The 57,671-nt window shown below is 49.0% G+C and carries 56 protein-coding genes, 1 tRNA gene and 1 rRNA gene (1 of these 58 running past the window's edge); 42 read left to right on the top strand and 16 right to left on the bottom strand.

Annotation, left to right across the window (positions count from 1 at the left end; all coding sequences use genetic code 11):
• The 3 genes from K0T92_RS12765 to gyrA all read right to left on the bottom strand — a co-directional run.
• Positions 1-125, bottom strand: a 16S ribosomal RNA gene (locus tag K0T92_RS12765); the annotation flags it as partial.
• Between the two features lie 284 nt (positions 126-409).
• On the bottom strand, positions 410-1,480 hold the full coding sequence (locus K0T92_RS12770; RefSeq protein WP_219872870.1) for an HD-GYP domain-containing protein: 1,071 nt from the start codon (positions 1,478-1,480) through the stop codon (positions 410-412).
• Between the two features lie 42 nt (positions 1,481-1,522).
• Positions 1,523-4,066: a DNA gyrase subunit A gene (gyrA, locus tag K0T92_RS12775; protein ID WP_219872871.1), complete on the bottom strand. Its 2,544-nt coding sequence runs from the start codon at positions 4,064-4,066 to the stop codon at positions 1,523-1,525.
• A gap of 377 nt (positions 4,067-4,443) precedes the next feature.
• On the opposite strand from gyrA, the gene K0T92_RS12780 reads away from it, so the two are divergent.
• Positions 4,444-5,238, top strand: coding sequence for a YheC/YheD family protein (locus K0T92_RS12780; RefSeq protein WP_343223704.1), 795 nt, complete (start codon positions 4,444-4,446; stop codon positions 5,236-5,238).
• Positions 5,239-5,334: 96 nt separating this feature from the next.
• Here the strand turns inward: K0T92_RS12780 and gyrB are convergent, their stop codons facing one another.
• The 6 genes from gyrB to dnaA form a co-directional block, all read right to left on the bottom strand.
• Positions 5,335-7,245, bottom strand: a complete 1,911-nt coding sequence (gyrB, locus tag K0T92_RS12785; protein WP_219872873.1) for a DNA topoisomerase (ATP-hydrolyzing) subunit B — start codon at positions 7,243-7,245, stop codon at positions 5,335-5,337.
• Positions 7,246-7,348: 103 nt separating this feature from the next.
• On the bottom strand, positions 7,349-7,597 hold the full coding sequence (gene remB / locus K0T92_RS12790) for an extracellular matrix regulator RemB (protein WP_219872874.1): 249 nt from the start codon (positions 7,595-7,597) through the stop codon (positions 7,349-7,351).
• Between the two features lie 25 nt (positions 7,598-7,622).
• On the bottom strand, positions 7,623-8,732 hold the full coding sequence (gene recF, locus K0T92_RS12795) for a DNA replication/repair protein RecF (RefSeq protein ID WP_219872875.1): 1,110 nt from the start codon (positions 8,730-8,732) through the stop codon (positions 7,623-7,625).
• A gap of 48 nt (positions 8,733-8,780) precedes the next feature.
• A complete protein-coding gene (gene yaaA / locus K0T92_RS12800; RefSeq protein WP_219872876.1) occupies positions 8,781-8,996 on the bottom strand; it encodes a S4 domain-containing protein YaaA in 216 nt (71 codons plus the stop codon).
• A gap of 14 nt (positions 8,997-9,010) precedes the next feature.
• Complete coding sequence (gene dnaN / locus K0T92_RS12805) at positions 9,011-10,153, bottom strand: DNA polymerase III subunit beta (RefSeq protein WP_219872877.1); 1,143 nt, start codon at positions 10,151-10,153, stop codon at positions 9,011-9,013.
• 210 nt (positions 10,154-10,363) lie between these two features.
• Entirely contained in the window at positions 10,364-11,716 is a 1,353-nt protein-coding gene (gene dnaA / locus K0T92_RS12810) for a chromosomal replication initiator protein DnaA (protein ID WP_343223705.1), read from the bottom strand.
• Between the two features lie 586 nt (positions 11,717-12,302).
• Here dnaA and rpmH point away from each other — a divergent pair.
• From rpmH to K0T92_RS12870, 12 genes are all read left to right on the top strand, one after another.
• Positions 12,303-12,437 (top strand): 50S ribosomal protein L34, encoded by a 135-nt coding sequence (gene rpmH, locus K0T92_RS12815; RefSeq protein WP_116192616.1) that lies wholly within the window; start codon positions 12,303-12,305, stop codon positions 12,435-12,437.
• Positions 12,438-12,582: 145 nt separating this feature from the next.
• A complete protein-coding gene (gene rnpA / locus K0T92_RS12820) occupies positions 12,583-12,930 on the top strand; it encodes a ribonuclease P protein component (protein ID WP_219872878.1) in 348 nt (115 codons plus the stop codon).
• A 137-nt stretch (positions 12,931-13,067) separates the two neighbouring features.
• Entirely contained in the window at positions 13,068-13,862 is a 795-nt protein-coding gene (locus tag K0T92_RS12825) for a YidC/Oxa1 family membrane protein insertase (RefSeq protein WP_219872879.1), read from the top strand.
• A complete protein-coding gene (jag, locus tag K0T92_RS12830; protein ID WP_219872880.1) occupies positions 13,859-14,494 on the top strand; it encodes an RNA-binding cell elongation regulator Jag/EloR in 636 nt (211 codons plus the stop codon). Before K0T92_RS12825 ends, jag begins: the two co-directional genes overlap by 4 nt.
• Before the next feature lie 98 nt (positions 14,495-14,592).
• Positions 14,593-15,975 (top strand): tRNA uridine-5-carboxymethylaminomethyl(34) synthesis GTPase MnmE, encoded by a 1,383-nt coding sequence (gene mnmE, locus K0T92_RS12835; RefSeq protein ID WP_219872881.1) that lies wholly within the window; start codon positions 14,593-14,595, stop codon positions 15,973-15,975.
• A 29-nt stretch (positions 15,976-16,004) separates the two neighbouring features.
• A complete protein-coding gene (mnmG, locus tag K0T92_RS12840) occupies positions 16,005-17,897 on the top strand; it encodes a tRNA uridine-5-carboxymethylaminomethyl(34) synthesis enzyme MnmG (RefSeq protein ID WP_219872882.1) in 1,893 nt (630 codons plus the stop codon).
• Positions 17,898-17,900: 3 nt separating this feature from the next.
• The gene (gene rsmG / locus K0T92_RS12845; protein WP_219872883.1) at positions 17,901-18,623 is read left to right on the top strand and encodes a 16S rRNA (guanine(527)-N(7))-methyltransferase RsmG; all 723 of its coding nucleotides are present in this window, start codon (positions 17,901-17,903) and stop codon (positions 18,621-18,623) included.
• Between the two features lie 154 nt (positions 18,624-18,777).
• Positions 18,778-19,596: a nucleoid occlusion protein gene (gene noc, locus K0T92_RS12850; protein WP_219872884.1), complete on the top strand. Its 819-nt coding sequence runs from the start codon at positions 18,778-18,780 to the stop codon at positions 19,594-19,596.
• A 158-nt stretch (positions 19,597-19,754) separates the two neighbouring features.
• Positions 19,755-20,528, top strand: a complete 774-nt coding sequence (locus tag K0T92_RS12855; RefSeq protein WP_219872885.1) for a ParA family protein — start codon at positions 19,755-19,757, stop codon at positions 20,526-20,528.
• Positions 20,509-21,357, top strand: a complete 849-nt coding sequence (locus tag K0T92_RS12860) for a ParB/RepB/Spo0J family partition protein (RefSeq protein ID WP_219872886.1) — start codon at positions 20,509-20,511, stop codon at positions 21,355-21,357. The genes K0T92_RS12855 and K0T92_RS12860 overlap by 20 nt, the downstream gene beginning before the upstream one ends.
• A 180-nt stretch (positions 21,358-21,537) precedes the next feature.
• Positions 21,538-22,704 (top strand): aminotransferase class V-fold PLP-dependent enzyme, encoded by a 1,167-nt coding sequence (locus tag K0T92_RS12865; protein ID WP_219872887.1) that lies wholly within the window; start codon positions 21,538-21,540, stop codon positions 22,702-22,704.
• Between the two features lie 31 nt (positions 22,705-22,735).
• Positions 22,736-23,251, top strand: coding sequence for a DUF4446 family protein (locus K0T92_RS12870; protein ID WP_219872888.1), 516 nt, complete (start codon positions 22,736-22,738; stop codon positions 23,249-23,251).
• On the opposite strand, the gene yyaC is transcribed toward K0T92_RS12870, so the two are convergent.
• Positions 23,202-23,795 carry a spore protease YyaC gene (yyaC, locus tag K0T92_RS12875; RefSeq protein ID WP_219872889.1) on the bottom strand — a complete coding sequence of 198 codons (594 nt, stop codon included), beginning with the start codon at positions 23,793-23,795 and terminating at the stop codon, positions 23,202-23,204. The two genes, K0T92_RS12870 and yyaC, sit on opposite strands and share 50 nt — an antisense overlap.
• Before the next feature lie 104 nt (positions 23,796-23,899).
• On the opposite strand from yyaC, the gene K0T92_RS12880 reads away from it, so the two are divergent.
• The 3 genes from K0T92_RS12880 to K0T92_RS12890 all read left to right on the top strand — a co-directional run bounded on the left by K0T92_RS12880 (position 23,900) and on the right by K0T92_RS12890 (position 24,566).
• Positions 23,900-24,139 (top strand): putative Se/S carrier protein, encoded by a 240-nt coding sequence (locus K0T92_RS12880; protein WP_219872890.1) that lies wholly within the window; start codon positions 23,900-23,902, stop codon positions 24,137-24,139.
• Positions 24,140-24,186: 47 nt separating this feature from the next.
• A complete protein-coding gene (locus tag K0T92_RS12885; RefSeq protein WP_219872891.1) occupies positions 24,187-24,411 on the top strand; it encodes a DUF951 domain-containing protein in 225 nt (74 codons plus the stop codon).
• Positions 24,412-24,475: 64 nt separating this feature from the next.
• Positions 24,476-24,566, top strand: a tRNA-Ser gene (locus tag K0T92_RS12890).
• A gap of 487 nt (positions 24,567-25,053) precedes the next feature.
• On the opposite strand, the gene K0T92_RS12895 is transcribed toward K0T92_RS12890, so the two are convergent.
• Positions 25,054-25,233, bottom strand: a complete 180-nt coding sequence (locus tag K0T92_RS12895; protein ID WP_219872892.1) for a YjzC family protein — start codon at positions 25,231-25,233, stop codon at positions 25,054-25,056.
• Positions 25,234-25,476: 243 nt separating this feature from the next.
• Here K0T92_RS12895 and rpsF point away from each other — a divergent pair, with 243 nt between their 5' ends.
• Genes rpsF through rpsR form a run of 3 tightly spaced genes read left to right on the top strand, consistent with a single transcriptional unit; the run spans position 25,477 to position 26,614 of the window.
• Complete coding sequence (gene rpsF, locus K0T92_RS12900; RefSeq protein ID WP_219872893.1) at positions 25,477-25,761, top strand: 30S ribosomal protein S6; 285 nt, start codon at positions 25,477-25,479, stop codon at positions 25,759-25,761.
• A 37-nt stretch (positions 25,762-25,798) separates the two neighbouring features.
• The gene (gene ssb / locus K0T92_RS12905; RefSeq protein WP_219872894.1) at positions 25,799-26,317 is read left to right on the top strand and encodes a single-stranded DNA-binding protein; all 519 of its coding nucleotides are present in this window, start codon (positions 25,799-25,801) and stop codon (positions 26,315-26,317) included.
• A gap of 18 nt (positions 26,318-26,335) precedes the next feature.
• Positions 26,336-26,614 carry a 30S ribosomal protein S18 gene (rpsR, locus tag K0T92_RS12910; RefSeq protein WP_219872895.1) on the top strand — a complete coding sequence of 93 codons (279 nt, stop codon included), beginning with the start codon at positions 26,336-26,338 and terminating at the stop codon, positions 26,612-26,614.
• Between the two features lie 172 nt (positions 26,615-26,786).
• On the opposite strand, the gene K0T92_RS12915 is transcribed toward rpsR, so the two are convergent.
• Positions 26,787-27,140, bottom strand: coding sequence for a DUF4870 domain-containing protein (locus K0T92_RS12915; protein WP_219872896.1), 354 nt, complete (start codon positions 27,138-27,140; stop codon positions 26,787-26,789).
• A 212-nt stretch (positions 27,141-27,352) separates the two neighbouring features.
• On the opposite strand from K0T92_RS12915, the gene K0T92_RS12920 reads away from it, so the two are divergent.
• The 15 genes from K0T92_RS12920 (at position 27,353) to K0T92_RS12990 (ending at position 46,207) form a co-directional block, all read left to right on the top strand.
• Positions 27,353-28,462 (top strand): LCP family protein, encoded by a 1,110-nt coding sequence (locus tag K0T92_RS12920; protein ID WP_219872897.1) that lies wholly within the window; start codon positions 27,353-27,355, stop codon positions 28,460-28,462.
• A 77-nt stretch (positions 28,463-28,539) separates the two neighbouring features.
• Positions 28,540-28,980: a CBS domain-containing protein gene (locus K0T92_RS12925; RefSeq protein WP_219872898.1), complete on the top strand. Its 441-nt coding sequence runs from the start codon at positions 28,540-28,542 to the stop codon at positions 28,978-28,980.
• 218 nt (positions 28,981-29,198) lie between these two features.
• Entirely contained in the window at positions 29,199-31,217 is a 2,019-nt protein-coding gene (locus K0T92_RS12930) for an amidohydrolase family protein (RefSeq protein WP_246628132.1), read from the top strand.
• 143 nt (positions 31,218-31,360) lie between these two features.
• A complete protein-coding gene (locus K0T92_RS12935; protein WP_219872899.1) occupies positions 31,361-32,257 on the top strand; it encodes a DUF2232 domain-containing protein in 897 nt (298 codons plus the stop codon).
• Positions 32,258-32,277: 20 nt separating this feature from the next.
• Positions 32,278-34,239, top strand: a complete 1,962-nt coding sequence (locus tag K0T92_RS12940) for a DHH family phosphoesterase (protein WP_219872900.1) — start codon at positions 32,278-32,280, stop codon at positions 34,237-34,239.
• On the top strand, positions 34,236-34,679 hold the full coding sequence (gene rplI, locus K0T92_RS12945) for a 50S ribosomal protein L9 (protein ID WP_219872901.1): 444 nt from the start codon (positions 34,236-34,238) through the stop codon (positions 34,677-34,679). Before K0T92_RS12940 ends, rplI begins: the two co-directional genes overlap by 4 nt.
• Before the next feature lie 27 nt (positions 34,680-34,706).
• Positions 34,707-36,068, top strand: coding sequence for a replicative DNA helicase (dnaB, locus tag K0T92_RS12950; RefSeq protein WP_219872902.1), 1,362 nt, complete (start codon positions 34,707-34,709; stop codon positions 36,066-36,068).
• 168 nt (positions 36,069-36,236) lie between these two features.
• A complete protein-coding gene (locus tag K0T92_RS12955; protein WP_219872903.1) occupies positions 36,237-37,523 on the top strand; it encodes an adenylosuccinate synthase in 1,287 nt (428 codons plus the stop codon).
• A gap of 226 nt (positions 37,524-37,749) precedes the next feature.
• Positions 37,750-38,529 (top strand): hypothetical protein, encoded by a 780-nt coding sequence (locus K0T92_RS12960; RefSeq protein ID WP_219872904.1) that lies wholly within the window; start codon positions 37,750-37,752, stop codon positions 38,527-38,529.
• A gap of 249 nt (positions 38,530-38,778) precedes the next feature.
• On the top strand, positions 38,779-40,203 hold the full coding sequence (locus K0T92_RS12965; protein WP_246628143.1) for a peptidoglycan DD-metalloendopeptidase family protein: 1,425 nt from the start codon (positions 38,779-38,781) through the stop codon (positions 40,201-40,203).
• Between the two features lie 226 nt (positions 40,204-40,429).
• Entirely contained in the window at positions 40,430-41,194 is a 765-nt protein-coding gene (yycF, locus tag K0T92_RS12970; RefSeq protein WP_219872906.1) for a response regulator YycF, read from the top strand.
• Positions 41,191-43,026, top strand: a complete 1,836-nt coding sequence (walK, locus tag K0T92_RS12975) for a cell wall metabolism sensor histidine kinase WalK (RefSeq protein ID WP_219872907.1) — start codon at positions 41,191-41,193, stop codon at positions 43,024-43,026. Before yycF ends, walK begins: the two co-directional genes overlap by 4 nt.
• Positions 43,026-44,516: a YycH family regulatory protein gene (locus K0T92_RS12980; protein WP_219872908.1), complete on the top strand. Its 1,491-nt coding sequence runs from the start codon at positions 43,026-43,028 to the stop codon at positions 44,514-44,516. Before walK ends, K0T92_RS12980 begins: the two co-directional genes overlap by 1 nt.
• 84 nt (positions 44,517-44,600) lie before the next feature.
• The gene (gene yycI, locus K0T92_RS12985) at positions 44,601-45,347 is read left to right on the top strand and encodes a two-component system regulatory protein YycI (protein ID WP_219872909.1); all 747 of its coding nucleotides are present in this window, start codon (positions 44,601-44,603) and stop codon (positions 45,345-45,347) included.
• A gap of 53 nt (positions 45,348-45,400) precedes the next feature.
• Complete coding sequence (locus K0T92_RS12990) at positions 45,401-46,207, top strand: MBL fold metallo-hydrolase (protein WP_219872910.1); 807 nt, start codon at positions 45,401-45,403, stop codon at positions 46,205-46,207.
• On the opposite strand, the gene K0T92_RS12995 is transcribed toward K0T92_RS12990, so the two are convergent.
• Positions 46,176-46,397: a hypothetical protein gene (locus K0T92_RS12995; RefSeq protein ID WP_219872911.1), complete on the bottom strand. Its 222-nt coding sequence runs from the start codon at positions 46,395-46,397 to the stop codon at positions 46,176-46,178. The genes K0T92_RS12990 and K0T92_RS12995 overlap by 32 nt on opposite strands.
• A gap of 126 nt (positions 46,398-46,523) precedes the next feature.
• Between K0T92_RS12995 and K0T92_RS13000 the strand changes: the two genes are divergently transcribed.
• Genes K0T92_RS13000 through K0T92_RS13010 form a run of 3 tightly spaced genes read left to right on the top strand, consistent with a single transcriptional unit; the run spans position 46,524 to position 48,241 of the window.
• On the top strand, positions 46,524-47,885 hold the full coding sequence (locus tag K0T92_RS13000; protein WP_219872912.1) for a S1C family serine protease: 1,362 nt from the start codon (positions 46,524-46,526) through the stop codon (positions 47,883-47,885).
• A gap of 6 nt (positions 47,886-47,891) precedes the next feature.
• Complete coding sequence (locus K0T92_RS13005) at positions 47,892-48,035, top strand: hypothetical protein (protein WP_219872913.1); 144 nt, start codon at positions 47,892-47,894, stop codon at positions 48,033-48,035.
• Positions 48,036-48,073: 38 nt separating this feature from the next.
• Positions 48,074-48,241: a CxxH/CxxC protein gene (locus tag K0T92_RS13010; RefSeq protein ID WP_219872914.1), complete on the top strand. Its 168-nt coding sequence runs from the start codon at positions 48,074-48,076 to the stop codon at positions 48,239-48,241.
• A gap of 435 nt (positions 48,242-48,676) precedes the next feature.
• Here the strand turns inward: K0T92_RS13010 and K0T92_RS13015 are convergent, their stop codons facing one another.
• The 3 genes from K0T92_RS13015 to K0T92_RS13025 form a co-directional block, all read right to left on the bottom strand.
• Positions 48,677-49,684, bottom strand: coding sequence for a FecCD family ABC transporter permease (locus K0T92_RS13015; RefSeq protein WP_219872915.1), 1,008 nt, complete (start codon positions 49,682-49,684; stop codon positions 48,677-48,679).
• On the bottom strand, positions 49,681-50,691 hold the full coding sequence (locus tag K0T92_RS13020) for a FecCD family ABC transporter permease (RefSeq protein WP_219872916.1): 1,011 nt from the start codon (positions 50,689-50,691) through the stop codon (positions 49,681-49,683). Before K0T92_RS13020 ends, K0T92_RS13015 begins: the two co-directional genes overlap by 4 nt.
• A 77-nt stretch (positions 50,692-50,768) precedes the next feature.
• On the bottom strand, positions 50,769-51,746 hold the full coding sequence (locus K0T92_RS13025) for an iron-hydroxamate ABC transporter substrate-binding protein (protein ID WP_219872917.1): 978 nt from the start codon (positions 51,744-51,746) through the stop codon (positions 50,769-50,771).
• A 392-nt stretch (positions 51,747-52,138) separates the two neighbouring features.
• On the opposite strand from K0T92_RS13025, the gene rlmH reads away from it, so the two are divergent.
• The 5 genes from rlmH to K0T92_RS13050 form a co-directional block, all read left to right on the top strand.
• Positions 52,139-52,618 (top strand): 23S rRNA (pseudouridine(1915)-N(3))-methyltransferase RlmH, encoded by a 480-nt coding sequence (rlmH, locus tag K0T92_RS13030; RefSeq protein ID WP_219872918.1) that lies wholly within the window; start codon positions 52,139-52,141, stop codon positions 52,616-52,618.
• Positions 52,619-53,019: 401 nt separating this feature from the next.
• A complete protein-coding gene (locus tag K0T92_RS13035; protein WP_219872919.1) occupies positions 53,020-54,447 on the top strand; it encodes a DNA sulfur modification protein DndB in 1,428 nt (475 codons plus the stop codon).
• Positions 54,448-54,802: 355 nt separating this feature from the next.
• Entirely contained in the window at positions 54,803-56,041 is a 1,239-nt protein-coding gene (locus tag K0T92_RS13040; RefSeq protein WP_219872920.1) for a nucleotidyltransferase domain-containing protein, read from the top strand.
• Positions 56,041-56,694 (top strand): SEC-C domain-containing protein, encoded by a 654-nt coding sequence (locus K0T92_RS13045; protein WP_219872921.1) that lies wholly within the window; start codon positions 56,041-56,043, stop codon positions 56,692-56,694. Before K0T92_RS13040 ends, K0T92_RS13045 begins: the two co-directional genes overlap by 1 nt.
• A gap of 251 nt (positions 56,695-56,945) precedes the next feature.
• On the top strand, positions 56,946-57,671 hold the 5' portion of the coding sequence (locus tag K0T92_RS13050) for a CBASS cGAMP-activated phospholipase (protein WP_219872922.1). It continues 282 nt past the right edge of the window; only the first 726 of its 1,008 coding nucleotides appear in the window; it begins with the start codon at positions 56,946-56,948; its stop codon lies beyond the right edge, outside the window.

The following is a 57,671-nucleotide window of genomic DNA, read 5'->3' on the forward strand; positions in this document are numbered from 1 at the left end:
ACGTGTTACTCACCCGTCCGCCGCTAACTATCAGAGAAGCAAGCTTCTCATCAAGTCCGCTCGACTTGCATGTATTAGGCACGCCGCCAGCGTTCGTCCTGAGCCAGGATCAAACTCTCCATAAAAGTGGCCGAAGCCAGTTTCAGGATGGCTTGTTAGCTCATCGCTGACTTACTTGTTAAAACCTGTTTGACAGGTCGCTCATTGTTCAGTTTTCAAAGAACAAATTCTTGTTTACCTCGTCGCTACCTCTCAGCGGCGACTTGATTAATATACCACATTCGCCTATATGATTGCAAGCTTTTTTTATTTTTCTTTTAAAATAAAAAACTGTGCTATACAATTCCGTCAAAAGCGACAAGAAATAATATAACACAGCCTAATATTAGATGTCAATTATAAATTTCAATTAATCCATTCGTTCCATAATCTCTTCTATATAAAGATTACGCTCGTTGCTGAGATTAATAATTGAGCCGTTCACAGACACCCATGGTCTGGTAGGATCATTGCGGTCAGTAAAGACAATTTCGCCTATTCTATCGTCACTCAGCCTTACCAAGGCACCATTATGAAATCGAGTTACTTTCTCGATAAAGGTCTGCACGTAAGCGGGATCAAGCTTGCCGAAAGAATCTTTATGCAGCTGCTCCAGCACCAGGTACGGTGACAATGCCTTCCTATATGAGCGCTTCATGGTCATCGCATTGAATATATCCGAGATCGCCACAAACTTGGAGTACGGGTGGATCTTATCCGCCATAAGCCCTTGCGGATATCCGCTGCCATCAACCCGTTCATGATGCTGAAGGGCGGACAGCTTAACGCCATCCGTAATACCCGTGACCTTCATAAGCATCTGATAACCATAGTAAGTGTGCTTCTTCATCTCTTGGATTTCTTCAGTTGTAAGTTCGGTCGGCTTGCTCAACACATTCCTGTCGATCTTCACATTGCCGATATCATGAAGAAATCCTGCTAATGCCGCTTGCATCCAGTCTTTCTTAGGAAGCCCGTTCCACTGTGCGAGCATATAGCAGCTCATCGCGGACATCGTGCTTTTATGATACAGATAATCCTCGTTGTTCACGGACGCGGGAGAGAAGGTCAATATATTGTATTCATCGATATGCTCCAGAAGAGCCTCCAACTGTTTGCGAATATCTAGAATGGGAACATTCGTTATGCTGGCCGATTGATAAAATACATTCTTCAGCATTAGAACGGTACGTTCATATTGTTCAAGCAAGGGAGATTTCTCAACCGTTCTTCCCTTGTCTTGAATATCTGCATCCTCTTCGGCACCCTTGTCCGCTACGGAATCAATGACGACGGTGGGAACAAGGAACGCGTGAAGAATATCAAGCTCACGTGGAGTCATGACTTTCCCTTTGTAGAATAATACACTTCCAAGAGGAGTAAGCACATCTTGTACGATTTTGTCCCCGGGCTTTACTTGCGATACCGGCACCGTTGCCATTGTTTGTCCCCCGCTCCATACACTGATTGGACTGTTCTGTTATTATTCTTCAGATGACGGTTCTTCGTTCCCTGTATTGTCTGTGTCTGTGTCTGTGTCTGTGTCTGTGTCTGTCGGTAGCGCAGATCCCTCTTCATCCTGCTCATTGTCCTCCGGCAGTTCTTCACTGCGGGCTACCCGCGTAACCGTTGCAACAGAATCGTCTTCCCGGATATTAATAAGCTTCACACCTTGTGTATTGCGTCCCATGGTGGATATTCCATCCATGCTTGTACGGATCATTGTTCCGGACGAAGTCATAATCATCAGATCTTCATCGCTTTGAACAACCTTCAATGCCACAATCGGACCGTTCTTCTCTGTTACGTTTAGCGTCTTAATGCCTTTACCGCCACGGTTCTGGATTCGGTATTCACTGGCAGGGGTACGCTTGCCATAGCCCTTGGACGTTACGATAAGCACTTCATTCTCCGGCACTACCGTATCCATCGCAATGACATAGTCGCCCTCGTCAGTGTTAATACCTTTGACCCCTGTTGCTGAACGTCCCATTGGCCTGACGTCTTGCTCCGAGAATCTAATGGACATGCCTTGGCTTGTTCCCATAATGATCTCTTGATTGCCATCGGTCAGCTTAACGCCTACCAGATCATCTTCCTCGCGGAGATTGATAGCGATCAGACCGATTTTGCGAATATTCGAATAATCATCAAGCGGCGTTTTCTTTACAACACCCTCACGTGTTGCAAAGAATAAATAACGGTCTGGCTCGAACGATTCAACCGGAATAACCGCATTAACCGTTTCTCCCTGCTCGATTTGAATCAGGTTGATAATTGGCGTTCCACGTGCAGTCCGGCTTAAATCTGGAATCTCGTAGGCCTTCAGACGATACACCTTGCCCTTGTCCGTGAAGAAGAGCAGGTAGTGATGCGTGTTGGATACAAAGAGATGCTCGACAAAATCATTATCCTTGGTATCCATGCCCATTACGCCTCTGCCGCCACGCTTCTGGCTGCGATAAGTCGTTACAGGCAGACGCTTCACATAGCCGGTATGAGTAATGGAGATGATCACATCTTCACGTGGAATCAGATCCTCATCCATAATCTCATCATCACTGGCCATAAGCTCTGTGCGGCGCTCATCACCGAACTTCTCCTTCACTTCATTGAGCTCTTCGCTAATAATTTGAAGTACGAGCTGCTCATCAGCGAGGATAGCTTTATATTCTGCGATTTTCTTCATCAGCTCTGCGTATTCAGCTTCAATCTTGTCACGCTCAAGTCCGGTTAACCGCTGTAGACGCATATCCAGAATCGCCTGTGCTTGTTCATAGCTAAGACTGAAACGATTGATCAATCCCTCACGAGCGAGATCAGCAGTCTGAGAGCCGCGAATTAACGCAATGACTTCGTCGAGGTGATCTAGAGCAATACGTAAGCCTTCCAGTATATGTGCACGAGCTTCTGCTTTCTTGAGGTCAAATTCGGTACGACGACGAATAACTTCGATCTGATGCTGCAAATAGTAATAGAGCACGTCACGCAAATTCAGCACGCGCGGCTCACGATTAACCAGTGCCAGCATGTTAATACCGAAATTCATCTGCATTTGCGTCTGCTTGTACAAGTTATTCAACACGACGCTTGGCGTCACGTCACGGCGCAGCTCAATAACAACGCGCATCCCGTTGCGATCAGACTCATCCCGCAAGTCGGTTATGCCGTCAATCTTCTTCTCGCGGACCAGCTCTGCAATCTTCTCTACAAGCCTTGCTTTAATAACCTGGTACGGAAGCTCATGTACGATAATGCGAGCCTTGCCATTATTCTCTTCAATAGTGGCGCGCGCACGCATTGTAACCGAACCGCGGCCGGTCGTATAGGCTTGGCGAATTCCTTCGCGTCCCATAAGGAAGCCGGCAGTAGGGAAGTCTGGCCCTTTAATATACTCCATCAATTCAATCGGTGTTATATCCGGGTTTCTGATCATAGCTTGAACGCCGTCGATAACCTCGTTTAAATTGTGTGGCGGTATATTCGTAGCCATACCTACAGCGATACCCGTCAATCCATTAACGAGAAGATTAGGGAAACGAGCCGGCAGAACAACCGGTTCTGATTCTTCACCATCATAGTTAGGCGCAAAATCAATCGTTTCTTTATTGATATCACGAAGCATCTCCATAGCGATCTTGGATAGACGAGCTTCGGTATAACGCATGGCTGCCGCCATATCTCCATCAATGGAACCAAAGTTGCCATGACCATCGATCAGCATATATCGGAGTGAGAAATCCTGCGCCATCCGAACCATCGTCTCGTATACTGCTGAATCACCGTGAGGATGGTACTTACCAATTACTTCGCCAACGATTCTGGCAGATTTCTTATATGGTTTATCCGGCGACATGCCCAGTTCCGACATCGCATACAGAATACGACGGTGAACCGGCTTCAACCCGTCTCTTACATCGGGGAGCGCACGGCTTACGATAATACTCATCGCATAATCCATGAACGAATCGCGCATCTCAACGCCTATATCGCGATTTCGTACTTGAGAACTTTGTTCTTCCGCCATTGTTGACCTCCTAAAGTTTCTGCAACAAGCAAAAACGCTTCGTAAGCATATTCTTTGTTCGTAAGATGCTCATCATTTAACTTGCTAAGTTAAGCTGAAACCCGCTCCAGTAATGAGCAATGCCTCTGCTCTAAAATCATTACAGTATAGTCTCAATCCCGCTAACTTAAACATAATCCCCATATTAACCGTCCAATTCTCATTAACTGCGCTGCTGTAGGTATGCGCCCTCTCAACGAAGTCTCCAACGCCATAGACTGGATAGTCGAGTATAAAGGATAATCTCAGCAAATGATGGGGAAGAACTCAAAAATAGACATAATCCCTATTATACCATCGTTTATCACACCTGTCTCCTTTGCATGCGCTTATCCAGGATGAATTTATCGATATCGAAAGGTGGAGCCTCCTTGGCCATCCAACGCGTAAGAAGCAAGTGGTCGAAAACAAATATCCTCCTCAAATCCGCTGATCTGACGGAACATATTCCCGAAACAAAACGATGGAGCAGGAGTACACTTCAGGCCATGCTGGACCAATATAAGATGGTCTATGTCAAACCGGATTCAGGAACTTTCGGAACAGGTGTCATTCGTGTCGAAAAACGGACAGGTGAAGGATACTCATTCCAGATGGGCACTAAAAAAAGAACATTCAGCTCCTTCGAATCGATGGCCGATCGGCTGCAGCGATCGATCAGAACCCGCTCTTATTTGATCCAGCGAGGAATCAATCTGTTGAAGCATGCCAGCCGCCGTTTCGATATCCGGGTTATGGTGCAGAAGAACAGTAGAGATCAGTGGGAATCTACAGGCATCATCGGCCGCCTCGGACATCCCGCCAAGATCGTCACGAACTATCATAGCGGTGCTACTCCGATGTCTATTGAGCGTTTAATGACCGGCAAGCTAACCTCTTCTCAAATGCCCTCCTACAATGCACGTTTGAAAAAGCTGGGTGAATCCATTGCGAAGCAGCTTCAATCCCACTATCCCGGATTAAAAGAACTCGGCATCGATGTTGCGATCGACGGCTCGTTGAAACCATGGATTCTGGAAGTCAACACCCTTCCTGACCCCTTTATATTCCGCAAACTAAAGGACAAATCCGTATTCCGTAAAATTCATCGCTACTGCGTGCAGTATGGCAGGTTCAAGAAGAAACATAGCTGATGCAACGTGCTCTCAGCTGCAAAAGCGCTGCAATGCAACAAGCCGCCCGAGCTTCGGGCGGCTTGTTGGTATGGGACAGGACTAGTTGAATAGTCTCTACACGTCCAGGTTTTTAACAAATTTCGCAAACTTCTGAATGAAATCGCGGCGCGGTTCAACATTCTCACCCATGAGGGTTTCGAAAATATCATCCGCTTCCATAGCATCTTCGATAGATACCTGAAGCATTGTACGGCTCTCAGGATCCATCGTCGTCTCCCACAGCTGCCCTGCATTCATCTCGCCGAGACCTTTGTACCGCTGTACATTCACTTTGACGCCCTCGCCGAATTCGGCAAGAATATCGTCGCGCTCCTTCTCGCTTTGAGCATAACGAATCACCTTGTTGCGCTCAATCTTGAAGAGCGGCGGCTGTGCGATATAAATATAGCCGGCCTCAATGATCTTCCTCATGTAACGGAAGAAGAAGGTGAGCAGAAGGGTACGAATATGCGCACCATCGACGTCGGCATCCGTCATAATAATAACTTTGTGATAACGCGCCTTCTCAACATCGAAGTCATCGCCGATTCCGGTTCCGAGCGCTGTAATGATCGCACGAATCTCGGTATTCGACAGAATTCTGTCGAGACGGGCTCTTTCTACATTGAGAATCTTGCCGCGCAGCGGCAGAATAGCCTGGAAGTGACGGTCACGGCCCTGCTTGGCAGAGCCGCCTGCGGAGTCACCCTCAACGATATAAATCTCAGAGATCGATGCATCCTTGGAGGAGCAATCCGCCAGTTTGCCTGGCAAAGAGCTGACCTCAAGAGCGCTCTTGCGCCTCGTCAGTTCACGCGCCTTACGCGCTGCTTCACGGGCACGCGCTGCCTGCAGACCCTTCTCAACGATTTTCTTGGATACCGACGGATTCTCTTCCATGAACTCCTGGAGTTTCTCAGCGAAGAACGATTCCACGATACCTCTAACTTCACTGTTGCCAAGCTTCGTCTTGGTCTGTCCCTCGAACTGGGGCTCCGGAATCTTAACAGAAATAATCGCTGTCAGCCCTTCACGCACATCGTCTCCGGAGAAGTTCGTATCGCTTTCTTTAAGCGAGTTTGTTTTGCGCGCATAGTCATTGATAATCCGGGTCAATGCACTCTTGAAGCCGGATTCATGCGTTCCGCCCTCATGCGTATTAATATTATTCGCGAAGGAATAGATGTTCTCGCTGTAGCTGTCATTGTACTGAAGCGACACCTCTACCTGAATATTATCTTTGGATCCTTCCACGTAGATCGGCTGCTCGTGCAGCACCTCGCGATTACGGTTCAAATATTGAACGAATTCAATGATACCGCCCTCGTATTTATAGCTGTTCGTCATCTCTGTCCGCTCGTCAAGCAGAACGATCTCGATACCCTTGTTCAGAAATGCCAGCTCGCGGATCCGGGATTGCAGAATCTCATATTCATAAACGGTCGTCTCGGTGAAAATCTCGGCATCCGGCTTGAAACGAGTAGTTGTACCCGTTTCAGTCGTCTCGCCAATGACCTTCAGATCGTATTGCGGCGCGCCCCGGCGGTATTCCTGCTGGTGAATCTTGCCTTCACGCTTAACCGTAACAATAACCTGCTCGGACAACGCATTCACTACCGATACGCCAACACCATGAAGACCGCCTGATACTTTATATCCTTCGCCGCCGAATTTGCCTCCAGCATGAAGAACGGTCATAACGACCTCAAGTGCAGGACGTTGCATCTTCGCATGAATCCCTACAGGGATACCCCGCCCGTTGTCAGTTACTGTAATACTGTTGTCCTCATGAATCGTTACCTCGATCCGGCTGCAGTATCCAGCAAGCGCCTCATCAATACTATTATCAACGACTTCCCATACAAGATGGTGAAGCCCCTTGCCGCTTGTAGAGCCTATATACATCCCGGGGCGTTTGCGTACCGCTTCCAAACCTTCCAGGACCTGTATCTGATTCTCGTCATACGTATGCTGGTTCAAAGACATGCTCGAATTCACTACTCCTCTCGGGTTGCTATTGGCAAGAACGCTCGATTATAAGAAAAGCGCAATGTGCGCAAGCCAGTACCTATCGCCTCAGTTATGACACTCAGGTTGTTGCAAAATGATGCGATCGTTTCTTCAGCGTGGAGGACGAGATTGGAGAATAATAGATTTTGTGCTGTGTCACAACAATCGATTTGGCTTCTTCCTCTCCGATCACTTCTACGTCCTTGCGCTTCTTGGCTTGCATGACGAATTGCTTGGACAGCTTGGAGGACTGCTCAATGGATATATCGAATATCGCTACGAGTTCCGCAGCACGGATAATTTTTTCTCCACCCAAATGAATATACATTGGCTTCACCCTTCGCTATTAAGCCTTATCGCGCTACTTGACCGTCTCGTACATGATAGATGCGTGAATCGTGCAGCTTACTTATATTAACGCTTTCCAGTCCCGTCGTTGTGATAAACGTCTGCACTTTACTTTGAAAGGTTTCGATCAACTGTGTTTGCCTGTTCTGATCCAGTTCTGACAACACATCATCCAGCAGCAGCAGTGGATATTCACCGATTTCTTCATGAATCAGTTCGATCTCAGCCAGCTTGAGCGACAGTGCAGTTGTTCGTTGCTGGCCCTGAGAGCCGTATATGGATGCCTCTTTACCGTTAATATAAAAAGCAATATCATCCCGGTGGGGACCGACAAGCGTCATCCCCCGGCGAAGTTCCTGATCTTTAACCTGTGATAACTTTATCATAAATTGCTCAAATAAAACAGATTCTTCTTCTGCAGCCTCTGTTTCGAAGGAGGGGCGATAAACAATTTTCAGTTCCTCCAAGCCTGCCGTAATGCCGGTATGGATATGATTGGCCCACTTCTGCAGTTTATAAATAAAGTTTTGCCTTTTTTTCACAATTTTAACACCGTACTCTGCAAGTTGCATATTCCAGATATCCATCATCGCCTGCTGGGCATTGCCGGACGTAGCCGATTTCAAATAATTATTGCGCTGCATTAATACTTTGGCATATTGGCCGAGGGAATACAAATAACCGGGCTGCACCTGGCCGATCTCCATATCGAGAAACCGCCTGCGTATACCCGGTGTTCCTTTCACAATTTCCAGATCCTCAGGGGCAAACATCACCACATTAAGCGTGCCTACAAAATCGCTTAGCTTGCGCTGCTCCAGCCCGTTGATCTTCGCTCTCTTTCCTTGAGCGGACAAGGATAGATCGAGGGTGACAGAGCCGTACTTCTTGTCGACTTCTCCCCGTATTCGAGCATCCTGGGATTGCCAGCCAATCAGCTCTTTATCCTTGCTTGTCCGGTGTGATTTGGTCAGCGCCAGCACATAGATCGCTTCCAGCAGATTGGTCTTTCCCTGTGCGTTGGGTCCGACAAACAAATTCACACCGCTGTCTGTTCTCACTTCAAGTCCCTCATAGTTGCGGTAATGCTGCAATTGAATGGAATTTAGATACACACCGCTAGCCTCCCCGGATCTTGCGCGCTCTGTGGGTTAGCTGCCGCGTTACCCCTTTATAACCGTATATTCTCCATGGCCCTGAACAACAATCTTGTCGCCTGAATAAAGCTTGCGGCCGCGTCGGTTATCACTTTCACCGTTAATGGATATGCTGGCTTCCTGCAGAAAAAACTTGGCAGCTCCGCCTGTATCAATAATGCCGGCCAGCTTCAAAAATTGGCCAAGAGCGATATATTCCGTCTTAATGGAAACTTCTGTCATGTCTGATTTCCTCTCTATCCTGTGGTCCGATACGGCAAGATAATGTGCAGGCTATGCGCATGATCGGTCGGCTTAACAATAATCGGACTCATTGCTCCGTTGAAACCGATGTACATATATTCGCTGTCGATAACCTTCAGCGTATCGAGCATGTACTTGGAGTTGAAGGCAATGCGAAGCTGCTCGCCGTTCTGTTCTTTGGACTCCAGCTGCTCTGTTACGCGTCCAAGCTCTGTTGAACTGGAGGAGATTTCGATCGTTCCATCCTCTTGCGTGACGAGTCTTACAACATTCGTCTTTTCTTCTCTTGACATGAGATAAGCTCTGTCGATAGCATCCGTCAAATTTTTTGTATGCACAACCAGTTCTGTTTTGAACTGCTGCGGAATAATCTTGGAAGTGTCAGGGTAAGTTCCATCGAGAATTCGGGAATAGAACAATACATGACCGATTTTGAACAGCACTTGATTGTCAGCAACGATGATATCGATCGGTGTGCTGTCATCAGGTACAAGCTTGGACAGCTCATTCAAAGTCTTGCTTGAAATAACGACATTGGTGAAGCGATAATCCGCCGGAGCTGTAACTGCTGCGGAACGGCTTGCAAGGCGGTGCCGATCCGTAGCTACGAATTTCAATAATCCATCCTCCAGGCTCCATAGCGCACCTGTCAGGATAGGGGTCTGTTCGCTGGTCGAAGCTGCGAATACCGTCTGTCTGATCATGCTGCGCAGAAGATCTCCAGGGACATTGATCGTCTCTGTCTCTTCAACGGTTGGCAGAACGGGGAACTCCTCCGGATCAAGCCCTACCATCTGGATATCAGTTGAGCCTGAACGGATCCAGGTTTGATGATTTTCTTTCACCTCGATTTCGATCTCATCGGAAGGCAGCTTCTTAACAATTTCAACGAAGAATTTGGCTGGAAGAACAACGCTGCCGGGTTTCTCGATTCGAGCTATGACAAACTCGCCATTCTCAACAGGTATAAAGCTTTGAATCGAAATATCGGTATCGCTTGCTGTCAATGTAACGCCTTGATGGGTGACGTCGAATTTGATGCCGCCAAGTATCGGTATTGCCGGTCGGGAAGAAGAGGCTTTCGACACTTGTTGAATCGCTTCGTTCAATTGATCTTTTCTTATTGAAAGTTTCATTTGTTTCACTCCTATAGCGAGATTGCTTATTGCGGCCGTTATTGTGATGGGGCTGCTGATCGTTTATTGATGATGTTCTTTAAATAAAAAAACAGTAGTAGTCGTAGTAGGCACACTGAATATGTGGATAAGTGGATAAACCACCGATAAAGCAAGCCTATCCACATGTGTACAGCGTGTGCATAGGCTTGCTTAGTTGTTCATAGTTATTCAGGTGTGATTTTTGATCTTCTCGGTCAGTGTTTGAATGATCTTATACAGCTCGGTATCAACCTTGATTTGCTGGGTGATTTTCTCATGGGCATGTATAACGGTCGTATGGTCGCGTCCTCCGAATGCTTCTCCGATCTTAGGCAGCGAATGATCTGTCAGCTCGCGTGACAGGTACATTGCGATTTGTCTTGGAAATGCTACGGCCTTCGTCCGCTTGCGCGCTTTGAACTCTTCCATTCTCAAACCGTACAATTCCCCAACCTTCTGCTGAATATCCTGCATGGTGATCATCTTCGGCCTGCTGGAAGGAATGATATCCTTCAGAGCTTCAGCGGCCAGATGGGATGAAATATCCTCATTAATAAGCGAGGAGTAGGCAACTACCCTGATGAGCGCGCCCTCCAGCTCACGAATATTCGTATCGATCTGATTGGCGATGTATACCATGGCTTCATTGGGAATGTCCAGATTCTCTGCCTTGGCCTTCTTGCGCAGAATCGCGATCCGCGTCTCCAGATCAGGCGGTTGAATATCGGTTATCAGGCCCCATTCGAACCGGGAGCGGAGCCGTTCTTCAAGCGTTGGAATTTCCTTTGGCTGACGGTCGCTTGAGATGACAATCTGCTTGCGCTCTTCATGGAGGGCATTGAAGGTATGGAAGAACTCCTCCTGGGTCTGCTCCTTGCCTGCCAGAAATTGAATGTCATCAATTAGCAGCACATCGATATTCCGGTATTTGTTGCGGAAGCTTTCGCCCCGGTTGTCACGAATGGCATTAATGAATTCGTTCGTAAATTTCTCTGATGACAAGTAAAGGACACGAGTGCTTGGATTGTGCTCAAAAATGTAATGTCCGATCGCATGCATCAAATGTGTTTTGCCAAGACCAACGCCGCCATACAGAAACAACGGATTGTAGGCTTTGGCCGGCGCTTCCGCAACTGCCAGCGATGCCGCATGGGCAAAGCGGTTGTTCGCTCCGATAACAAACGTATCAAACGTGTATTTCGGATTGAGCATATGAGAGAACGTTTCCTCGGGTGCTGTCTGAACAGCAGGAATCAGAGGTGGAGGCTGCACAATCGGTTCCGGCGGCTTGTTCTCCTCAATAACGAATTTAATATCGTATTGTTGACCCATGTATTCTTGCAGCGTTGATCGCACAAGCTTTGTATAACGGCTTTCGAGCCATTCGGCTGCAAAAGTAGTTGGCGCTGTTACGATAACCATCGAATCACCACTAAACGAAGCTTTGGTCGCTTTAAACCAAGTATCGAAGCTTGGCTTGCTGAGCTTAGTTTGAATGATTGACAGCACCTGTTGCCACATTTCGTGGGTATGGCTATCCACAGATTGTCACTCCTTATCCAATTCGCCAAAAGGGCGAAACCATGCGTAACGATGTCGAAAATTCGGGGAAAGTGGTTCTTTCATCCACAGTATCAAGGATTGTAACGAAATATTTATTAGAAGGGGATTGATGTTGTTCACATTGTTATCCACAGGTTGTTGATAAATCTGAGGAATTTATGGAGTCATCCACATCAAAAACAAATCTATCATAGCAAAATAACCCCGGAGTTTCAACGATTCCAGCGTTTTTATCCACAAATTCAATAGGTTGTGTATAAAAGTTATCGACAACACAAGATATTGTTTATATCATGTGTCCATTTCGACATAATGCGCGAAAATCATGATTCATTCGTCCACATGTTACTAACTTCTGAAAAAACCGCCGCTGTGAAGATAATTATCCACATCCCTTGCTTTGGTTGACATTTGCTAGTGGTCATGGTTTAATTGAAAAAGGCGTTTTTTCGTATAGGCGTAGGCATGTAACGCTTGAGAACAGAAATCTTACGTCCGTTGCAAACGGCGAGGAATAGGCTTTCGCTGGACGAGATTATATAGAAGGAACAGGAGGTGCAGTGAAGTGAGACCGACATTTAAACCAAATGTGAGCAAACGGAAGAAAGTTCATGGATTCCGCAAGCGCATGGCTTCGAAGAATGGACGTAAAGTGCTGAGCGCACGCCGTCAAAGAGGCAGAAAAGTACTGAGCGCGTAAGTTAAAGACCACATCGTGTGGTCTTTTTTTTCATTTAAGCAGGAGCAGCGGAAGTGGAGCCCAGCAGTCCGTTATTTTGCTGCCGGGCTGTTTCTTCTGATATAGTTGGCAATACTGAGAGGTAAAGGTTCGGTGATCTGTAGACGTGCATAGAAAGTTACGATTAAGAAACCGCAATGATTTCAGCCGCATATATCGCCATGGCAAATCGTTCGCGAACGGTCAATTTGTCGTGTATTGGTCACGTCAAATGAAAGCGGAGCCTTTTCGGCTTGGTGTGTCGGCAAGCAAGAAGATCGGCAATGCTGTCGTTCGCAACCGGATGCGCCGAATGGTGAAGGAGATCGTTCGTGCACACAAGGAACGGATCGTGGAGAAGATCGATCTGATCGTTATTGTGCGCAAGCCGGCGGTCGATATGAAGATGAAGGAATTGGACAAAAGCATGCTTCATGTGTTGAAGCGGGCAGGTCTTTTGAAAGCGCCTAAATGATGATTGCAGCGGCATTTGTCGGGGCAGGGAGGCTTGTTTATTTGTTTCATAAAATGTGGTATAGTCTAGAATGTATGAAAAACTACGATGTATCGGTATAATCGTTACGTTGGATGGTGCCCAGAGAGGAGTTTTAGATGTTGTCGCGGATTTCTAAACGCACTTGGTTAGTAGTGCTCGCGCTAGTTCTTGTTACATTGTTTCTGTCAGGATGCGCGCCTTCAGATCACACTGCTGTAAAGACGGAAGATTTGCTTGAAGGTAACTTCTGGGAGAAGAACGTCGTATACTGGTTCGCCTTGATGCTGGACACGTTCGCTAATTGGTTCGGCGGTGAATACGGCTTTGCGATTATACTGCTGACGGTTATTGTACGGACGATTATTTTGCCGCTTACTTTAAAGCAATATAGGAGCTCCAAAGCGATGCAGGCGCTTCAGCCTGAGCTTGCCAAGATTAAAGAAAAACACAAGGATAACCCGCAGAAGCAGCAGGAAGAGACAATGAAACTGTTCCAGCAGCATCAGGTTAATCCGCTAGCCGGCTGTTTGCCGCTTATCGTACAGATGCCAATCTTCATCGCGCTGTATAATGCGATTTATTGGAATGAGAATATTCGTACGCATGAGTTTATTGGTATCAAGCTCGGTGCGCCGGTTAATGAGCAGGAATGGTATGCTTACTTGCTGCCGGTGTTGGCTGCAATTACAACCTTTGTCCAATCGAAGATGATGTCCAGTCAGCAGAAGATGATGCCGGCGATGCAGGGGATCATGCTTATATTCCCGGTATTGATTTTCGTTATGGCGTTGTCCTTCCCGGCCGCGCTGCCGCTGTACTGGGTTTTCAGTAATATCTATACGATTATTCAAAACTATTTCCTATACGGACGCACCTCATCCAATGATAAGGAGAGTGTTCCTGCGAAATGAAGAAAATCGTAGCATCCGGCAAAACGATCGAAGACGCTGTACGCAGCGGCTTGGCGAAATTGCAAGTGACTGAGGAGCGCGTCCAGGTGACTGTCCTTGATCAGCCCTCGAAGGGGTTGTTCGGACTCATCGGCGTGAAGGAAGCGAAGGTACAGATTGAGCTCCTGCCGGAGCCTGATCCCATCGATGCCATTCAGGAAACCGAAAGGTTTATTACAGAAGTGGCAGCCAAGATGGGGCTTGATATCATCATCACTCGTAAAGAATCAAGAGATGGTTTGACGCTTGCACTTTCTGGAAGCGGCGATCTGGGCATGCTTATCGGACGTCGTGGTCAAACGCTTGATGCCTTGCAGTATTTGGTTAATATTGTAGCCAACCGTTATGCTGACAGTCATATTCGAATCGTACTGGATGCTGAAGATTTTCGCGAGCGTCGTCGCAAGACGCTTGCAGATTTGTCCGATCGGTTAGCGGGCCATGTTATTCGCACAAGAAAAGAAGTTGTTCTTGAGCCAATGTCTCCGCATGAGAGGAAAGTCATTCATTCTCAGCTTCAGGATCACGCGAAAGTTAGAACCTATAGCAAAGGCGACGAGCCCAATCGGCGCGTCGTCATCACACTCCGATAACGTTCGCATATTCGCAACCCAAGCAATGGCTCTTTACTGGTCATTGCTCATTTTTTTACAATAGGAGAAGTTGAAGTGGGTATGGAGGCTTTCATGATATGAGGAATGTAGATACCATTGCCGCCATCTCGACAGCTGTCGGGGAAGGCGGCATTGCCGTTATCCGGGTAAGTGGCCCGGATGCTGTGCGTGAAGCGAAGAAATTTTTTCGCTCAAGAACGGATATTATGGAGGCAGATTCCCATACGGTTCACTATGGACATATTGTTGATCCGGCCGATGGTGAAGTTATAGAAGAAATTCTGCTGACCATTATGCGCGGACCTCGTTCTTTTACAGCTGAAGACGTGGTTGAACTAAGCACGCATGGCGGCGTAGTCGCGGTTAAGCGAGTATTAGAGCTGCTTCTTAGAGAGGGAGCTATCCGGATTGCAGAGCCTGGCGAGTTCACGAAGCGGGCGTTTCTGAACGGAAGAATCGATTTGACGCAGGCTGAAGCGGTTATCGATCTCATTCGCTCCAAGTCAGACAGAGCATTCTCCGTGGCGATGAAGCAGGCTGAAGGTGCGCTGTCCAAGAAGGTCAAAGCGCTTAGGCACCAATTGATCGAGCTGCTCGCCCATATTGAAGTGAATATTGATTACCCTGAGCATGATGTAGCTGAGATGACCAGCAATTACATTCAGACTCGTTGTGAGGAAAGCTGTTCCATTATCGATGGACTGTTAAAAACAGCTGGAGAAGGTAAAATATTAAGAGAAGGCATTGTAACGGCGATTGTGGGTCGTCCCAATGTAGGAAAGTCATCCCTGCTTAATGCGCTTGTGCAGGAGAACAAAGCAATTGTTACGGATATTCCAGGCACAACGCGGGATGTTATAGAAGAATATATATCGCTGGGCGGAATCCCGCTGCGACTGCTTGATACTGCCGGGATACGTGAGACATCGGATGTTGTAGAACAGATTGGAGTGCAGCGGTCTAGAACGGCACTTGAGGAAGCAGATCTTATCTTGCTGGTGCTGAATCTCAATGAGGCGCTTCATGACGATGACCGATTGCTTATGAAGCAGCTGGAGGGGCGTCCTGTCATCGTGCTGCTTAACAAGACGGATCTTCCGCCTGTTCTGAATGAGGATGAGCTGTATGCTATTGTCTCCAAGGAGTCAGTGGTGCGGCTGTCTGTCCTGCAGGAAAGCGGACTTGATCAATTGGAGCATGCTATTAGCAGGATGTTCTTTGGCGGTGAGCTGGAGAGCGGTGATCTGACCTACGTGAGCAATGTCAGACATATTACGCTGCTCGGCCATGCACGTCAAGCATTAGTGGATGCAATTGAGGCGACGGAGGCTGGAATTCCGATTGATATTGTGCAAATTGATGTACGTAATGCGTGGGAGCAATTGGGTGAAATGATAGGAGATTCGGTATCTGAATCGTTGATCGATCAAATTTTCTCTCAGTTCTGTTTAGGCAAATAATTGAGATTTCAAGTAAGGAGGTATAACGGATGAAATATGAGGCAGGGCAATTCGAGGTTATTGTCATTGGTGCGGGCCATGCTGGTGTAGAAGCTGCACTGGCTGCGGCAAGAATGGGATGTGAAACGCTGCTGTTGACGATTAATCTGGATATGGTTGCGTTTATGCCGTGTAATCCTTCGATCGGCGGTCCGGCTAAAGGGCATGTTGTGCGGGAGATTGATGCATTAGGCGGAGAGATGGGGCGGAACATCGACAAAACTTTTATCCAAATGAGGATGCTTAATACGGGTAAAGGTCCTGCGGTTCACGCGCTGCGCGCGCAGGCTGACAAGTTCATGTATCAGCATTTCATGAAGAAGACAATTGAGGAGACAGAGCATCTGACGCTGCGGCAAGGGATGGTAGAGGAGCTTATTGTCGAGGATGGAATTTGTGTAGGGGTAGAGACGAAGACGGGGGCTATTTACCGAGGGAAGACGGTTGTGCTTACGACAGGCACTTATCTTCGCGGTAAAGTGATTATGGGTGAATTGATGTATGAGAGCGGCCCTAATAATCAACAGCCGTCGGTTAAGCTCTCTGCAAGCTTGAAGGAGCAGGGGCTTGAGCTTGTAAGGTTTAAGACTGGCACGCCGCCGCGTGTGCACAAGGATACGATTGACTTCTCCAAAACAGAGATTCAACCAGGTGATGAGAATCCGAAATTTTTCTCCTATGAGACGGAGTACTCCGACAACGAACAGATTCCATGCTGGTTGACGTATACCTCTGAAGAGACACATAAGATCATTAATGATAATCTATATCGCGCTCCAATGTTCTCGGGTGCAATTGAAGGAACCGGTCCGCGTTATTGTCCTTCAATTGAAGATAAAATCGTGCGTTTCGCTGATAAGCCCAAGCATCAGATCTTCCTGGAGCCTGAAGGCAAGCACACTTCGGAGTATTATGTTCAAGGCTTATCCACCAGCATGCCGGAAGATGTTCAGCTTGCCATTCTCCGTTCTATACCAGGTTTGGAAAAAGTTGAAATGATGCGTACCGGCTATGCGATCGAATATGATGCCGTAGTGCCTACCCAGCTGTGGCCTTCTCTCGAAACGAAGGTTATACCTAATCTGTTCACTGCGGGGCAGATTAATGGTACTTCGGGGTACGAGGAAGCGGCGGGACAAGGTGTAATCGCAGGTATCAATGCTGCGCGTAAAGCTCAGGGAAGAGAGGCCGTTATTATTGACCGTTCTCAGGGATACATCGGTGTTATGATCGATGACCTGGTTACGAAGGGGACGAGTGAGCCATACAGACTGTTGACCTCGCGTGCGGAATATCGTCTGCTCTTGCGCCATGACAATGCAGATCTGCGGCTGACTCCGCTCGGTTATGAGATCGGCCTTATTACTGAGGAGCGTTATGCGAAGTTCAATCGGAAGAAAGAGCTTGTCGATGGAGAAATTGAGCGCCTGAAGACGGTGAAAGTAAAGCCAGATCAAGCTGCACAAGATCTGCTTGCAGAGCTTGGTTCAGCGCCTATCCAGAATACGGTAGATGCGTTGTCTCTTCTGCGCCGTCCGGAAATAACCTACACGGATCTCGAACGGATCATTACTGCATCGCCTGATGTTTTATCCGAGGATATGAAAGAACAGGTTGAAATTCAAATTAAATATGCCGGTTATATCGAGAAACAGCTGCTTCAGGTTGAACGTATTGCCAAGATGGAGAAGAAGCGGATGCCGGATGATATTGATTACAGCATCATTCATGGACTTGCAACCGAGGCAAAGCAGAAGCTCGCCAATATCCGACCATTGTCAATTGGGCAGGCATCACGCATATCTGGTGTTACACCTGCGGATATATCGATACTACTTGTATACCTGGAGCATTATAATCGGGTAGTGGCGGCGCGGGGGTAGGTTATGGATCAGCAAGGGATATTGTTGAAAGAGCTATTAGAGGAGAGAGGGGTAAGTGTATCTCCTGAGCAACTGGACCAGCTTGCAATGTATTATGAGTTGTTGGTCGAGTGGAATGAGAAGATGAATCTAACAGGTATCACTGAGAGGGATGCGGTGTACGAGAAACATTTCTATGACTCCGCATCGCTTTCTTTCTTTGTGGATATGACAAAGGCGGAACGGATGGCTGATATTGGGTCAGGAGCAGGGTTCCCTAGTTTGCCGTTAAAAATCATTTTCCCTCATCTTAAATTAACGATTGTGGACTCTCTTAATAAACGAATTCAATTTCTGCAGACGGTTGCCAGCTCGCTTGGTCTGTTAGATGTGGCATGTATACATGGGCGTGCTGAGGATATTGCCAGGCTCCCTGAGCATCGTGACCAATACGATCTTGTCACAGCTCGTGCAGTTGCGCGTTTGAGTGCACTTAATGAGCTCTGTCTTCCTTTTGTGCGCAAGGGTGGTACATTTGCTGCAATGAAGGGGGCAGACCCAAGCGAGGAATTGCTGGAAGCCAAAAAAAGCCTGTCAGAGCTTAAAGGCAAACACTTGTCCTCTCATCATTTGAAGCTGCCATTCGAGCAATCCGACCGTCATATTATTTTGATTGGGAAGAATGATTGTACACCAGCCAAATATCCGCGCAAAGCGGGAATTCCGATGAAACAACCGATTATATAATAAATTTTGATTCGATATTGATTGTTCCACGTGAAACATTATGGGATAATAAATAGGGTTTATTATAGCTGTCAAGCAGGAAATTGGTCTGTTACCGACGAATTGATTAAATGACAATACTCGGCACTTTGAATTCGGGTGGGTAGTTGATACGATGAAGGAACAATTCTCACGATTGTTTGGTTTGACCGAACAGAAGAGTAATCAAGATGAAGTGAAGCAGATTTCGGTTGGTGAAATCGATACAAGTCCCTATCAGCCACGAACTGTATTTGATGATGATCGCATTGAAGAGCTGAGTCAGACGATAAAGACTCATGGCATCATTCAGCCGATCGTTGTGCGGGTTCGGAATAACCGTTACGAGATTATTGCGGGAGAAAGAAGATTTCGAGCTGTAACCAAGCTTGGACTCGACACCATTCCGGCGATTATTCGTGAATTTAATGATTCACAAGCTGCTTCAATTGCACTGATCGAGAATTTGCAGCGTGAAGGTCTAACGGCAATAGAAGAGGCGGTTGCTTACCAGAAGTTGATTGATCTTCATCAATTGACGCAGGAAAGTCTGGCTCAACGACTAGGCAAGAGCCAATCGACAATTGCGAATAAGATTCGCTTGCTTAATTTAAGTGAACCCGTCAAGACATCGTTGATGGCGCGACAAATCACTGAACGACATGCAAGAGCACTGCTGGCATTGGATTCCGATGAGCTTCAATTGAAGGTGCTGGAAGATATCATTGCCAAAGAATTGAACGTAAAGCAAACCGAATCGCGTGTTGCCTTCTATAAGGAAGCGACGCAAACTAAAAAGTCGAAACGGATATCTTTTACGAAGGATGTTCGCTTGGCTCTGAATACGATTCGGCAATCTATTGAGATGGTATCAGGCTCCGGTCTGCAAATTAAGACTAACGAGAAGGATCATGAAGACCATTATGAAATTGTTATTCAAATACCTAAGCGATAAAGACTGGATATACATTCGAATGAAATGATGGTAGTTAATCGGTAGATTCAACTCGAGGCCGTCCCAGTGAGGACGGCATTCGCCATTTTCACGAATAACATTGGTCGTTATTGGAAGATAGACGGAAATAGAAGTAATCAGCATAGAGGTGAACCGGTTTGTCTAAAACCATTGCAATTACGAACCAGAAGGGCGGGGTCGGTAAGACGACAACGTCGGTCAATTTAGGGGCTTGCCTGGCATCACTAGGCAAGAAGGTACTGTTAGTTGATATTGATCCGCAGGGGAATACGACGAGTGGGATTGGTATTAACAAGGCGGATGTTGCACATTGTATATATGATGTGCTTGTTAATGATGTTCATCCTAATGATGCTACTGTACCAACAAATATAGAAGGCTTGAATATCATTCCTGCTACAATTCAACTGGCGGGGGCGGAGATTGAGCTCGTTCCTACGATTTCCCGGGAGCAGCGTTTGAAGAAGTCTCTGCAACTGGTTAAGCACAAGTATGATTATATTCTTATTGATTGCCCGCCTTCTTTGGGCATTCTAACGATCAATTCATTGACCGCATCAGATTCTGTTATTATACCGATCCAGTGCGAGTATTATGCGCTGGAGGGATTAAGCCAACTGCTAAACACAGTGCGGCTGGTTCAGAAGCATCTGAACACGTCTCTTCAAATTGAAGGCGTGCTTCTGACTATGTTTGATGCCAGGACGAATCTGGGCATTCAAGTGATCGAAGAAGTGAAGAAATATTTTCAGCAGAAGGTGTATCAAACTATTATTCCTCGGAATGTAAGATTGAGCGAGGCTCCATCTCATGGCCAATCGATAATTACTTATGATCCTAGATCTAAAGGGGCCGAGGTTTATCTTGAACTCGCGAAGGAAGTGATTATGTATGAGCAAGCGGCTAGGTAGAGGGCTTGATGCGCTTATTCCATCGCTTTCAGTTAATGATGATGATAAAGTGCTCGAAATAACACTTGCTAGCTTGAGGCCGAATCCTTATCAACCAAGGAAAACATTTGATGACGAGGCTATTCAAGAATTGGCTGAATCGATCAAACACCATGGTGTTATTCAACCGATAATAGTCCGCAGTGTGTTGAAGGGTTACGAAATTATTGCTGGTGAACGACGGTTCCGCGCTTCGCAGCTTTGCGGAAATTCAACGATTCCAGCAGTAGTTCGCAATTTCTCGGATCAGCAGGTTATGGAGATCGCACTTATTGAGAATCTTCAGCGTGAGGATCTGAATGCTATTGAGCTGGCACTTGCTTATCAGGCGCTAGTGGACAAGTTTAACTTGACCCAAGAAGAGCTTTCGATGAAGGTGGGCAAATCAAGATCTCACATTGCGAACTTTTTGAGGTTGCTGACTCTGCCGGAAGAAATTAAAGAAAATGTTTCACGTGGAACATTATCGATGGGTCATGCCAGAGCGTTGGTAGGCGTTAAGGATGAAGCCCGGAAGAAAGAACTGGCAGAGCTAACGATCGCGAACGAGTGGAGCGTGCGTGACTTGGAGGAGGCCATTCAGAAGCTTGATCAGAAGGCCCCGACAAAAGTGAAGCCATCCGCTAAAAAGCGGGATCCATATATTGAACAATTAGAAGAGTCATTACGAGAACAGTTCAAAACAACAGTGAAGATTAAGCAGCAGAAGGATAAAGGTAAGATCGAACTCCTGTATTATAATAAGCAGGATTTGGAACGGTTGCTTGAATTGATGCAGCAGCTTTCATAAGGGGTATAATTCATAAGGGGTATAAATATTGAGTTGTTATGAATAGCATACTTGAGCCAGCATCGATTGAAAATGATGCAGCTTGAGTATGCTATTGTTGAATGGATTGTTCTTATGAATATAATGAAGCAGTAAGGGCAGTACAAAGATACGGTGAGTGAGGGAAGGGGGAGGGTGTCTGTGGGGAACGCTGAGAATGTAATTTATTTGGATCATGCAGCGACATCATGGCCCAAGCCTTCAACGGTTATTGAAGCAGTAACAAGTGCGTTGGAGCATGATGCTGCCAACCCTGGCAGGGGTAGTCATGCAATGGCGGTTCGGGCCAGCAGGGTTCTGTTCGATACACGTAAAATGCTGGCGAAGCTGTTCGCAATAAAAAATCCAAACGATATCGCATTTGCCATGAACGCGACGATGGCTTTGAATTTGGCCATAAAAGGTTATGTGCGCGAGGGAGATCATGTTATTGCAACGGCGGTTGAACACAACTCAGTCAGAAGACCGCTTGAATATTTGAGGAAGGCAATTGGAGTCGAGGTCACTTATGTTGAAGCGGATGAGCAGGGGGAGCTTGAGGCTGCACAAGTGGAGAATGCGATTCAGAACAATACAAGACTGGTGATCGTCAATCACAGCTCGAATTTATTTGGTTCGATATTGCCAGTAGCTGAGATTGGGAAGATAACGCGCAGCAGGGGGATTAAGCTGCTAGTTGATGCGGCGCAGACAGCCGGGATGATCGGGATCGATGTTGAGGTGATGGGGATTGATATGCTCGCATTTCCGGGCCATAAAGGGCTGTTGGGGCCGCAAGGGACGGGTGGCCTGTATGTTCATCCCCAAGTCGATCTAACGCCGCTTCTGCATGGCGGTACGGGCAGTCAATCGGAATCCCCCGAGCAGCCGAGTGTTCGACCGGATTGTTATGAGGCAGGGACTCAGAATACACCGGGCCTTGCAGGGCTCAAAGCAGGGGTTCAATATGTGCTGCATGAGACGGTTGAAAAAATCCATACTAGAGAATGGACACTGACTCAGCGAATGATGGAAGGACTGCTTCAAGCAGGAGGAGTAAGGGTGCTTGGTCCCCGATTAGGCGAGCCAAGAACAGGTATTGTTTCTTTTGTTATTGAGGGAGCTGATCCTTCGGAAATTGCGTTCATTCTGGATCAACATTATAATATTGCTGTTCGATCCGGGTTTCACTGTACACCGCTTGCACATGCTGCAGCAGGAACATTGGAGACAGGAGCAGTGCGAGCAAGTGTAGGTGTATTCACGACAGAACAGGAAGTCGATGCGATAGTGAATGCTGTCAAGGAAATCAAACAACATTATAATTGATGCTTTTCATGTGGTGGGGGAGAGAAACGCAATGGAAGAATTCATACAACGCCCGATCGATGGGGTAACAATAGGTCTCGTCATTATCGTCTTGCTGCTAGTTATTCGAACGATGCTGCTGAAAAGCAAGCTGAAGAAGCTAGGACGCAGCTACGCTCAATTTATGAGTGGAACAGGTGTTGATGACCTCGATCGCGTCATTATCGAAATTAAGGATCGTCTCAGCCAGCAGGAGCAGGCGCAGCATAAGCTAAGAGAAACCGTCGAGGCAATGGGATTGCTGCTCAAGCAAAAGAGAGGCAATGTAGGCATACATCGATACAATGCATTTGCAGAACGCGGCAATGATCTCAGCTTCTCCATTGCAGTTGTTAACGATAATGAGGATGGCATGGTGCTTAGCGGGCTGCACAGCCGTGAACAGACCTTCGTATATGCCAAGCCGCTCAAAGCGGGGCAGTCGGAGTATCCGCTTACACCAGAAGAGAAGCAAGCCATCACTCTTGCGTCGCAGCAGGAGTCGACTGGTGGACGTTCTTCGCGATAGCCGTGAACAGGCTTTGTGCGATGATTTCGGACATGCGGATGACTAATTGCAAGCGGGTGTTCTGCAGGACGAAATATTCCATGAAACCGCCGACATTAACGATGCCGGTCATATGGATATCGCCGACAGGAGGAAGATCCTTGTTCACCCCTGCACCTGGACGGACAGGTCCTGAGCCTACTTGAATGCAGCCAACACTGGACACCTGCCCTAGACAAGCATCAATGCCGATAACGAACGGTTTGCGAATTTGCTTATTGATTTCGATCAGCGTATCATCTAAATTCATAGCATGAACAGGCTCATCGAGCGTGCCGAATATTTCAAAATAAGGGCTGCGGTACTTGCTCAGGTAAGTTCCAACTAGTGGGCCTAGAGCGTCACCTGTAGAGCGGTCTGTGCCGATACAGACGACGACGAGCCTTTGCTGTTCATTGGATAAGCTGCTCATGAGGTATGTCAGACGGTTGATGAGAAGGGTGTTCACATTGAGCTCTGTGTAGGGGACTTTCAAGGGCGTATCTTTCATACCTGCTAATCTCATAGAATCTCCTCCCGCAATCATGTGTTACTAGTATATGGATCGGACAACCAATTTATACTTGCACAGGCTGGAAGAGATTAAATCATGCGAAAGGAGGAGGGCATGTGCTCATTGCTTTTGATTCTACCCAGCAAGCACTCCGTGCCGAAATGCTGCTAGAATATGCGGATATCGAAATAGACATATGTCCAACTCCTAAGGAAATAACTGCTGGATGCGCGCTCTCCATTCATTTTCCTGAGGATGATTTGGGCACCGTCAAGCAAGTGATCCTGAATGAGAATGTTGAAGTGAGAGGGATATTCCGGCCATTGAATGGCGGCTACGAATTAATTGAAGAGTAATAGGAAGCTGATGCACAGGTAGTATAGAAAGAGGGGGAGAGAGCGATATGGAGCGTAAGCAATTCGAACTTGGGGATATTGTGCAGATGAAGAAGCCGCATCCGTGCGGGACGAATGAGATGGAGATCATTCGCATGGGCATGGACATTAGAATGAAATGCGTGGGATGCAAGCATAGTGTGCTTGTTCCGCGGGCAAAGTTTGAGAAGAACATGAAGAAGGTGCTTCGCTCAGCTCCTGCATCTGATGAAGGCACCAGCGAGGGCAATTGACCCGGTATTAAAAAAGCTTGCAAAGTAACAATCAGCGTGGTAAGATAATTCTTGCTGACGGAATGGAGAGGTACCCAAGAGGCCCAAGGGGGCTGACTCGAAATCAGCTAGGCGTGTCACAGCGTGCGTGGGTTCGAATCCCACCCTCTCCGCCATACATAACAATCAAGCGACTCTGTGCAGAGTCGCTTTTTTTCATGATGCGGAAGGAACATCGGAGAGATGGTTGTTCCAATTCATCTTACAGGCTTATGAGCCTTGCTCCCGTTGTGAATTGTTATGCCGGCCGGGGCAGGCCTGCTTTGTCTAACCTTGCGCGTTCAGGGGCAAAACGGGGACTGCTCATAATGAACATGAAAAAAGGGCTCTTGCGAGCCCTCTTTCGACGGTGATTGATCGATTTGTAATTAGTCGGCACTACAAGCTTCTAAAGAATCTCGGTTCACCGGTTTTGTATCCGGTGTGCGTGTGTTACAGACACTGGTCTTTGGCACATCTCCTCGCTTCTATTTATGCTGAGTGGACAGAACTACCTTGCGGTTCTTGCTCCAAATGGTTCAATGGAACCACACCTCTCTTTGCACCGTCATCAATTATAATGCTCAAGAAGCGGTTATCGTATACATCCTTCTTTACAAAATTTTAATGCAGCCGCTTCCACTTGCGATCCTTATTGGATGTAGAGGGGAAAGGTTCACCTTTCTCAAGATGAACCTTCTTGGGGTTATTGACGCCCATATGGAACGACGCTTCACCGATCTCGATATACGTTCCTCCATTCGGCGCACGGTCGCCAGGTCTGAACTCCGTCCATTCGCCCATCTTATTGCCGCCTCCTCATGACTGGATTGTTGCACACAGAGCATGCTGTGCACATCATTAGTGTGCGATGATTGCAACCCGTTCATGAACGGAAGAATGCGGAATTGGACAAGTTTATAATCATTACTTGTGGGTGAGCCCTGTTTTTGATATAGTAATATGGTATGCGAGAAATTACACTTAGTAAATGACTCGCTCCTTGCTCCCTATAGGGGGCCGTTAGTCCAAAAGGAGGTGAAACAAATGCGCAAATATGAAGTGATGTATATCATTCGTCCAGATGTGGAACAAGAGGCGCTGCAAGCACTCACTGACAAGTTCCAAGGTATCATCTCCAACGGCGGGGAAATCACAAAGCATGACGTGATCGGTAAGCGCCGCCTTGCGTATGAGATCGAAAAGTTTCGTGACGGTATTTATGTCCTCGTTCATTTCAATGCAACTTCTGAAGTTGTAGCTGAACTTGACCGCGTCATGAAAATTACGGATGAAGTTATCCGTTCTATGATCGTCAGAGACGTAGCTTAGTCTAAAACGCAAGGATGTTGATTGGAGGCGATAAACGATGTTGAACCGTGTTATTCTGATTGGCAGATTAACAAAGGACCCGGAAATGCGCTATACTCCAGCGGGAGTTGCGGTAACGCAATTTACACTGGCTGTGGATCGTCCGTTTAGCAGTGGTCAAGGCGAGAGGGAAGCTGATTTTATCCCGATCGTAACATGGCGCCAGCTTGCTGAGACATGTGCCAACTATTTGCGTAAAGGCCGCTTGACGGCGGTTGAAGGCCGTATTCAGGTGCGGAACTATGAGAACAACGAAGGCAAGCGCGTCTATGTGACGGAGATTATTGCTGACAACGTTCGTTTCTTGGAGTCCAACCGCGAAGGCGGAGCTTCACGTGAAGAGGGAGGCGGCGGCAACTACGGCGGCGGCCAAGGCAATGGAGGCGGCGGTTACAGCGGTGGCGGCTCGCAGGGCGGTGGAAGCCGATCCGGAGGCTCATCCAGGAACGACAATCGTGATCCGTTCTCTGATGACGGACGCCCGATCGACATATCGGAAGATGATTTACCATTCTAATCGAAAGGACGGATGACAATGAGCTTCAAGCAAAGAGAAGGCGGCGATGAGCGTCCAGAACGCAAATTCGGCGGTCGTAAAGGCCGTAACAAGCGCCGTAAAGTATGTTTCTTCACAGCTAACAAAATTAAACACATTGACTATAAAGATACGGACTTGCTCCGTAAATTCATCAGTGAGCGTGGAAAAATTTTGCCTCGCCGTGTAACTGGAACAAGTGCAAAATACCAACGCCTGTTGACAATCTCCATCAAGCGTTCGCGTCAAGTAGCGCTTTTGCCTTACACAACGGAATAGGTTTAAGGAAGTGCAGCCCTTGCGGGCTGCCTTTTTTATTTGCGCACGCAGAGATCTTTCTTCAGGTATGATGTGCGAGCGCTTGGTGAATATTATGCATAGCCATATGATCCATGATATAGTGAAGAAGCCGCCTCATCATGAGACGGCTTCTTCACCTGTAGTATGCATCTTAGAAACGATTCGCCTGTTGTTCGGCAATATCGCCAATGACGGGCAGCTTGAACCAACGACCTTGGTAAGCGAGCAGCATAAGTACAATCCACAGCACGAAGCCAATTGGAGTAATAAGCAGCCCGATCAGTGTCCCGATAATCGGAATAATGTTGATGACGATAGAAAAGACGAAAAGCGCTCCGAATACGATAATGGACTGCATCGCATGGAATTTAACAAAACGGCTGTTCTTCTCAACAACTAAGAATATAATTCCTGTAATAAAAGCACCTAAATAGCAGAGCAATCCGACGATCTTGGGATCCATGCCAGTCGAAGACGGATCTGGCGTCATGGATGGCGATTGCATGCAAAGTCACCCTTCCTGTTGATATTCTAGTTTAACTATATCGTATTATAGCAGAACTATACCGATTAGAGTTAAAAAATGTCATGGTTCAAAAGTCCAGATTTGTAATCATAAAATCGTTAAAGTTTTGTAACATTCCAGATCGCCAAATCGTTTAGAATGGAGAAGATTCGTTTATATAGAAAAGGGAGAATAGGAGAGTTCATTACGAGATGATAAAATCAACAAGTCGCAAGTCACGACGATGGAAATGGATAATGGGCATCATCACATTTGTCATATTGGTCGGCAGTGTCGGCTATTATAATCGGGTTGCATTAGGGATGTGGGGATTTGATATGTTCCTTGCAGGCGATGTAGAGAAGAAGCTGGAGAATTCCTACAAGCCGCTGGAAGGCCGCAATCCTCAGCAGGTTAGTTACAGGAAAGAAGCGCCATTCTCAATGCTGCTGCTCGGAGTCGATCAGCGAGACAAGGAGATCGGGCGTTCCGATACGATGATTTATACAGTAGTTCGTCCTTCGGACGGTGCCATTCTGATGATATCGATACCAAGGGACACGTACACGGAGATCGTGGGCAAGAAATCGAGAGCCGGTAATGAATTTTATGATAAAATCACTCATGCCTATGCATTTGGCGGCGCCAAGATGGCCGTAGAGACCGTGGAGAAGCTGTTCGGCCATTCCATTGACCATTACGCCTCCATTAATTTCAGCGGGTTCCGCGAGGTTATTGATGCGATGGACGGCATAGCGCTGCCGATTACGGAAGATCTGGTTAATGATGATGCTGATCATGAGAAGTTCATCGTTAAGGCAGGCCAAGACGTATACATGGGACAAGACGCGCTTAATTATGTTCGTTTCCGGGAGGATGCCGGCGGTGATACGAGCCGTACGGGCCGTCATCAGGTCTTCCTCAATGCGATCATGAACAAGGCGGCCCAGGTGGAGCAGTGGAGCAACATTCCTGATTTCATCGATATTATGGGCAAAAATTTCAGCACCGATCTGACGCCGGAGCATATGATCGATCTTGCGAAGAGTATGCTGCAAACCGACACGAGAACGATCTACAGCCATACGCTCAAAGGCAGCGGTCACCGGAAGAGCGACCATGGAGCCTGGTATTATTTTGCCGATGAAGATGACTTGACGCATGTGACAGATCTGATTGAAGCTTGGCTTGACCCGACGCTGTCGAAGGCACAGCTGCCGCTTCCAGGCGATTATGAGAAGAAGCCAAACAAGCCGGTGAAGCCGGTACAATCGTTGTCCTCTTCTTCCGCGACGAAGGCTACTTATGGCAGCAGCCGTTAGGCAGCCAAGCATCCTGGCTCACAGCTCTCTATCGCTATTCTGACCCAAGAATGAAGAAAGTGGGCGAAAATGAACGCATGAACATTGCATTTTTCTTACTACCCAAGCAGGAAGTAGTCTGTATGACCCTGGACGCAACGCTGCGTCAGACATTGGAGAGAATGGAGCATCACCGCTATACCGCTGTGCCGATCCTTGATCCGGATGGCGGGTATGCAGGGACAGTGACCGAGGGCGATCTGCTCTGGTTTATGAAGAATAATCCGAATGTAACCTTCGAGCAGACGCATAAGGTAAAGCTGTCAGATGTTCAGATGAGGCTGTCCAATCGTCCTGTACGCATTGATGCGAATATGGAGGATCTCATTCAATTGGCCAAAATGCAGAACTTCGTACCTGTCATCGATGATATGAACCGGTTTATCGGCATCGTCCGCCGGAGCGATATTATGGATTACTGCGAGAAGGTTATTGCTAATGACGCCATATCCGCTAGTAATGAAATGGTGGCGGGTTAAGGAGAAGTTTGCGCTCCAGCCGGAACAGTAGTAGGATAGGAATAACGGCTGGGAATTGTAGGCAGATGAATGCTATCGCTTCACTACTCCGTATGGCAAGCATGTCTGTATGCAATAGGAATGGAAGTGGATGTCCCTGTGAAGGGGATCCGATTCGCAATAAGCGCCGTCCTCTCCGGGGGACGGCGCTATATGTATGAGCGGCAGGAGGAACGTGGATGAACAGCAGGAATGGTGGATCAAGAAGGAAGAGCGGGAGAGGGCCGATGCGTGCTTTTATGGCGCTTGCGGCTGTGCTCGTCGTGTTATTTGCCGGCTACTTGGCTTATACGCTCTTTCAATCCGATGAGGGGGGAGCTGGCAAGGAACCAGGCTCGATTGCTGATAACGGCAAGGGGACGAACTCCAATGGACAAGCCGGCAATAACAAGGGCAATACGAATGACCCAGGTGATAAAGAAAATGGTGATCGCGATCCGGCCGCTGAGCTGGAGGCGAATGTGACGGATGAGGAGCTCGCCAAGGAATATGACATTGTCATTGCAGGCGGCAGGGTTGTCAACCCGGAGACGAAGCTGGACAAGGAAGGCTTGAACGTGGGGATCATCGACGGAACCATCGGAGTCGTGACCTCGAAGCCGCTGAAGGGCAAGCGCACAATCGATGCGACGGGACAAGTTGTATCGCCGGGCTTTATCGATAATTTGTCCTATGACCCTAATCCGCTGGGGGTATGGCAGAAGATCGGCGACGGCGTGACAGCCAATATCGCGATGCATGGAGGAACGTCGACGCCCAAGCAATGGTACAGCTATTATGAACGCAATCAAACGCCTGTTCACTTCGGGGCGTCGTTCTTCTACACGCAGGCGCGCAATCAATTCAAGCTGAGCCGCTATGCCGCAGCATCTCCGGCGCAGAGCGAGAAGCTGGTGAAGGATGCGGAGAAGGCGCTTAATGACGGCGCGCTTGGCATCTCCATCAGTCTGGAGTATGTGCCGGGAATATCAGCAGAAGAGATTATTCCGTTAATGGAGCTGGCGAACAAGTATAATGTGCCGGTCTACTTCCACGGCCGCTATTCCGATATGGAGGAGCCGGGGACGGAGCTTGAAGGCACACAGGAGTTAATTGGCTATGCGGAGAAGACAGGAGCCGCGGTACATATCGATCATATTAACAGCACGGGCGGCACGTTCACGATGACCGAAGCGCTGGCGATGATTGATGAAGCGAGGGCGAAGGGATATGACATCACAGCTTGTACATACCCGTATGATTACTGGGGAACTTATCTGAATTCGGCACGCTTCGATGAGGGCTGGCAGGAAAGATTCCGCATTTCGTATAATGATCTTCAGATCGCCGGCACGACAGAGCGCTTGAACAAGGAGAGCTTCTCCAAGTACCAGAAGCAGGGCAAGCTAGCGGTCGCTTATGCGATACCTCCGCAGGCGATCGTGGACGCATTCAAGGCGCCCTATGTCATGATTGGCAGTGACGCGATTCTGGAGCCGGGCTTTAACAACCATCCGCGCGCATCAGGCACCTTCGCGCGGACAATTGGCCTGTATGTCCGCGAGCAGGGCGTCATGTCGCTTATGGATGGCATTGCGAAGCTGAGCCTTCTTCCTGCCCAGCGGCTGGAGAAGCAGTCGCCGGCGTTGCAGAAGAAGGGCCGGATTGCCAAAGGAATGGATGCAGACATCGTCGTGTTCAATTATGAGAAGATCCGTGACCGCTCCACTGTTGAACAGCCTGACTTGATGTCTGCCGGAATCAATTATGTGCTGGTTGCGGGACAGGTTGCGCTGGACAACGGCGAGATGAACAAGAAGATTCGCCTTGGCGAGCCGCTTCGCAGCCATTTCCAGCGTGTAAGCGAGACGGCGGGAGCGCTGCAATGGGATGGCAAGAGCTATCCATTGGTGGGCTACAACAAGGAACCGTATGTCGATCTATCGGCTCTGAACGAGCATGGCTATAGTGTGTCATGGAACGATGTAACCCATACCTTCGAGGTAGCCGAGGGAACGCAATCAGCTTCGGAAGGCGATCCATCCGCAGCTCCTGCTAAAGGGGAGCTGATGCTCGAGCGTGGCTATGCAGTGAAATCTGGTGATGCGACGGTGAAGCTGCTGTCTATCGGCAAGCGTGCTTTCGTTCCGGTTGCGTTCCTAGAAACGTTAGGCTTGAAGGCGGTCAATGACGGAGATACGTGGACGATTGAAGAATAAAGCGATAGTCTCGCATGATTTTCCGGTAAGTTACAACGCATCCCCGGGACAACGATATCTATGTTGTCCGGGGTTTTGTGTTATAATGGGGAGTAAAGCTTTTCGTATATGGGATACAGCAAGCTTGGTTAGAGGTGAATGGGTTGAAAACCGACTTAAAGTCTGTTCTATGGAGCGGGGCAGCGCTGCTCTTGCTACTATCTATTGCAGTCCCGCTGCTTAATGTGCTCTCACTCGTCGTCATGATGGTCCCGGCGGTCGTTCTGTACGTACAATTGCCCCGGCGGGAATTCGCCATCCATATGGTTGCTGTCTATGGGATCGCGACACTGATACTTGGTCCCTCCGCAATTATAGTCGGTCTGTTCTTCCTGGTTCCATCTATCGTAATGGGCCACCTGTACAAGAAGACGGCTGCGGCCCGCAAAGTACTAACGGTAACGATTCTCGTTCTGTTAGGCCAGCTGCTGCTGGAGCTCATGCTGTTCGATCTGCTGCTGAATTTCAAGCTGATATCGGAAGTAAGAGTGTTCATCCAACAAGCGTTCGATTATATGAACCAAATAATGCTTAACCCTTGGAGTGCAGAGATGGTTGCTGCCAACGTGCAGTGGATTATCCAGTCGATTCCAAGGACACTGATTACGGTTGCGTTCCTGCTCGCGGTAATTACACACGCCATTGCAAGACCTCTGCTTAGGCGGTCAGGAATTTCGGTGCCGGGATTGCAGCCGGCCAGAGAATGGATGCTGCCGCGCATCGTGGTGTTCTACTATCTGATTGTGCTTGTAGCCAACCTGATGACCCCGAGCGAGGGCGATTCTTTCATGACGGTAGCGCTGCTGAACCTGGTTCCGCTTATGCAGCTCGCGTTCTCGATTCAGGCGATGGGCTTCTTCTTTTTTATTGCCCACGAGAGAGACTGGCATCATGTCGTGCCGATTATGCTGTCCGTGCTTGTGTTTATGTTCCCGCCGCTAAGCTTGATCGGCGTGTTGGATGCCGGGTTTCATATCAGAAGAGCGTTTAAGAAACCTTGACAACAGGGGCGAATGAGTAGATGCCGAAGTTTTTGATTAAACGTTGGCACGGTATGCACCATTTGTGGAGCTTCGTGCTTATGATTGTGTTCACGGTAACGCTAGCTTCATACGAATGGCTGCTCGGCCTGCTCGGTCTTGTTTTGACCGGGGCGGTCGGGGTCTATTCGGTTCTGGCTGAACGTGCATTTCGCCGTGATTTGAAGATGTATCTCGGGACATTGTCCTATCGGGTCAAGAAAGCCGGAAGAGAAGTTATAAGCGATCTTCCGTTCGGAATTATTCTTTATAACGAAGATAAGATGGTAGAGTGGCATAATGCTTTCGTGACGAACATGCTGGAGCGGGATTCCGTTGTCGGCGAGTCATTGATGGAGCTGTTCCCGACGCTCTCGCAGGCGAAGGATCGTGAAGGAACGGTTGAAGCTACGATAGGCAGTCTTGTCTATGAGCTCAGCTTCCGCTTCGATGAGCGGCTTGTGTATGTGCGGGATATTACCCAGCGCTGGCAGCTGGCCAAGCGTTATGAGGAAGAGAAGCTTGCTCTTGGCATTGTCATGATGGACAATCTGGAGGAAGTAACGCAGGGGATGGACGATCAGCAGCGCAGCACGCTGCTGTCGAAAGCAACCGCCGAAATTACGGAATGGGCCAATAAGTTCCATGTCTACTTGAAGCGGCTGAATTCGGATCGTTACCTGGTTATTACCGATCAGAAGACGCTCAAGCAGCTTGAGGTGTCACGCTTCGTTATTCTGGATGAAGTGCGCGAGATGACCACGGAGAACAAGATTCCAATGACACTCAGCATCGGCTTCGCAGCTGGCGCGGAGAGCATTGTGGAGCTTGGACAATGGGCGCAGATGAGTCTGGACATTGCTCTTGGGCGCGGCGGCGACCAAGCCGCGGTCAAGTGCGGACAGCGGCAATCGTTCTACGGCGGCAAGTCCAATGCGGTGGAGAAGCGCACCCGGGTGCGGGCGCGTGTTGTCGCGCATGCGCTGCGTGATCTCATACGCGAGAGTGACAATGTTGTTATTATGGGGCACAAGATGCCGGATATGGATGCCATCGGCGCTGCAGTCGGGGTATTGAAGGCAGCCCAGTTATTCAACAAGGAAGCCTATATCGTTCTGGAGGGCATCAATCCCGCCATTCAGAAAATGATGGAGCTGCTCAAGGAAGACGAGCGGCTTGTGAAACGGTTCGTTACACCGGATCAGGCGTTCGGACTGATCGATTCCAGCTCTCTGGTCGTTGTGGTGGATACGCATAAGGCTTCAATGGTGAAGGAGCCTAAGCTGCTCGCGCAGACGGACCGCATCGTCGTTGTGGATCATCACCGGCGCGGCGAGGAGTTCATTAACAATGCCATACTTGTCTATATGGAGCCCTACGCCTCCTCGACCTGTGAGCTTGTAACTGAGCTTCTCCAGTATATTCATGATCGTGTCATGCTGGATGTCAGGGAATCAACCGCTCTGCTTGCCGGCATTACGATGGATACGAAGAGCTTCTCGCTCCGCACGGGCTCACGCACGTTCGAGGCGGCATCCTTCCTGCGCCGGAACGGGGCTGATTCGATGATGATTCAGCGCATGCTGAAGGAAGATCTGGCGGAGTACATCAAGAAAGCAGAGATGATCAAGCACGCAGAGATCGTACATGAGCATATCGCGATTGCAGTTACGGAGCCGGGGCGTCAGTATTCCCAGCTGCTCATCGCGCAATCTGCGGATACGCTGCTTAATATGACCGACGTGCTGGCTTCATTCGTTATTGGAGAGCGCCAGGATGGCTTGATCGGCATAAGCGCCCGTTCGCTTGGGCACATGAATGTCCAGGTTGTCATGGAACGAATGGGCGGAGGCGGACATCTGACCAATGCTGCCTCGCAGATGGAAGGTACGGTCACAGAAGTCGCTCAGCGCCTCAAGAAGGTGCTGCAGGATATTGAAGAGGAAGAGGGGTTATTCGAATGAAGGTAATTTTTCTGAAAGATGTGAAGGGTCAAGGCAAGAAGGGCGATGTGAAGGAACTGTCCGAGGGTTATGTGCGGAACTTCCTGCTGCCGCAAGGACTGGCAAAGCTGGCGTCAGACGGTAACCTCAAGACGCTGGAAGTACAGAATGCGGCTGAACAGAAGAAGAAGGATAAAGAAAAGGATGACGCTGGGGCGCTTGCAGCAAAGGTGGAGGCTTTAACCGTAGTCGTGAAGACGAAAGCTGGCGAAGGCGGCCGCTTGTTCGGCGCTATAACATCCAAACAAATTGCCGAGGCGCTTGAAGCGCAAGGCATTCGTGTTGATAAACGGAAGATTGAGCTGGAGGAGCCGATCCGCACGCTTGGCATTACACAGGTGGCAGTGAAGCTGCATCCGCAAGTGAAGGCGACGCTTAAAGTACAGGCAGCAGAGGAATAATCGCAAGCAAAGGAGTTCTACTAGCCGATGAGCAATGAGCTGATGTTTGACCGTGTCCCCCCGCAAAATGTCGAGGCTGAACAGGCGGTGCTTGGCGCCGTTCTATTGCAAGCCGAAGCGCTGATTACGTCGATGGAGCGGCTTCGCAGCGAGGATTTCTACGACCCGTCTCATCAGTTGATCTACGAGGCGATGGTTGAACTAGGCGAGGCGAATCAGCCGATCGACCTGATTACGCTTACCGCCCATCTGCAGGATCAGCAGCAGCTCGAGGAGATTGGCGGCGTCAGCTATCTGACGAAGCTGGCCAATGCGGTTCCGACTGCTGCGAATATCGATTATTACGCTCAGATCGTTGAAGAGAAATCGATGCTGCGCCGATTGATCCGGACAGCTACGAATATCGTATCGGACGGTTATGCGGCCGCCGATGATGTCGGCATTATGCTGAGTGAAGCAGAGAAGCGCATTCTGGAAATTTCCAATCGCCGTTCCAGCAGCGGATTCATCTCGATCCGGGATGTGCTGATGGACGTGTTCGAGCGGGTGGAGCATCTCTATACGAATAAGGGCGGAACGACAGGCATTCCATCCGGGTTTATCGATCTGGATAAGATGACGTCGGGCTTTCAGCGCAATGATCTTATTATTGTTGCTGCTCGTCCTTCTGTAGGTAAGACGGCTTTTGCACTGAATATCGCGCAGAACGTCGGGGTGCGTTCCCGCGAGACTGTAGCGATATTCAGCCTGGAGATGTCCGCAGCGCAGCTGGTGCAGCGGATGATCTGCGCAGAGTCGAATGTAGACGCGGGGCGGATGCGAACGGGATATCTGGAAGGCGATGATTGGGAGAAGCTGACTATGGCAATTGGCTCGCTCTCGGAAGCGCAGATTTATATTGATGATACGCCGGGCATTACAGTCGCTGATATCCGCGCCAAGTGCCGGAGGCTGAAGAAGGAACGCGGTCTTGGCATGATTCTGATTGACTACCTGCAGCTTATTCAGGGCCGCGGGAAGGCAGGAGAGAATCGCCAGCAGGAGGTATCGGAGATCTCGCGTACGCTCAAGCAGATTGCGCGTGAGCTGGAAGTGCCGGTTATCGCCCTGTCGCAGCTTAGCCGGGGTGTTGAGCAGCGGCAGGATAAGCGCCCGATGATGTCTGACCTTCGGGAATCAGGATCAATTGAGCAAGATGCTGATATTGTAGCGTTCCTCTATCGGGATGATTACTACGACAAGGAAACCGAGAAGAAGAACATCATCGAGATTATTATCGCGAAACAGCGTAATGGTCCAGTAGGTACGGTAGAGCTGGTGTTTCTTAAAAATTTCAATAAATTTGTGAGCTTAGACCGTTCGCATCAGGAACCGGGGCAAGCATCCTGACCTGCTGTATAAGGCTGGGGCACAAGACATTTCCGAACAATCATATGGGCAACCGTGTGATTGTTCGTTTTTGAATTGACTTTGAGAGATCGGACTGCTACACTAATAGTGCTGCCTGCGACTGGCAGTGATTTTCGTGCGCGAAAAGCATGTAATGGGGGTATAGCCATGTCAACGGTAGTTGTTGTCGGAACGCAATGGGGAGACGAAGGTAAAGGTAAGATTACCGACTTTCTGGCAGAGGGTGCGGATGTCGTTGCCCGTTATCAGGGAGGAAACAACGCAGGTCACACGATCCTCATTGGCAACAAGAAATACAAGCTTACGATGATTCCATCGGGAATTTTCAACCAAGACAAAGTTTGCGTCATTGGCAACGGAATGGTCATTAATCCGTCTGCTCTAATTGATGAAATCAATTATATACATGAGAACGGCTTCTCTACGGATAACCTGAGAATCAGCGATCGCGCGCATATCATTATGCCGTATCATCTGGTGCTGGACGGACTTGAGGAAGAGCGCAAGGGCGACAACAAGATTGGAACGACTCGCAAAGGGATCGGCCCTTGCTACATGGATAAGGCAGCTCGTAACGGCATTCGTATTGCAGACTTGATGGATGCAGCAGAGTTCGAGGATCGGCTGCGCCGCCTTGTCGTGGAGAAGAACCAGGTTATTGAGCAAGTATACGGCGGAGAGCCGCTTGATGTGGAGACGATTCTGCGTGAGTATCTCGGCTTCGCTGAAATTCTGCGTCCTTATGTGACAGATACGTCTGTCGTATTGAACGATGCGATTGACGACGGCAAGCGGATTCTGTTCGAAGGCGCACAAGGCGTCATGCTGGATATCGATCAAGGCACCTACCCGTTCGTTACATCGTCCAACCCGTCAGCAGGCGGTGTATGTATCGGTTCAGGCGTAGGCCCATCGAAGATTCAACAGGTTATTGGCGTTGCCAAAGCCTACACAACACGCGTTGGAGACGGCCCGTTCCCGACGGAGCTGAACAATGAGACCGGCGACTGGATTCGCGAGCGCGGTCATGAGTACGGAACGGTAACGGGGCGTCCTCGCCGTGTCGGCTGGTTCGACAGCGTCGTTGTCCGCCATGCCCGTCGTGTCAGCGGCATCACAGGACTGTCGCTTAATTCGCTTGATGTGCTCTCCGGTCTTGAGACCGTCAAGATCTGCACAGGCTACAAGTTGAATGGCGAGATTATTGAGCACTACCCAGCCAGCTTGAAGCTGATCTCGCAGTGTGAGGCTGTGTACGAGGAGCTGCCGGGCTGGAGCGAGGACATTACGAATGTGAAGACGCTGGATGAGCTGCCGGTCAATACGCGCCGCTATGTGGAGCGTGTATCCGAGCTGACAGGCATTCCGATCTCCATCTTCTCTGTCGGCCGCAACCGTGAGCAGACGAATCAAGTAAGAGCGATCTACGAATAATCTAATTTTGAATAAAACTATGAGGCGGTTGTTTCCTGCATGAGACAGGAGGCGGCCGCTTTTTGCTGTTGTTGTGTGGATAGATTATGCTTTCTTGCCACATCTATGAATGGTTCCGCTGCCCGCTGCCCATAATAGGAAGTAGGGGATGGGTTATATTAGCAGATTCTGTGCCGGTCGAGCTGCAACATGGGGACGGCAAAGACTGCATGCGGAGGTGCCGTGTATGTGGAGAATGGCGGGGTGGCTGGCGAAGACGGTGGCAGCGGGACTTATTATCAGCTTCTTGTCGATATGGACAACAGGCTATATTGTGAATAGCTATGTAGAAACGCTATTAAAGCAGTTCAATATACCGCTGGAGCAAAAACCGTTTGCACTAAGCAGTGTATGGGGCGGATTGTGGGGAGCGGACCCCGTGCTGAAATCAGATGCGGATTCACAAGCGGACAGAGGGAGAACGGGAACAGGTGCAGGCAAGGAAGATACTCCGCTTGCGGTTGATGCTTATAGCAATCGCTCCTCAGGTGCGCTGACGGATATCGGCGGCGGAGCGGGTCCTAAGGGCAACAGCGCGGCAGCCCCTGGCGCAAGTGGCGGGAATGCGGAGGCGTCGGCAGGTGTGGGCGGCGGGGACACGGGGTCAGCGGGCATGGATGAGGGGGACGCGGGCTCACCAGCAGGTACGAATGAGGAGAATGCAGGAGCGTTAGCAGGTACGAATGGCGGAGAAAATGGGGCCGAGGCAGGGGAAGCACTGCGGGAAGGTGTCGCCATAACGACGGAGGAATTGAACGAAACGAAGAGTGGCATGAGCGAAGAGGATAAGGAGCTCATGTTCAATGTGATGATGAAAAAGCTGCCGCAGGAAGCGTGGCAATATATTTCCGGACTTATGGAAGGCGGCCTGACGACGGACGAATTGACCGAGGTCCAGCAGCTGATTGCACAGCATTTGGACAGGGATGAATATGACCAAATGATGAAGATCATGAAGAAATATTAACGCGCAAAAAATGAGGTAAAGTTGAATTAAACATTTTGCTTGTGTTAAAGTAGTATAGTCGTAGCCAAACAATGGAGAAATTTCGTTGTCGGATTGGGGCAAATCCATGAATTAGAACGCGAAGAGGAGACGATCATGACCGTTTTTAAGGAAAAGGGTCGGATTCGAAAGGTATGGAGCACATTCCTGCAAACTTTTCGGCGCGTCCGATCACAGCACGATCAAGACAGCTTAGAACAACAGAGCAGTATGGGCAAGGTGAAGAGATTAAACCGCAAGAAGCCTTTGATTCTTGCTGGGGGAGCACTTGCTATACTCGCGATAGTCGGATTCAGCGGAAGCCAATACGTTAAAACACACACAGTCGATTACTATGAAGTATATATGAATGGCAAGCTGGTCGGCGGAGTCAGCTCACAGGAGCAAGTAGAGCAGCTCGTTAGTCGCAAGCAAGAGGAAGTAAAAGCAGCCAACCCGAATGTGAATATGGTTCTGGATGCCGGAGAGATCACCTATCAGCTTAAAAGCGCTTACAAGGCGAAGCCGGAAAATGAGGCCACGCTGGCAGCGCTTGAGAAACAATTCACATCCCATGCAACAGGGGTCGAGCTTAAAGTGAATGGCAAGCTGATCGGTGTAGTGAAGGATCAGAAGACTGCGGATGCCGTTCTGAAGCGGGTACAGTCCAAATACTCGCCGCAGCCTGCAGCCCCGAAGAAGGTGGAAGTAACGGCGCTCGCTTACAAGAGTGCAGCACCTAAATCGGACAAGCCTACGACAACAGTAAGATCGGTTAAATTCGTTGAGGATGTCAGCATGGATGCGGCGGAAGTACAGCCTTCAGACATTGCTACTCCGGATCAGGTCTATCTGACGCTCGTGAAGGGCACGACGAAAGAGACCAAGTATACGGTGCAGGAAGGCGACTGCATCGGCTGCATCGCCCAGAAATTCGATATTTCGCCGCAATTGATCTATGAGCGGAATAAGTGGATCAAGGATGATGAGATTAAAGTTGGCGAAGTGCTGGATCTGACGGTGCTGAAGCCACAGGTTACAGTTGAGACGATCGAGAATGTGACCGAGATTGAAACGATAGAGCCTACGGTACAGATTCAGAAGAACGCCAATATGCGCGCCGGGCAATCGAAGGTCATTCGTGAAGGCCAGAGCGGGAAGAAGCGCGTCACCTATAAGCTCGTGAAGCAGAACGGTTATCTCATGAGTGAAGAGTTTGTTAGTGAGGAAGTATTGGAATCCTCTGTATCGTCGATCATAATGAAGGGTACAAAGGTTGTTCTTGGTGAAGGTACAGGGAAGTTCTCTTGGCCTGTAATGGGCGCCCGGCTGACAAGCACCTTCGGGAAGCGATGGGGCCGTCAGCACAAGGGCATCGACTTGGTTGGCAATAAGAACATTCTGGCAGCAGATAACGGCGTGATCGAATTCGCGGGAACGAAGAACGGATTAGGCCGTTGTATCATTATTAACCACAAGAATGGATTTAAAACCACTTACGGGCACTTAAGCAAGATTAATGTGAAATCAGGGCAGACCGTAGAACGCGGCGAGCGGATCGGTATTATGGGCAATACCGGCCATTCCTTCGGCACGCATTTGCATTTTGAGATTCACAAGGACGGCGCTATTAAGAATCCGATGAAGTATCTATAATGCAGGAGGAAGCATCGCCTTGGCTTGAATCGCCAGGGTGATGCTTTTTTGCACAGAACAGGAGAGGCGGCGGCCCAAATCGTCCCTCTTATGTGCGAACTTTCATTGGGTAGATGGACGAAACCTATGGTAGAATGGTAGAAGGTTGTGCACAAGCGGGCTTGGCATGGCATATGGCCTTCGGGTCTTGTGCGGATTGTAAGCAGAAGCGATGGGCGGTGATGGCATGCACGGTAAAATTCTGGTTGTTGATGATGAACAGCCGATTGCGGATATTCTAAAGTTTAATTTGGAGAAGGAAGGCTATCAGGTTATTTGTGCTTTCGATGGCGGCGAGGCGGTGAGGCTTGCTTTCGAGGAGAACCCGGACTTGATTCTGCTTGATCTGATGCTGCCGGTGAAGGATGGCATGGATGTATGCCGCGAGGTACGGAGCCGTCTGCAGACGCCGATTATTATGCTGACTGCCAAGGATACGGAGCTGGACAAGGTGCTGGGACTGGAGCTTGGCGCCGATGATTATGTGACCAAGCCGTTCAGCACACGCGAGCTGCTGGCCCGTGTGAAGGCGCATCTGCGCCGGCAGAAGGCAGAGGCGCCTTCCGCGCCCGACTCCGCAATGAACGGCGGAGCGTCCGCCTCAGGCGGAAACAGCGCGGACAAGCAGGGGCTGGCGATCTTCAATCTTTTCATTGATACGGATATGTATGTTGTGTATAAGGATGATGCGCCGCTTGATCTGACGCATCGGGAGTACGAGCTGGTCTATTATCTTGCGCGCAACAGCGGCAAGGTGATGACGCGCGAGCATTTGCTGCAGGCGGTGTGGGGGTTCGAATATTTTGGCGATGTGCGGACTGTAGATGTTACGATTCGCCGTCTGCGCGAGAAGATCGAGGATGATCCCAGCAGGCCGGAGTATATTCTTACTCGCCGCGGTCTCGGCTACTTGATGCGCAATCCCAAATCCGGGGGCTTCGGCTACGGATGAACGGCATACGGTTCTTCCGCTCCATCCAGTTCAAGCTGATCATTATATACGTTCTCCTTATTCTCATCGGCATGCAGCTGATTGGCGTCTATTTCATCAGCACGATGAAGACGTCTCTGACGACATCGTTCACGAATAATATGAATGAGCAGGCGAATCTGCTCTCCAAGATTACAGCCCAGACACTGTCGAAGAAGCCGGAGACGATGGGTGCTGAAGGCGAGCAGATGACGGAAGAGTTCCTGAGCATGCTTGCGCGGGGGCTGTTCACGATTAATGAAGCCGAGGTGCAGGTGCTGGATGCCAGCGGCAAGGTGCTGGCAACCTCACTGGAGTCTCAGCAGTCGAATGTCGGGAAGAAGAATACGTCGCTGGCCGTTAGCCGTGCCCTTCAGGGGATACGGGATAATGAGGAAGAGGTTATCGACGAGAACAATAACCGGAAGAAGATTATTGCGAAGCCGGTCTACTATGGGGTGAAGATTGTCGGGGCGGTGTATCTGGTCGCTTCGATGAACGAGCTGTACCAGACGGTGGATCGGATTAACCGGATCTTCATGTCCGGGATGCTCATTGCACTCGGTCTGACCGGTGTGCTCGGCATTCTGCTGTCCCATACGATCACGAACCCGATCAAAGGGCTGACCCGCCAAGCAGCTGCTGTTGCCGAAGGACACTTCGACCAGCAGGTGCCCGTGCTTGGCGATGATGAGATCGGACAGCTCAGCGAGGTGTTCAATGACATGACGATGCGTCTGCGCGATGCGCTGTCGGCGAACGAGGAGGAGAAGGAGAAGATCTCCTCTATACTTGCTAATATGAGTGATGGTGTTGTTGCCGCTGATGAACACGGCATGGTCATTATTACGAACCGTCGCGCTTGTGAGATGCTGCGTGAGAACGATTGCGAGGGTCTTAGGCTGACAGAGCTGTTCAGTATGGATGAAGGACAGCTGTCGTCGCTGATGAAGGGCCGTGAGAAGGTTGCGGTCATCTATCATACGCAATCCGATGGCGAGGAGGAGGAGCTGATGCGTGTGACGCTGACGCCCATCCATCGCCGGGATAAAGGGATTTCCGGTACAATCGCGGTGCTCCAGGATGTCACGGAGCAGGAGCGCCTTGAGCAATCGCGGCGCGAGTTCGTAGCGAATGTGTCGCATGAGCTGCGCACGCCGCTTACGACGATCAAGAGCTACGCTGAAGCGCTTGATGACGGGGCCATGGTGGAGCAGGAGCTTGGACAGCGGTTCGTGGGCGTAATCCGGAATGAGACGGAGCGGATGATTCGTCTCGTAACGGATCTCTTGCATCTGTCCAGGCTGGATTCCAAACAGTCGCCGCTGCGGCGCCAGGCGATGAATGTGCCGGAGATGCTGGAGGAGGTTGCCGACAGGTTCTCCTTCCAGCTGCGAAAGAAATCCATACGTGCGACGGTTCGTGTTGAGGACGGAATTGAAACGATATGGCTGGATCGTGACCAGATCGATCAGGTATTGGACAATCTGGTGTCCAATGCGATCAAGTATACGCTTGATGGCGGCCGGATTGAGATTGCGGCATGCAGGCCGGACCTGACCTCCATCGCGATTAGCGTGAAGGACACAGGGATCGGCATTCCGAAGAAGGATCTGAGCCGGATATTCGACCGGTTCTATCGGGTTGATAAGGCCAGATCGCGCAATATGGGCGGAACAGGGCTTGGCCTCTCCATTGCCCGGGAAATTGTCAAGGCGCACGGCGGCTCCATTGCTCTAGACTCCGAGCTGAATGAAGGCACGACAGTAACCGTCACATTGCCTGCACTGCAAAGCGGAGGTGAGCCGTCGTGATGGAGAGGGTTAAAACCGGAGTACTCATTGTTCTTGTCGTATTGAGTTTAATGCAGAGCTATCTGCTCGCATACAGCATGCCGGGGCTTGGCGCTACGCTATCGACTCCGCAGGATTATGTGAACACGGCGCTGATGGGCGCGGAGGAGAAGGTGGAGAATCTTATTTTCCCCGAGGATCTCGTCCTGCACATGGGTGAAGGGAAGCATACATTGCTGTATCCGGCAATGAATTTCTATGACAGAATCTATGAACGGATTCGCGGGCGGGAATTCAAAGGGTTCCAGCGCAGCTCTATTCGTGCAGTGGATTGGAAAGAGGTGCGTGACCGGGATCAAGGCGTAGAGCTGAGATTCGGGCGCGGTGTTCCTGTCGAGCTGCTGAGCAAGGTGATTAAGCTGGAGGGGGATTTGCTCTTCTTAAGCGATGTCATCGACCGGATCTGGATTTTCAATAAGCGGGAGAGCAATGAGGTCAGAACGTTCTTCTTCAGTGCGGACAGCAGTACGGTGTATGAGTCCGTGCGTGCTGACTTGACTGCACAGGATATTGAAACATACGTCGGGTTCGGAGAGTTCCAGACGTTGTATACACCGCTTGAGGACGAGCTGTATATTCCGCAGGGGCCTCTTCAATCGGTGGAAGCTGTTGTCGGTTACAAATCTTACTCAGCCGAGCAGATGCAGGGCAATTTGTTCTTTGATCCTGCTGTGACGCGGGCGATCAGCAACCGGAGCGGGTCTCAGATCTATACGGACGGCAAACGCGGTCTGCAGGTGGATCAGAACGGCAAGTGGATCAGCTATACGGATCCTGTGGCAAGGCAGGAGCTTGAGGATAATATCGGGGACAATGTCTATGCTTCGATTGCATTCATCAACCAGCATGGCGGCTGGGATGGCATGCACAGGTTTATCTACCCGGGGCCTATGGACAGCTCGCAGACGCAAATCATCCGATATCAGCAATACTACGGCAATTACCCGATCGTGCCGAAGGAGCCGTTCCTGTACGGAGATATGAGGCTTCGCTTGCAGCAGGGAGCGGTATCGGAGTACGAGCGTTCGCTCTTGACGCTTCAGAGCAAGGCTGAGACGAAGGCTGTAAAGTGGCTGCCTGGCGGTGAAATGCTGGAGAAGGCATTAGCCAGCTATATTCGCCGCGGGGAGACGACGGCACTGTATCCGGCTTTGATCGCGGTACATCTGGAGGACAACCGGATTCGATTCCAGCCGGCATGGGTGGTACGATTGACGGACGGCTCACAGGAGATGCTGCTGCCGGCATTGGCTGGCTCTGAGAAGCCAATGCCCGGGGAGCCGGGCGGAGGACCGATTGTGAATCCGGACAAGAAGGATAATGGAGCGTCTGCAGAGACCTTCGAGGAAGTGGGAGCTAACGGGGCTGCCCTGCCCAAATCTGTGAGTACAGGCGGCAGCAAGGCTGCGGTTACTGTCGGCGATGGCGGCGAGGAGCCGCTATTGGATTAATATGGAGCAGGCTATGCAGATTGCGAAAGCTGGATAGCGTTTAAAGCATGGTATACCGTGTAATGGTGCGGAGGTGGTGAACGGATGGATTGGGGCAGGGCGAAGAACGTTCTTATACTCGCATTCTTGCTGCTGAATGTGGTGCTTGGTTACCAGCTCTGGTCCAATATCCGGGAAGGGCTGAGCACCAGCGCGGAAGCGGATGATCTGTCGCCTGAGACGCTGCGCATCATGGAAGAGAAGGGGATTAGGCTCGCTGATAATATCTATATTCCAGCGGAAACCCCGGAGCTTCAGGATCTGACCTACCGGTTGAAAACGAAGCTGGGCGATAATGAGCGGCATGTGCTGAAGCAGCCTGTTGAGGGCAAGATCATTTTTAACGAGAAGCAGTTGATTGAAGGTCTCGGAGCGGTTATTCCGGACATCGATCAGTATGTGTACGACGGCACGACGAGTGATGACAAGAAGTTCGTCTTCTACCGGATGGAGCAGCTTCGTCCGATGTTCGATGTGAAGCTGGAGCTGTACTATGAGGATCAGAAAATCATTGCGTACCGGCAGGATGTGATCGAGCTTGTCCCTTCGGACAAGGCGATTGAGAATCCGGTCTTGTCCGCAACGATCGCGATGGCGCCGCTTATCGAGAAGTTTCTGGCGCCCGGCGCTGTCATTAAAGAGATCAAGCTAGGCTATCACGGACAGACTTTCGCGAAGTCGGATACGCAGGTATCTGCACCGTCTTGGCGCGTGCTGCTGGAGGATGGCAATGTATATTATATTCATGCTGTTAGTGGGGAAGTTGTAACGGAGGAAGAATTGGTTTCGTAATGCCGTCAGAGCGGCGGCAATGGGAGCAGGGGAAAAGGCAGGTTAGACGGGACATGGGACTACGGTTTACTGTACTGGCCAGCGGCTCCACGGGGAACGCAACGATCGTGCAGAGTGATGACGCGACGGTGCTTGTGGATGCGGGTTTAAGCGCCAAGAAGCTAGAGGAGCTCATGCGGGAGCGCGGTGTAGCAGGACATCATGTGGATGCCATTGTTGTCACGCATGAGCATTCCGATCATATTAAAGGTTTGGGTGCGTTCGCACGCAAATTCAATCTTCCGATCTATGCCAATGAGCAGACATGGGGGGCCTTGGAGCGCCATGTCGGGCAAATTGCTGCAGAGAAGCGGGTAATTATGGAGACCGGCGAGACGGTGAATTTCGGCTCGATGCAGACGACCTCGTATGCGATCTCGCATGATGCCGCCGAGCCGGTCGGCTATGTGTTTCATGATGATGGTGTAAAGCTTAGCCTGGCGACTGATCTTGGATATGTCAGCGATAAGGTGCAGCGGATGATCGAGGATTCGGATGTGCTCGTTCTGGAGTCGAACCATGATGTGGAGCTGCTGCGAATGGGCAGATATCCGTGGAACATCAAAAGGCGTATTCTGAGCGATATCGGGCATCTGTCCAATGAAGCGGCGGGTGAAGCGTTGTGCCAGCTGCTGACGGATCGGACGAAGCGGGTCTATCTTGCGCATTTGAGCCTGGATCATAATCAGATGGATCTGGCCAAGCTGACGGTTAATAATATTTTGGAGAGCAATGGGCACTTTTTCCGAAAGGATGAGTATCCTTTAAGAGAGACCTATCATGACCGGCCTACGCCATGGGATGAAGTGATGAAGCGATAAGGCTGTCCAGTTCGAGATCGAGTGTGGCAGCTTTAACCTCCAGTTCATCGCGGGTGAACAGACCTTTGTCGATTAACAGCTCGGTAACGGCACTTACGGTAAGCAGGATGCGGTAATGATCCTCTTTGAGGTCTGCTAGTTTGGCTGCGAGATTGACTCCATCCATTGCGGTTGAGAGCTTGCGTGGCATGTTTTATCGCTCCTTCTTCTATTTTAATGGGTTCTATTAACTATTGTAGACGTTTCTTCCGATATCATTCCTAGAGCGTATAAAAAACATTCTTGATGCCCGCGGCATCGAGAGGAGCGATTATAGATGAGCTTATTCGACGATGATTTCTACTCGACGCGTGTCTCCCGGAAGGCTGTCCGGTCTTCGGAGCGGGAGGGGAAATCGTTCTCATTCGGCAAGCCGCGACGTGACGGCAGCTGGTCCAACGTCCGCATAGCTTTGACCTCGTCGCTTGTAAGCGCGGTGGCGGCGGTGACGGTGTTCGGGTTATCTGTCGGCTTCGGCGGCGGTGGCAGCGTGCAGAAGGTGAATCCTGCTGTAGCTACGGTGCAGACAGGCGATCCGCTTGAACGGACTATTCAGGCCGCTGAGAAGGTAAGACCTGCGGTCGTTAGTATCATTAATGAGCAGGCCCTCTCTTCCATGGGAGCAGGGGCTGATGATTTGGACGAATATGGTGATGAAGGCATGGGGCTGGAGGAGGCGTCGCTTGGCTCGGGCGTTATTTTCCAGAAGGAGAAGGGCAAGGCTTATATTATTACGAATAACCACGTTGTGGAGGACGCGGCAGCCGTGAAGGCGGTGCTGAGCAACGGCGAAATTCGTGAAGCGAGCGTTGTCGGTAAGGATAGCATTACGGATCTGGCGGTACTGGAGATCGATTCCAAGGGAATTGATGTCGTGGCCGAAATCGGAGATTCCAACGGTCTGCGCGCCGGTCAATGGGTCATGGCAATCGGCAACCCGCTTGGACTTAGCGATTCGCTGACGATGGGCATTGTGAGCAAGACGCATCGGATTATTCCGGTGTCGCTCAGCCAGGATGGCGTGTTCGACTGGGAGCAGGAAGTGATCCAGATTGACGCTTCTATTAATCAGGGCAACAGCGGCGGCCCGCTCATCGATCTGAATGGCAAGGTTGTGGGCATTAATAGTATGAAGGTTGCGGATTTCGGCGTGGAAGGCGTCGGGTTCGCGATTCCTTCGAAGTATGCGATGCCAATCGTGGAAAGTCTGATGGAGTTCGGCAAGGTGACCCGTCCTTATCTGGGCGTGTATACGATGGATTTGGAGCAGTATTGGGCACAGCAGGCCAATCAGACGGATGCAGAGAATTCGGGCTTGGATGATGAGGATTGGTTAGAGGATGGCGAGGCTGCGGGCGACGGTGATGGCACGGAGCTGCCGCCGATTGAGCTGAAGCTGCCCAAGGATGTGCGCGATGGTGTTATCGTGCTTGAAGCAGTCGGTCCTGCGAAGGATGCGGGTCTGGCGTTTAATGATGTTATTGTGAAGCTCGACAAGCAGCCGATCAGCAGTACGATGGAGCTGCGCAAATATCTCTACGCCAAGAAGAAAATCGGCGACAAGATTGAAGTGACGCTGTATCGCGATGGCGAGAAGCAGACGCTTCAGCTGGAGCTGGGCGAAAAGGCGGAGGAGTAGGCTTCGATGATACGGATCAGTTCCTTGCGGTCGTTGGTGCGGCTGCCGGGAAGCTGGTCCTTTCATGTGTGCGGGCCGGGCTTGTCCTGTACTATACGGCAAGGTGATCTCGCACGACTAAGAGCGGGCGGTTTGGTCGATGATGAATAATACATAGCACAGAAGAGAATACGGGGGACAACTAGCAGATGTATTGTGTATGCAAAGAACATATTGAACTGGCGATTGACAAGTTTGTGGATGAGTATGAGGATGCACCGGATATTGTCGATCTGATCGAGACGAAGTTCACGGAATGGGAAGCGCCAGCGACCTGCGAGATGTGCGAGAATATCGCGCTTTACCTGGTTGTGTGAGGGATCTGCACAAGCTGAATGATAGAGAGGAACAACGCGCCCGCTGCGCCGGGGGGAATGTTCTTGCGATCGCTGTTGTTTGCTCATGGTGGAATTCCAGGAACAAAGGCGAACGCTACGCTTCTCCAGAATCATTCCCCCTGCTCCACTCTGTTGTTCCTTTCTCCCATCCATCTTATATGGATTTAGAGTAAGGGCAAGGGCACAAGAGCAAATGTGCAAGTGCAAGAGCGTAAGTGCAAGAGCGACAAGAGCAACAAGAGCAACAAGAGCAACAAGAGCACAAGAGCACAAGAGCACAAGAGCACAAGAGCACAAGAGCACAAGAGCACAAGAGCACAAGAGCAAGTGTGCAATTGCTAGAGCGACAAGAGCAGCGGTTTTGAAAGCAATTTGTCCCGGGGTGAGCAGAGGCTCTGACCGGGACAAATTGCTTTATTTTTTGAGCAGCAAGTAGGCGAAGTAGGGCACTCCGATTATGGATACGACGATGCCTGCGGCAATGCCGTCCGGATCAGCAAGGTTGCGTCCGAGCGTATCCGCAGCCAAGAGCAGCCAACCGCCCATCAGAATCGCAACGGGGATAAAGAGCTGATTTCTCGGTCCGACCAATGCTTTGGCGATATGCGGAGCGAGCAGTCCGATAAAGGCGATGCCCCCGGTGACAGACACTGCAGAAGCCGCAAGGGCAACCGCAGCGAGCAGCAGGATGAACCGCTCCCGTTCAATCCGCATGCCAACACCGATGGCAGAGGCTTCGTCCAGCCCAAGCAGGTTCAAGCGGACAGCTTTGTACAGGGTGAAGGGAATGAGGATAGCCAGCCACGGCGCAATCGCCCAGATGAAAGGCCAGTCCGTCCCCCAGATGTTCCCCGCAATCCATTTGGCAATGAAATCAACCCGGCTTCGTTCAGCCGATGAAATAATGACGATCATCATGCCGGATAGCGCCAGTGAGAACCCAACCCCGGTCAGCACCAGCCTGGTAGGATTCAAACCTTCTGAACGACGGTAGGACAAGATATAGATCAGAAATGCGGTGGCCAGAGCGCCTGCGAATGCGACAAGCGGGAGCAAGTAGACGAATGACCCCACATCAATCGGAAAGTAGAGAAAGAATACAGCGATAGCTACGCCAGCGCCGGAGTTGATTCCGATTATGCCGGGCTCGGCCAGATCGTTGCGGGTAATGCTCTGCAGAATGGAGCCGGATAAGGCGAGCGCCATCCCTGCCAGCAGCGTAATTATGATGCGCGGCAGCCGGATCGAATACAATATGAAGTCCTCTTTGAACGTCCCTTGGCCCAGTAGTACAGGGAGCAGCCTGTCGTAAGAAAGAGAGGCGTATCCCATTCCCATTCCAATCAGGACTGTAGCGGCAATGAGTGCCAGGCAGGCGAATATCGTGATGCGCTGTTTGCGAATTAAGGCTGACCGGATCATGAGAAGGATTTTCCTCCTTTACGTACGACTAGCAGGAAGAACGGCAAGCCAAGCGTTGCAACAATAGCGGCAACAGGCGTTTCGTAAGGGATGTTAATGGTACGTCCCAGCGTATCGGCGAGCAGCATGAAGGATGCGCCCGTTATGGCCGAGAATGGTATGACGAAACGGTAATCCGTGCCTGTGATCTTGCGTACGATGTGCGGAATCATCAAGCCGATAAAAGCCATGTTGCCGACGAGCGCGACCGCGGCTCCGGTCAGCAGAATGACCAGCAGGAACAGAATCGCCTCGATCTGTACGAGCTTCTGTCCCAGGCTGGCGGCAACCTCATCGTTAAGGCTAAGGATGGTGATTTGCCGTGCAAGGAAGATGGAGATCAGGATCGCGACGATAATAACAGGCGCAATCATCTGAACCTGTCCCCAAGTCGTGCCGATTAGTCCTCCTGCTGTCCACATGGAGACATCCTTGGAGATTTTGAAATAGATGCTGATACCCTCCGAGATGGCATACAAGAAGGCGGATACTGCAGCTCCAGCCAGCACGATTCGAATCGGGGAGAGGCTGCCCCGTCGCATTGCGCCAAGAATGATGACCAGCGATGCCCCGAATGCAGCGCCAGTAAAGCAGGCAATCATAATGCCGAAATAGCTTACGCCGGGGGCAAAAGCCAGCGTCAGCGCGAGCGCCATCGTCGCACCGGAGGTGAGGCCGAGCAAGCCCGGGTCAGCAAGGGGATTGCGGGTTACGCCCTGCATGATCGCGCCGGACACGGCTAAGGCCGCTCCTACAAGAATCCCGGCAACCTCACGGGGAAACCGGATCTCGCGAAGGGTCAGGATATTGTCGTTCACCGCAGCGGGCGAGGTTATCGCGAGCCATACATCCTCGATTGGCGTCTGCGCCGCCCCGAACACCATCGAAATCACGAACATGGCTGCAAATACAATGACACTGCCAATCAGCTTATAGGTGATTGGAAGGGATCGTTTTTTTGTCGTCATGGGGTTCTCATCTACTCCTTAAATTGAACAACGAGATGGAGGAATTCTTTTGGCAGAAAGAATTCCTCCATGGTGGATTATTGGCCGAGCAGGTTGTTGATAAAGAACTCTAGTTGGTATTCCAGCGTTATAGGATCGTTGAAGTAGAATTCCTTCGCGTTGGCTTCGAATACGTGATTGTTCTTGACAGCCGGAATGTTCTTATAGGATTGCGTGGTCTGGAAAGAGTTGTCGGCATCCGGGTTTTTGCTAATGATGAGATAATCGCCAGCGTACTCGGGCAGAACTTCGGCTGACAAGGCGTAGTAACCGTCCTTGAGCGCCATTTCTTTGACCTTCTCCGGCATGGCCAGCTTCATTTCCTGATACAGAATCTCGGTGCCGCGACCCCAGTTGTCGCCGAATACATACAACTGTTTGTCGAAGCTCTCGATAACCGAGATGGTTGCGTCTGCGCCAATCTTCGCTTTAATGTCTACTCCGGCTTGCTGTGCTCTTGCTTTGAAATCATCGACCCATTTTTGCGCTTCATCAGCCTTGTTCAGCAGTTTGCCGATCTCCAGATGCTGCGTCAGGTAGTCTACTTTGCCGTATGTAAAGGTTACAGTTGGCGCAATTTGCTTCAGCTTGTCTACATTCTTGATGGTGGACAGGCCGATGATCAGGTCAGGCTGCAGCTCGAGGATTTTCTCCAGGTTCTCATCGGAGACGGCTTCGACATCCTTCAGCTTGTCTGCGAAGCGGGGATTCAACTTAGACCAATTGTCTACCCCGACAAGATTAACATTCAATGCCATGACGTTACCGGCAAAAGAAGATAGCATGACGACACGCTGCGGGTTGGCTGGAACCTCGACAGGTCCTGATTCCGATTGATAGGTGATCGTGCCTGACGGCGCTTCTGTTGTATTATCAGCCGCCGGTTTGTTCGTATTTCCTTTGTCTGCCTGGTTGGATGTACCGGCTTGCGTGTTGTTGTTCTTGGCCGCATTGCTGCCGCAGGCGCTTATGATTAGCACCAGGGTGAGAATGAATGGAATTAACAGTTTCTTCATTGTTCTTGTCTCCCTTATTGTGGCGCGATGATGCGCCCTTGTATTGTGAGTGGTATGTAACATGTGGCCTTAATGCGTCTGCAGATGCGCATGTGAGGCCTTTGAATCCAGTTAATTGGCTAGCGTGAGGCTGACCATTTAATTGATAATGATTATCATACTCATTACTTGGAACATTTTATAGCTATCATGTGGGGTTGTCAATAGCGTTCATATTGATGGGATAAATTACAATAGAAGTATCAGGTGGGGCTGTAATCCCTTGGGAGTACGCGCTGTTGAAGACTGCTGGGGCGGGCCGGGAGTTTGACTGTTGGGGAAAACAGGCTATTCTTATAAGGATGAGGTATGGCGACGGAGACACGAAGAGGGAATGAAGGGAGAAGGATATCTTGCATATTCAGATCATAGCGGTAGGCAGGCTGAAGGAGAAGTATTTGACACAGGGGATTGCGGAATACGCCAAAAGGCTGGTCCCGTACGCGAAGCTGTCGTTCGTGGAGGTCGCCGATGAGAAGGCGCCGGAGCAGCTCAGCGCCAGCGAGGAGGGACAGGTGAAGGCGAAGGAAGGCGAGCGCATTCTTGGCCATATTAAGCAGGATACTTATGTGATCGCGATGGCAATTGAAGGCGAGATGTGGACATCGGAACGGCTGGCCAAGCATGTGGACGAGCTGGGGACGTATGGGCGCAGCCAGATAGCTTTTGTGATCGGAGGGAGCCTCGGGCTCTCCGATGAGGTGCTGCGTCGCGCGAATATGCAGCTGTCGTTCGGGCGGATTACGTATCCGCATCAGCTGCTGAGACTGGTGCTCGTCGAGCAGGTGTATCGGGTGTTTAGGATTGTGCGGGGGGAACCTTACCATAAGTGACGGCGAAAAATTTGGCCCTATCTATTTGTGAAGTAAGGGAAGTTGCCTTGTTAACGTGAGATTATGCTCCAGCGATTGTTTGCTGGAGCGTTTTCTTTGTATCGGTGGTCCCCCTGGGTTCAACTTGAGAATATGCTCAATATTTCTTCCTGTTGAGAGTCAGAAACGTAGGGCAAACGTTTCATATACGTATTGCCCATTATTTTGTTCGACCGAAGGAAGGTGGAAATATTTTTTGATCCCTGGATATACCGATTTTTATATTAATATTATCCAGGAAATTAAAATATAAATTCCAGGGTAAAAAAAATTGATGCCAGGGTATTTACAATGATAGGCTTATCTGTATAATAGAATTATAGATTTAGGAAATATAAACCAAGGAAAATGGAGGGAATACTATGTTTCAGACAGTGAATGAAAAGGATGTTCGATCGCTAGATCAACTAATTCAGCGGGGAGATACATCCGAAACTCAAATCAAGGCTTTTCTAAGTAATAATTTGGGTAACAGCACTCTTCTTACAAAATTGCCGATGTATGAGTTCTACAGGATGTCGGATGTAGCCAACGAAAGGTCAGAGGATGGTAAGCCGGTAGCACAGCGTAAGTTAGATCCGAAGCACGCGTCGGAACTAGCACGTTATATCTTAAAGGGGCTGCTCTCCACTACAATATTGCTGCATCAAGAAGAAAACGGCCCAATGATGATAACGCGGATGAAGCTGCAGGAAATGATCGGAAAACAGCCGTATCTTGCAATGCAACCGATAGTAGCAAATTTAAGAACGGCAGGAAAAAACGGAAAAAATCTGCAAGGTAAGCCGCTGGTGGCTTCAGATAATGAAGGAATCGGTGCACGAATTTGGTTATCACAAAAGGACATTCTGTGGGTTGTGGATGGGCAACACAGAAGAAAGGCCATACAGTTAGTCATTGAGTTCCTGGAGGATATCAGAATGAGTCAGAAATATCCCCCGGCTAAAAGTTCTCTTTTTCCTCATGGTAGGGAGGACCGGAGTATACCGCAAGATGAACTGAATGTATGGTTAGAATGCTATCAGATTACAAGAAGCGAATGTACTGTTAATGTGGAAATCCACCTTGGACTTGACATTCTAGAAGAAAGACAACTTTTCCATGATTTGAATAACCTTTCAAAAAAAATTGAAAAAAGCCTTGCTCTTGAGTTTGACAGTTCAAATCCTGTGAATGCTTTTATAAAAGAAGAACTTCTGGAATCATCCATCATAAAACTAACTTCCGGTGATAAAGTAGATTGGGATAACGACGATGGAAGCTTTACTAGAAAGGATATTGTCGCGATTAATGCTCATTTGATACTCAACAAGTCTAATATCAACGGAGCAACTCCAACAATTGTGCAACCGCGTCTTAAAGTAGCTAAACGATTTTGGGAGGCTGTAACTCAAATTGCGGACTTCGGAGAAGAGGGGGCTAAACAAAAAACGGTCGCTGCACAACCTGTAGTGTTAAAAGCGCTGGCAAAACTCACATTTGATATGGCGTTTGGTAAGCTGGCTAAGGAAGGACTTTTAGACAAGCTGTTGGATGAGTTTACAGAATTGGATTTCAGTCATGATAATCCAATGTGGCGTTACTATCAGTTGAGTGAAGAAGAACAAAAACATTTTGGTCTAGAGGGTCTTAAAGAGTATCTCCCGGATGAATCTAGCGGAAACCGCGACATTGGAAAGTTTGAGGAATCGACAGGGTGGATGAGGTTTGGGATCAAACATAACGATATTTTCCCAATCATTGGGGATATGATCCGTTGGAAATTGCAGTTGCCCAAAAGAAAATCATAGCTAAGGAACGGGAACGTATGATCCCGAAAAGCATGAAAAATCCTAAATTTTACAGTATAATTAGGTAGGCTAGAACTATATAGCATAGAGTGCAACGAGTTTGCTGAAAGGAGGGAGAGCATTACTATAATACGTGAAAAGCAAGCGTAAGTGGTGGCACACTTAGCTTGCTCTCAGTTCTTCAAGGCATCAATTAAATGAGAAGTGGCATTCTCAAACTGACTCAAGAAGAGGATATCGAGTGCGAACTTTACACTCTACATATGTATAGCTACGCTACTATAATTATGTATACGTCATGAGCGACGGATATCCTTCTTATTTTCAAAAAAATTGAAAGAAGGATGAACTTTTTATGACAATTGAACTGGAATCAAAAGTATCTTCTTTATTAGAGGGTATCGCATCGCGACTGGACATTTCCCCTACTAAATATAAGCAAGCTGTTGACAGATATACTGCCGTTAGTAGCTGGATTGCTGAGGGCGAGTTTGAAGGTGTGGAGGATATCCATTTTTACCCACAAGGTTCATTCAGACTCGGGACCGTCACAAGACCAATACGAAATGGAAAAGATGCTGATTATGATATCGATTTAGTAAGTGAATTTAAGATTTCGAAAAAAAGCATTACTCCAAAAAAATTAAAGGAAGTCGTAGGAACACGCATTGCAGAACATGAGAAGTATAAAAAGATGCTGGATGAAGAGGGGCGACGTTGTTGGACCTTGCTTTATGCAGAAGAGGACGGAGTAGGATTTCATCTTGATGTTCTGCCCGCTACTCCCGAGGATGATGCCCCTTTAAGAACGAGTCTTATTGACTCAAGAATAGCCGAGAAGGCAATCGCAATTACTCATAAGAATAAGGACTGTACTTATAAGTGGTCTTCTAGCAATCCTAGTGGTTATGGAGATTGGTTTGATAATATTAATAAAGCTGTCTTTGAATCTGCAAAATCACTGCAACAGCGCAGCCTTTTTGAAAATAATAAGGACATATATGCAAGCATTGACGAAGTCCCGGACGCGCTTATTAAGACTCCTTTGCAGCGAGCGATCCAAATATTAAAACGTCACCGGGATGTTCGCTTTACAAATCATCCTTGGGCATCAGATAAACCAATCTCGATGATTATTACAACTTTGGCTGCGAGACTCTACAATGGTGAGCCAAATGTATTTTTAGCGTTACGCAATATCGTGAATGAACTCGATGAACTGTCGGCTTTCTTAAAACCCGATTATGGCACTAATAAGTATCTTTATGGAAAAACCTTAATTAAACGGAATGCTGACGGGACTTGGTCAATACCCAACCCAGTTAATCCTAATGAGAATTTCGCTGACCGATGGCATGAAAACAACCACCAGAAGGCAAAAGCTTTTTTTCAATGGGCTACGTGGGTTAAGGAAGATATTATAGAGATTATCTCGACAAGTGATGTCGGGAAAATTGTTAAATCATTTGAGTCAAGCTTCGGACAAGTTTCAATCAGTGCAGCGAGAGCATTAGGTTTACCGACGAGCGCGGCTATGTCTTCAACGCCCATGGTGCATATTGTATCACCTAATAAGCCCTGGGGCGAATCATAATGAATGCACAAATGGTGTGGGACCAGTATAAAGAAGTTCAGGAGTGTTTTCCTGATCTTGTATTGATTCCTGTTGACCACAGATACTTCATTCGAGGTACACTCCAATTTCGGGCTGAATTTATGGGACTGGAAGTTAAAGAATCATTTTTAATTGAAATTGAATTGTTGACAACTTATCCGCATTCCCTCCCAATTGCCAGAGAATTGGGGGGGAGAATTCCAAAAGGATTTCATAAATTTGTAAATGGTACGTTATGTTTAGGGACACCGCTTGCAATGAAAATTACCTTTTCGAAGAATCCTACCTTGTTAGGGTTCATAAAAGAACTGATAGTCCCTTATCTGTACTCGTATGCACATTATGAACGCAACAACCGTGAACTCCCGTTTGGTGAGTTAAGTCATAATGGAGAGGGCTTACTTGAGTATTATATGGATTTATTTCAGGTTAGTTCGATTGACAAAGCAATGCAAATTTTATACTCTTTGTCTTTCGAAAAAATTCGAGGGCATTGGCCTTGTCCATGTGGTAGCAACTTGAAAATAAGGAATTGTCATGGCCCGATGCTTATGAATTTGTATAATTATCAAGACGCAACTAGGTTTAAAAGTGATCTTGTCCACTGTTGGGAATTCATAAAAAGGAAATGAGTAAAGGGAAGACTTCATGACAAATTCGAGAAGGCCTTTGTCTGCAGGAGATCATTTAGTTTTGTGGCTACGTTCCGGGGGAATGTGTGCTATTTGCACTTGTTACACAAATTCATTTGCCCTGGGCTGCCTGTTGAAAAATTATGGAGTACTACTGGTAAATCGCTTGGAGGCGGAGTCAAATATGATAGTTTACTGGTGTCGGACATGGTTGATCTGCCTACTAAGGCTGTCGGGAGGAGGAGCTTTGAATGAAACGTATCTTATCCATTGACGGTGGGGGTATTAAGGGAGTTTTCCCCGCCGCCATTTTAAAGCACATGGAAGAGCAACTGCCTAATCCTATTTCTCGTTATTTTGATTTAATTGTTGGAACGTCGACTGGGGGGATAATTGCACTCGCTCTAGGTCTTGGTTTATCCGGAAGAGAGATAGTAAGTTTTTATGAGATTCATGGACCAAGAATCTTTATTCCGAAGAAGAAAGGGCTCTTCTCAGGTCTTGTCCATAAAGCATCTTTTGGTTACTCAGATATGATTTTTGATACGAAGTATGAAGCTAATTTGTTAAAAAGTGCTTTGGCCGAAACATTTGAAGGCCTCAGAATTGGTGATAGTCATAACCGACTGGTTATTCCTTCATTTAATATTCAAACAGGTAGTGTACATATATTTAAGACACGCCATCATGAACGATTTGAAAAGGATTGGAGAGTCCCTGCAGTTGAGGCGGGACTTGCAACCTCAGCCGCACCAATTTACTTTGATACATTTCGAACGGCCAGTGGTGTTCCTCTTGTCGACGGTGGAGTATTTGCTAATAATCCCGTTGGCCTTGCTGTAGTTGAAGCTATTGGGGTGTTAGGTTGGAAACCAGAAGAAATACAAGTGCTTAGTTTAGGCTGTACACATGAAGCATATCATGCTAATTTGGAGAAGCCTAACTTAGGTTATAAAGATTGGGGCCCCCAAGGACTT

Origin of the sequence: Paenibacillus oenotherae, assembly GCF_019443105.1 — a bacterium.
GTDB classification, from domain to species: Bacteria; Bacillota; Bacilli; order Paenibacillales; family Paenibacillaceae; genus Paenibacillus_Z; species Paenibacillus_Z oenotherae.

Bases quoted from the DNA above. Each gene is read 5' to 3' on its own strand.
- yycF (WP_219872906.1), top strand. From the start codon at position 40,430: ATGCACGGTAAAATTCTGGTTGTTGATGATGAACAGCCGATTGCGGAT.
- K0T92_RS13005 (WP_219872913.1), top strand. From the start codon at position 47,892: ATGATACGGATCAGTTCCTTGCGGTCGTTGGTGCGGCTGCCGGGAAGC.
- rsmG (WP_219872883.1), top strand. From the start codon at position 17,901: ATGGATCAGCAAGGGATATTGTTGAAAGAGCTATTAGAGGAGAGAGGG.
- mnmE (WP_219872881.1), top strand. From the start codon at position 14,593: ATGAGGAATGTAGATACCATTGCCGCCATCTCGACAGCTGTCGGGGAA.
- gyrA (WP_219872871.1), bottom strand. From the start codon at position 4,066: ATGGCGGAAGAACAAAGTTCTCAAGTACGAAATCGCGATATAGGCGTT.
- K0T92_RS12885 (WP_219872891.1), top strand. From the start codon at position 24,187: ATGGAGCGTAAGCAATTCGAACTTGGGGATATTGTGCAGATGAAGAAG.
- walK (WP_219872907.1), top strand. From the start codon at position 41,191: ATGAACGGCATACGGTTCTTCCGCTCCATCCAGTTCAAGCTGATCATT.
- remB (WP_219872874.1), bottom strand. From the start codon at position 7,597: ATGTATATTCATTTGGGTGGAGAAAAAATTATCCGTGCTGCGGAACTC.
- K0T92_RS13020 (WP_219872916.1), bottom strand. From the start codon at position 50,691: ATGACGACAAAAAAACGATCCCTTCCAATCACCTATAAGCTGATTGGC.
- jag (WP_219872880.1), top strand. From the start codon at position 13,859: ATGAAGAAAATCGTAGCATCCGGCAAAACGATCGAAGACGCTGTACGC.
- yaaA (WP_219872876.1), bottom strand. From the start codon at position 8,996: ATGACAGAAGTTTCCATTAAGACGGAATATATCGCTCTTGGCCAATTT.
- K0T92_RS13045 (WP_219872921.1), top strand. From the start codon at position 56,041: ATGAATGCACAAATGGTGTGGGACCAGTATAAAGAAGTTCAGGAGTGT.
- K0T92_RS13035 (WP_219872919.1), top strand. From the start codon at position 53,020: ATGTTTCAGACAGTGAATGAAAAGGATGTTCGATCGCTAGATCAACTA.
- ssb (WP_219872894.1), top strand. From the start codon at position 25,799: ATGTTGAACCGTGTTATTCTGATTGGCAGATTAACAAAGGACCCGGAA.
- K0T92_RS12825 (WP_219872879.1), top strand. From the start codon at position 13,068: ATGTTGTCGCGGATTTCTAAACGCACTTGGTTAGTAGTGCTCGCGCTA.
- K0T92_RS12770 (WP_219872870.1), bottom strand. From the start codon at position 1,480: ATGGCAACGGTGCCGGTATCGCAAGTAAAGCCCGGGGACAAAATCGTA.
- K0T92_RS13040 (WP_219872920.1), top strand. From the start codon at position 54,803: ATGACAATTGAACTGGAATCAAAAGTATCTTCTTTATTAGAGGGTATC.
- K0T92_RS12980 (WP_219872908.1), top strand. From the start codon at position 43,026: ATGGAGAGGGTTAAAACCGGAGTACTCATTGTTCTTGTCGTATTGAGT.
- K0T92_RS13015 (WP_219872915.1), bottom strand. From the start codon at position 49,684: ATGATCCGGTCAGCCTTAATTCGCAAACAGCGCATCACGATATTCGCC.
- rpsR (WP_219872895.1), top strand. From the start codon at position 26,336: ATGAGCTTCAAGCAAAGAGAAGGCGGCGATGAGCGTCCAGAACGCAAA.
- K0T92_RS13000 (WP_219872912.1), top strand. From the start codon at position 46,524: ATGAGCTTATTCGACGATGATTTCTACTCGACGCGTGTCTCCCGGAAG.
- K0T92_RS12955 (WP_219872903.1), top strand. From the start codon at position 36,237: ATGTCAACGGTAGTTGTTGTCGGAACGCAATGGGGAGACGAAGGTAAA.
- noc (WP_219872884.1), top strand. From the start codon at position 18,778: ATGAAGGAACAATTCTCACGATTGTTTGGTTTGACCGAACAGAAGAGT.
- K0T92_RS12780 (WP_343223704.1), top strand. From the start codon at position 4,444: ATGAATTTATCGATATCGAAAGGTGGAGCCTCCTTGGCCATCCAACGC.
- dnaB (WP_219872902.1), top strand. From the start codon at position 34,707: ATGAGCAATGAGCTGATGTTTGACCGTGTCCCCCCGCAAAATGTCGAG.
- K0T92_RS12965 (WP_246628143.1), top strand. From the start codon at position 38,779: ATGGGCAAGGTGAAGAGATTAAACCGCAAGAAGCCTTTGATTCTTGCT.
- gyrB (WP_219872873.1), bottom strand. From the start codon at position 7,245: ATGTCTTTGAACCAGCATACGTATGACGAGAATCAGATACAGGTCCTG.
- K0T92_RS12860 (WP_219872886.1), top strand. From the start codon at position 20,509: ATGAGCAAGCGGCTAGGTAGAGGGCTTGATGCGCTTATTCCATCGCTT.
- K0T92_RS12870 (WP_219872888.1), top strand. From the start codon at position 22,736: ATGGAAGAATTCATACAACGCCCGATCGATGGGGTAACAATAGGTCTC.
- K0T92_RS12990 (WP_219872910.1), top strand. From the start codon at position 45,401: ATGGGACTACGGTTTACTGTACTGGCCAGCGGCTCCACGGGGAACGCA.
- rpsF (WP_219872893.1), top strand. From the start codon at position 25,477: ATGCGCAAATATGAAGTGATGTATATCATTCGTCCAGATGTGGAACAA.
- mnmG (WP_219872882.1), top strand. From the start codon at position 16,005: ATGAAATATGAGGCAGGGCAATTCGAGGTTATTGTCATTGGTGCGGGC.
- K0T92_RS12920 (WP_219872897.1), top strand. From the start codon at position 27,353: ATGATAAAATCAACAAGTCGCAAGTCACGACGATGGAAATGGATAATG.
- yycI (WP_219872909.1), top strand. From the start codon at position 44,601: ATGGATTGGGGCAGGGCGAAGAACGTTCTTATACTCGCATTCTTGCTG.
- K0T92_RS12995 (WP_219872911.1), bottom strand. From the start codon at position 46,397: ATGCCACGCAAGCTCTCAACCGCAATGGATGGAGTCAATCTCGCAGCC.
- K0T92_RS13025 (WP_219872917.1), bottom strand. From the start codon at position 51,746: ATGAAGAAACTGTTAATTCCATTCATTCTCACCCTGGTGCTAATCATA.
- yyaC (WP_219872889.1), bottom strand. From the start codon at position 23,795: ATGAGATTAGCAGGTATGAAAGATACGCCCTTGAAAGTCCCCTACACA.
- K0T92_RS12895 (WP_219872892.1), bottom strand. From the start codon at position 25,233: ATGGGCGAATGGACGGAGTTCAGACCTGGCGACCGTGCGCCGAATGGA.
- K0T92_RS12925 (WP_219872898.1), top strand. From the start codon at position 28,540: ATGAACATTGCATTTTTCTTACTACCCAAGCAGGAAGTAGTCTGTATG.
- K0T92_RS13010 (WP_219872914.1), top strand. From the start codon at position 48,074: ATGTATTGTGTATGCAAAGAACATATTGAACTGGCGATTGACAAGTTT.
- K0T92_RS12940 (WP_219872900.1), top strand. From the start codon at position 32,278: ATGCCGAAGTTTTTGATTAAACGTTGGCACGGTATGCACCATTTGTGG.
- K0T92_RS12915 (WP_219872896.1), bottom strand. From the start codon at position 27,140: ATGCAATCGCCATCCATGACGCCAGATCCGTCTTCGACTGGCATGGAT.
- rplI (WP_219872901.1), top strand. From the start codon at position 34,236: ATGAAGGTAATTTTTCTGAAAGATGTGAAGGGTCAAGGCAAGAAGGGC.
- K0T92_RS12960 (WP_219872904.1), top strand. From the start codon at position 37,750: ATGTGGAGAATGGCGGGGTGGCTGGCGAAGACGGTGGCAGCGGGACTT.
- dnaN (WP_219872877.1), bottom strand. From the start codon at position 10,153: ATGAAACTTTCAATAAGAAAAGATCAATTGAACGAAGCGATTCAACAA.
- K0T92_RS12930 (WP_246628132.1), top strand. From the start codon at position 29,199: ATGAACAGCAGGAATGGTGGATCAAGAAGGAAGAGCGGGAGAGGGCCG.